Consider the following 57008-nt stretch of genomic DNA (forward strand, 5'->3'; position numbering starts at 1 on the left):
CGAAGCCTCGGAGCCGCAGATCTGGGCGCCGAAAACCGTGCTTTCGCACTGGCAACTGCTGCGCAAACAGCAGGCGCGAAAAGCATTGCAGAGTGCTTCGTTGAACGACGGAGTGCCAAAGAGCAACTAAGCTGAACAGTATCAAGGGAGAAACACTATGTACTTGACGCCTCAGCATGTATTGCTTGCCGGAGCCACCGGTTTGACCGGTGAACATCTACTCGACCGCTTGCTCAACGAGCCAACGATCACGCGTGTTCTCGCCCCTTCACGCCGGCCACTGGCCGAGCATCCACATTTGGAAAACCCGGTCGGTGATCCGCAGGTTTTTCTGCCGCAACTGGCCGGTCGCGTCGACATCGCCTATTGCTGCCTCGGCACCACGATCAAACAGGCCGGCTCGGAAGAAGCGTTCCGTGCAGTGGACCTGGACATGGTCGTGGCATTCGCCAAGCGCGCACGGGAAATGGGTGCGCGGCATTTGATCGTGATCAGTGCCCTGGGGGCGGATCGCCGATCCTCGATTTTCTATAACCGGGTCAAAGGCGAGATGGAATACGCATTGCGCGCACAGGATTGGCCGCAACTGACCATTTGCCGGCCTTCGTTGTTGCTTGGTGAACGTACCGAGCCGCGTTTGGGCGAACAGCTTGCCGCACCGTTTTCGAAATTGATTCCCGGCAAATACCGCGGCATCGAAGCCTGCCAACTGGCCCGGGCGATGTGGCGGCTGGCGCTGGAAGAACAGGATGGGGTGCGCGTGGTTGAATCGGATGAACTGAGGAAACTCGGCAAGTAAACGCGAACCTGTGGCGAGGGAGCTTGCTCCCTCGCCACAGGGAGTTGTGCACTCCCCTACAATCCGCCAGTCGCCTGAAACCCCACGCCTAAAACGGTGAGCAGCGACAACGGCAGGAGCAGCGTATCCAGCAAAGCACTCGCCGGCAGATCCACCCCCGGATAACTCGGTGCCTCAGCCCCGAAGCGATCCATCGCACAACACCCGCCATTCAGCGCATACAAATCCAGGCGAGTCCCGGCGTACACCACCGGCGCACCCGCTTTGGCTGCGTCCAGCGTGCGCGCCGTGGCGCATCCCGTCAGTTGCAGCGCCAACACTAAAACCAACCACTTATTCATTGCTGTTCAGGTGATGCTCGCCCCAGCGCGGCAGCATGTCCTGAGGGATCCCCAGCAGATTGAGAATCCGCGCCACGACGAAATCGATCAGGTCATCGATGGTTTGCGGCTGGTGATAGAACCCTGGTGAGGCCGGCAGGATGGTCACGCCCATGTTCGACAGCTTGAGCATGTGCTCCAGATGAATACTCGAATACGGCGCTTCACGCGGCACCAGAATCAACTGGCGGCGCTCTTTGAGCGTCACATCCGCTGCGCGCTCGATCAGGTTGTTGCAGGCGCCGGTGGCAATCGCCGACAGCGTGCCGGTCGAACACGGCACCACCACCATCGCCGCCGGCGCCCCGGAGCCGGAAGCCACTGGCGACATCCAGTCCTCTTTGCCATACACACGAATCTGCCCGGCAGCCGCGCCGGTGTATTCGCTGAGGAACGCCTGCATCATCTGCGGCTTGGGTGGCAGCGAAACGTCGGTCTCGGTAGCCATCACCAACTGCGCAGCCTTGGAAATGAGGAAATGCACCTCACGATCTTCACGCACCAGACAATCGAGCAGGCGCAAACCGTACTGGGCGCCGGACGCGCCGGTCATCGCCAGCGTAATGCGTTCGGGGCCGTTGCTCATTTCAGCGCCTCGGCGAGTTTGCCGTGCAGGCCGCCGAAGCCGCCGTTGCTCATGATCACCACGTGGGTGCCGGGCTGGGCCTGGCTCTTCACGCGTTCGATGATGCCTTCCAGCGAATCGCTGACAATCGACGGCACGGTGCACAGCGCTGCGGTGCCCGCCAGATCCCAACCGAGGTTGGCCGGGGCGTACCAGATCACCTGATCGGCATCGACCACGCTGTCCGGCAGACCGTCGCGGTGCGCGCCGAGTTTCATCGAGTTGGAACGCGGCTCGATGATCGCGATCAGCGGCGCATCGCCGATGCGTTTGCGCAAGCCATCAAGGGTGGTGGCAATCGCGGTCGGGTGATGAGCAAAATCGTCATAGATGGTGATGCCGCGCACTTCCGCGACTTTTTCCATGCGGCGTTTGACGTTTTTGAACGCGCTCAACCCGGCTATGCCCATCGACGGCACCACACCGACATGACGTGCAGCGGCCAGCGCGGCCAAGGCGTTGGCGACGTTGTGCAGACCGGTCAATTCCCACTCGACCGTGCCTTGGGACACGCCTTCAAACATCACTTCGAATGCCGAGCCGTCGTCTTTGTGCAACTTGACCTGCCACTGGCCGCCGACACCGGTGGTCTGCACCGGGGTCCAGCAACCCATCTCGATCACCCGCTGCAGAGCAGGCTCGGTGGTCGGGTGAATCACCAGACCTTCGCTCGGAATCGTACGCACCAAATGGTGGAACTGACGCTCGATGGCCGGCAGATCGGGGAAGATGTCGGCGTGATCGAACTCAAGATTGTTGAGGATCGCGGTGCGCGGACGGTAGTGAACAAACTTCGAACGCTTGTCGAAGAACGCGCTGTCGTATTCGTCAGCTTCGATCACGAAGAACGGCGTACCGCCCAGTCGCGCCGACACCGAGAAGTTCTGTGGCACGCCGCCGATCAGAAAACCCGGGCTCATGCCCGCATGTTCCAGCACCCAGGCCAGCATGCTGCTGGTGGTGGTCTTGCCATGCGTACCGGCAACCGCCAGCACCCAGCGCCCTTGCAGCACATGATCGGCCAGCCACTGCGGGCCGGAGACGTACGGCAGGCCTTTGTTCAGCACATACTCCACCGCAGGGTTGCCGCGGGACATGGCGTTGCCGATCACTACCAGATCCGGCGCGGGATCAAGCTGCACCGGGTCGTAACCCTGCGTCAGCTGAATGCCCTGGGCTTCGAGCTGCGTGCTCATCGGCGGATAAACGTTGGCATCGGAGCCGGTCACGTGATGGCCCAGCTCTTTGGCCAGAACCGCCATCGAGCCCATGAAAGTCCCGCAGATACCCAGAATATGAATGTGCATAGTCGACCTCGTAAAACATCGCCGCAGGTTAGCGCAGGGAGGGGGAAATGGCACTCTTTAGGTGATTGAGGCTGGTGGTCTGAATTTGTGTCCGGCTTGAGATCGCGGCCCTCACCCCAGCCCTCTCCCAGAGGTAGAGGGAGCCGATCTATGGCGCTTCTAATCCCGAGTTCGGCTGGATATCTCAGGTCGGCGAAGATTTAAAGAACATCCCGGTCAGTCCCCTCTCCCCTGGGAGAGGGCTAGGGTGAGGGGCTTCTAACTGACACACCGCTCAATCCCATGCTTACGCAGCTTTCTATAAAGCGTATTGCGACTCACGCCCAACCGTTGCGCCGTATGGGTCATGTGCCAGCGCGTCTGCTCCAGCGCATCAAGCAAAGCCACGCGTTCGGCATCTTCCAGCGGCTGCTCAGAGGGAGCAACCTCCAACACTTGCGGGCGCACCTGCCGAATCATCGCCGGCAAATCCTCAACCCCGACCCGCCCGTCATCACACAACGCCGCCAGCGTGCGCAGCACATTGCGCAATTGCCGGACATTCCCCGGCCAGTTGAACGCCAGCAACGCCTGACGCGCCGCCTCGTCGATCACCACCGTTTCCCCGCCGGCCTCTTCGGCCAGCAGAAAATCCAGCAGCTCGGATTTATCACTGCGCTCACGCAACGCCGGCAGCGCTACTTCCAGCCCATTGAGCCGGTAATACAGATCCTCACGGAAACTGCCGTCCTCGACTCGCGCCAACAGATTGCGGTGAGTCGCGCTGATGATCCGCACATTGACCGCTTCCGGTTCGCCGCCAATCGGCACCACTTGCCGGTCTTCCAGCACCCGCAACAAACGGGTCTGCAAGGCCAGCGGCATGTCACCGATCTCGTCGAGGAACAAGGTGCCGCCATCGGCCTGCTGCAACTTGCCGCGCATGCCGTCCTTGCGTGCGCCGGTGAAACTGCCGCCGCGATAGCCGAACAGTTCGCTCTCGATCAGGCTCTCGGGAATCGCCGCGCAATTGAGGGCGACGAAGGCTTTACCGCAGCGCTGACTGGCTTGATGCACCGCTTTGGCGAATGCCTCTTTGCCGGAACCGGTTTCGCCGTTGATCAGCAGCGGGACGTCGCGCTCGAACACGCGCAAGGCTTTGCGGAAGTCCGCTTGCAGCGCCGCATCGCCCAGGCAAATACCTGACAGTCGCGGGGTTTCGACGATTGCGGGGGCGGGAACAACCGGCAACGGCCGCCTGCTCTCACCACGCAGTACCGCAAACAAATGCCGACCATCACGCGTGCGCAACGGCCAACTGGCGCTGGCATTGGCAGTCGCGCGGCCAAGCAAATCATCCAGCGAACAATCGAAAAACGCCTCCACCGGTTTACCCAGCAAGCCGCCGCGAATGTGCCCGAGCAGATTCAATGCGCTCTGATTTACCGCACTGATCCGCCCTTCCCCGTCGAACGCCAGCAGCCCTTCGCTGAACAGCCCGACCGATTCGGCCTGTAAGTGAAAACGCAGCAACCATTGGTTATCGAAGCAACGTAGGAAGTAGCAGCTCTCGATCATCTTCGCCGACAGATTGACCAGCGCCATAGTGTGGAACTGGCTCTGCCGCGACACATCATGCCGGGCAGATGAAACGTCGAGCACCGCCAGCAGTTCGCCATGCGGGTCGAACACCGGGCTCGCCGAACAGGTCAGGCCGGTGTGGCGACCGCGAAAGTGTTCATCCTGGTGGATGGTCAGCGCCTGACGCTCGACCAGACAGGTGCCGATGCCGTTGGTGCCTTCGCAGGCTTCGCTCCAGTCAGCACCCAGCCACAGGCCGGAGCGTTCGAAAATCTTGCGTTCGGCGGGGGCAGTGACGCAGTTGAGGATCACCCCGCGCGCGTCGGTCAGCAGTACCGCGTGGCCGGCGCCGGAGAGTTGTTGATGCAGGCTGCTCATCTCGCTGCCGGCAATCTGCAGAACCTGTTGCAGACGTTCGCGGCTCTCGAGTACGCGCCCATGCTCAAGCACGGTCGGCGCGATGCTCAGGGCCGGGTCGAGGTGGTAGTCCTCAAGACAGCGCAGCCACGAGCGGGCAATCGATGGATCAGCGCCCGGCCCGTGTAAATGGGGTTTGCCCTGGGTGGCGGTGAGAACCTGCTGGGCATGGCGACTCAAATGGTTATCGTGCATTTCTTATTATTCTCCCCGGAGCTTGTGGCGAGGGAGCTTGCTCCCGCTCGAGTGCGAAGCGCTCGCCAAAAACCTGATGGCAGATGTTTGTTCAGGGTCGCTTCGCAACCCAGCGGGAGCAAGCTCCCTCGCCACAGGTTGATCAGCATCCTCCTGCGACCGACGCTTTGCAATGCTGGCAAGACCACCCGGTCACAGCCTGTGCCAGAAGCGGTACAAACTGTCACCCCGACTGTACCGAAACCGTCACAGCCGCCGTCCGCCGGCCCGACAAAAATCGTGCAACGCCTTGATTTGCCTGACCTGCAAGGCAGTGGCCCGACCTTTGCTCTACGCTTATAACAAGCGCTCATGCGCGTCTCTCTTATAAGTACAACAAGCCAAGGAGAATAATCATGCTTTATGCTCATCCCGGTACTGAAGGCGCCAAAGTCTCGTTCAAAAGCAAATATGGCAACTACATTGGCGGCGAATTTGTAGCGCCAGTCAAAGGTCAGTACTTCACCAACACCTCGCCAGTTAACGGCCAACCGATTGCCGAATTCCCGCGCTCCACTGCCGAAGACATCGACAAGGCACTGGACGCCGCCCACGCCGCTGCCGATGCCTGGGGTTCGACCTCAGTGCAGGCGCGTTCGCTGATCCTGCTGAAAATCGCCGACCGCATCGAACAGAACCTCGAACTGCTGGCGATTACCGAAACCTGGGACAACGGCAAAGCCATCCGCGAAACCCTCAACGCCGACATTCCGCTGGCCGCCGACCACTTCCGCTATTTCGCTGGCTGCCTGCGCGCTCAGGAAGGCAGCGCCGCCGAAATCGACGGCAACACCGTGGCTTATCACATCCATGAACCGCTGGGCGTGGTCGGCCAGATCATCCCGTGGAACTTCCCGATTCTGATGGCCGCGTGGAAACTTGCCCCGGCCCTGGCGGCGGGTAACTGCGTGGTACTCAAGCCGGCCGAGCAAACCCCGCTGGGCATCACCGTGCTGATGGAACTGATCGGCGATCTGCTGCCGCCAGGCGTGCTCAACGTTGTGCAGGGTTACGGCAAAGAAGCCGGCGAGGCGCTGGCCACTAGCAAACGCATCGCCAAGATTGCCTTCACCGGCTCGACCCCGGTCGGTTCGCACATCATGAAATGTGCTGCGGAAAACATCATTCCGTCGACCGTGGAACTGGGCGGCAAGTCGCCGAACATCTTCTTCGAAGACATCATGCAGGCCGAGCCGACTTTCATCGAAAAAGCCGCCGAAGGCCTGGTGCTGGCGTTCTTCAACCAGGGCGAAGTCTGCACCTGCCCTTCACGCGCGCTGGTTCAGGAATCGATCTACGACGAGTTCATGGCCGTCGTGATGAAGAAAGTCCTGCAAATCAAACGCGGCGACCCGCTCGACACCGACACCATGGTCGGCGCGCAGGCGTCCGAGCAGCAATTCGACAAGATTCTGTCCTATCTGGAAATCGCCAAGGGCGAAGGCGCCGAGCTGCTGACCGGCGGCAAGGTGGAAAAACTCGAGGGCAGTCTGGCGACCGGCTATTACATCCAGCCGACCCTGCTCAAGGGCACCAACAAAATGCGTGTGTTCCAGGAAGAAATCTTTGGCCCGGTGGTGAGCATTACCACCTTCAAGGACGAAGCCGAAGCGCTGGCCATCGCCAACGACACCGAGTTCGGCCTCGGCGCCGGCCTGTGGACTCGCGACATCAACCGCGCCTACCGCATGGGCCGCGCGATCAAGGCTGGCCGCGTATGGACCAACTGCTACCACCTGTACCCGGCGCACGCCGCGTTCGGCGGCTACAAGAAATCCGGCGTCGGCCGTGAAACCCACAAAATGATGCTCGACCATTATCAGCAGACCAAAAACCTGCTGGTGAGTTACGACATCAATCCGCTGGGCTTCTTCTAACAACCTGCGGACAACTCGCTCTCTCTGGGGGAGCGAGTTTTGCTCTGCGGGATCTGCGTCAACCCGGCAGTGTCAGCCGGGACCATAAAAAACAATAAGAATGGTGAACCTTATGCCTGGCGAATCCCCAGCTGGCGCTCCGGCGACCGGCTCCTCCGTCGATTTCGAAAAAGTCGGCTCGGACTACTTCCAACAACGCGAACTGAAAAAAGGTGCTGCCGGCTGGATATTGCTGGTGGGCCTGGGCGTGGCCTACGTGATCTCCGGCGACTACGCCGGCTGGAACTTCGGCCTGGCGCAAGGTGGCTGGGGCGGCATGTTCCTCGCTACGCTGCTGATGGCCACCATGTACCTGTGCATGTGTTTTTCCCTGGCAGAACTTTCATCGATGATCCCGACCGCCGGTGGCGGCTACGGATTTGCCCGCAGTGCATTCGGCCCTTGGGGCGGCTTCCTCACCGGCACCGCGATCCTCATCGAATACGCCATCGCCCCCGCCGCTATCGCGGTGTTCATCGGCGCCTATTGCGAGTCGTTGTTCGGTATCGGCGGCTGGGTGATTTACCTGGCGTTCTACATCATTTTTATCGCCATCCACATTTTCGGGGTTGGCGAAGCGCTGAAGCTGATGTTTGTGATTACAGCCGTCGCCGCGCTGGCACTCGGGGTGTTTCTAGTGGCGATGGTGCCGCACTTCGATGTGGCCAACCTGCTCGACATTCCCGTGACCACTGCGGTGGGCGCCAGCAGTTTCCTGCCGTTCGGTTACGTCGGTGTGTGGGCCGCGATTCCGTACGCAATCTGGTTTTTCCTAGCCGTCGAAGGCGTGCCACTGGCCGCTGAAGAAACCAAGAATCCCAAGCGCGACCTGCCGCGCGGCTTGATCGGCGCCATGCTGGTGCTGCTGGCCTTTGCCCTGCTGATTTTGATCGTCGGCCCCGGCGGCGCGGGTGCCAACTCGCTGCTGACATCCGGCAATCCACTGGTGGAAGCGCTGACTAAAGCCTACGGCGGTTCGACGTGGATGGGCAGCTTCGTCAATCTGGTCGGTCTGGCCGGGCTGATCGCCAGTTTCTTCTCGATCATCTACGCCTACTCGCGGCAGATTTTCGCCCTGTCGCGCGCCGGCTACCTGCCGCGCAAACTGTCCGAAACCAATAAAAGCAAGGCTCCGGTGCTGGCTCTGGTTATCCCCGGCATTATCGGTTTCGGCCTGTCATTGACCGGTCAGGGGGATTTGCTGATTCTGGTGGCGGTGTTCGGCGCGACCATTTCCTACGTGCTGATGATGGCCGCGCACATCACCCTGCGCATCCGTCGCCCCAAAATGGATCGGCCATACCGCACGCCGGGCGGCATTTTCACCTCCGGCGTCGCGCTGGTCCTGGCGTGCATCGCCGTAGTCGCAGGTTTCTTGGTCGATCCACGGGTGGTGATCGGCGCCGCAGTGATCTATGGAGTGTTAATTGCTTACTTTGCTTTCTACAGTCGACATCACTTGGTAGCAGGCACGCCGGAAGAAGAGTTTGCGGCGATTCAGAAAGCTGAAGAAGCCCTGCACTGACAGCCGAAATCACGGCGCAGGTCTGCCCTGCGCCGTCACGGAGAATTCTGTATGGCGAGTTTTGCTCACACGGTCGGCGCCCAGACCTACCGCTTCGACAGCCTCAAGGACGTGATGGCCAAGGCCAGTCCGGCGCGTTCCGGAGACTTTCTGGCGGGCGTCGCCGCGCTCAATGATGGCGAACGAGTCGCTGCGCAAATGGCGCTGGCCGACATTCCGCTCAGTTATTTCCTACAGGAAGCGCTGATTCCTTACGAAGCCGATGAAGTCACCCGACTCATCATCGATACCCATGACAAACAGGCCTTCGCGGTGGTTAGCCATCTCACGGTCGGCGGCTTCCGTGACTGGCTGTTGAGCGACGCTGCCGATGAAGACAGCTTGCGCGCCCTCGCTCCGGGATTGACCCCGGAAATGGTCGCCGCCGTGTCGAAAATCATGCGTGTGCAGGATCTGGTATTGGTCGCGCAGAAGATCCGTGTCGTCACAAAGTTTCGCGGCACCCTCGGCCTGCGCGGACGCTTGTCCACAAGGCTGCAACCCAATCATCCGACCGACGAACCCGCCGGGATCGCCGCAAGCATTCTCGACGGCCTGCTCTACGGCAACGGCGACGCAATGATAGGGATCAACCCGGCCACCGACAGCATCGCCTCGATCTGCGCGATGCTGGAAATGCTCGACGCGATCATCCAGCGCTACGACATCCCGACCCAGGCCTGCGTGCTGACCCACGTCACCACCTCTATAGAAGCGATCAACCGGGGTGTGCCACTGGATCTGGTGTTCCAGTCGATCGCCGGCACCGAAGCCGCCAACGCCAGTTTCGGCATCAATCTGAATATCCTTCAGGAAGGCTACGATGCCGGGCTGAGCCTGAATCGCGGCACCCTCGGGCAGAATCTGATGTATTTCGAGACCGGTCAGGGCAGTGCGCTGTCGGCCAACGCCCACCACGGCGTCGATCAACAGACCTGCGAGACCCGGGCCTACGCCGTGGCGCGACATTTCAAGCCGTTTCTGGTGAACACCGTCGTAGGATTTATCGGCCCGGAGTACCTGTACAACGGCAAACAGATCATCCGCGCCGGCCTCGAAGACCACTTCTGTGGCAAGTTGCTCGGCGTGCCGATGGGCTGCGACATCTGCTACACCAACCACGCCGAAGCCGACCAGGACGACATGGACACCCTGCTGACCCTGCTCGGTGTGGCTGGAATCAACTTCATCATGGGCATCCCCGGCTCCGACGACATCATGCTCAATTACCAGACCACCTCGTTCCACGACGCGCTCTATGCGCGCCAGACCCTGGGCCTGAAACCGGCGCCTGAGTTCGAGACGTGGCTGGCGAACATGGGCATCTTTACCCAGGCGGACGGCAAGGTCCGCTTCGGCAACAACCTGCCGCCGGCCTTTCGCCACGCGCTGGCGCAACTGGGATGAGTGATATGGATAAAACGCCGGTCGATCCACAAAACCCATGGCTTGAGTTGCGCCGCCTGACCCCGGCGCGCATCGCACTGGGCCGCACTGGCACCAGTTTGCCAACCCGTGCGCAGCTGGATTTTCAGTATGCCCATGCTCAGGCGCGGGACGCGGTGCATTTGCCGTTCGATCACGCCGCGCTCAGTGCGCAAATGACTGAGCGTGGACGGGACAGCCTGTTACTGCACAGCGCGGCGCTGGATCGAAACAGCTACCTGCAACGCCCGGATCTGGGGCGCACGTTGAGTGATGACTCGGCGCAGACGTTGCGCGATCACGCTGCGGCGCATCCGGGCGGAGTCGATCTGGCGATTGTCGTGGCTGACGGTTTGTCAGCGCTGGCGGTGCATCGGCATACGCAGCCATTCCTGACTCGTCTGGAAGAGCAAATGACAGCTGACGGCTGGTCGTGTGCACCCGTGATTCTGGTCGAGCAGGGCCGCGTGGCCATCGGCGATGAAATCGGCCAGTTGCTCGGCGCGAAAATGCTGGTGATGCTGATCGGCGAGCGTCCGGGCCTGAGTTCGCCGGACAGCCTGGGTTTATATTTCACCTACAATCCCAAGGTCGGACTCACCGATGCCTACCGCAACTGCATCTCGAATGTGCGGCTTGAGGGTTTGAGCTACGGCATGGCGGCGCATCGCTTGCTGTATCTGATGCGCGAAGCCTGTCGCAGAGGCTTGTCGGGGGTCAATCTGAAGGACGAGGCACAGCTTCACACGCTGGAGTCGGAAAGCGGAGCAGACATGAAGAGTAATTTCCTACTCGATCCGCCCCCAACCTGAACCGTTTCCGCATTGCGTTTCTGCGCTGGTTTGAGGCAGGATCGACGCACGGCCGCCAGAGGTTTCCCAACGCCGTCAGCGCACGTGAAGACAGCCACTTGAAGGACGAGACCTACTATGCGGATTATCCAAGCGACCCTCGAACACCTGGATTTGCTGACACCGTTGTTCGTTAAGTATCGCGAGTTCTACGGTTCCCTGCCCTATCCGGACTCGTCCCGGGCATTTCTCGAAAAACGCCTGCGGCGCAAGGAGTCAGTCATCTATCTGGCTTTGGCCGATGACGACGACAAGAAACTCATGGGCTTCTGCCAGCTCTACCCGAGCTTTTCCTCGCTGTCGCTCAAGCGCGTGTGGATTCTCAACGACATCTACGTAGCCGAAGACGCTCGCCGGCAGTTGGTTGCCGACAACCTGATCCGCACCGCCAAGCGCATGGCCAAGGAAACCCAGGCTGTACGCATGCGCGTATCCACCAGCGCCGACAACGAAGTGGCGCAGAAAACCTACGAATCCATCGGATTCAAGGAAGACACCGAGTTCAAGAACTACGTGCTGCCGATCAGCGACGAGCTCTGATCGCTGATAGCCGCCCATGCAGGGAGGGGCCTGACGCCCTCCCTGCATCGCGTTCATCCCCGACATTTATTCACAGTCGACATCCCCCGCTACAAAACCAACGCGCGTTTCACCTCTCAAACCGTATAATCGCGATCTTTCCGGCTTGTAAGAAAAACTACATCCGCTTGTAGGCTTACACGAAGTCAACCGCACAGGCCTGCTGAGTCGGGCCGCCAAACAGGTGTGCCTCCATGGATTTCAACCCGCTCGATCTCATCCTGCATCTCGATGTCTATCTCGACATGCTGGTAACCAACTACGGGCCATGGATCTACGCCATCCTGTTTCTGGTGATCTTCTGCGAAACCGGACTGGTGGTCATGCCGTTCCTGCCGGGTGATTCCCTGCTGTTCATCGCCGGTGCAGTCGCTGCGGGCGGCGGCATGGATCCGGTACTGTTGGGCGGTCTGCTGATGCTCGCGGCAATCCTCGGTGACAGCACTAACTACGTAATCGGACGAACGGCGGGTGAGCGATTGTTCAATAATCCGAACTCGAAAATCTTCCGCCGCGATTACCTGCAAAAAACCCACGACTTCTACGACAAGCACGGTGGCAAAACCGTGACTCTGGCGCGCTTCCTGCCCATCATTCGGACCTTTGCGCCGTTTGTCGCAGGCGTCGCCAGAATGCCGTATCCGCGCTTCTTCGGTTTCAGCGTACTCGGCACGATCCTGTGGGTTGGCGGCCTGGTCACGCTGGGTTACTTCTTCGGCAACGTGCCGTTCATCAAGAAAAACCTGTCGTTGCTGGTGGTCGCGATCATCCTGCTGTCGCTGATCCCGATGATCATTGGTGTGGTGCGCAGCCGCTTCGGTGGCTCCAAAGTCGAATCGCACTAAGCCGATGTGGTCGCTGAGCGCCTGGCGACGCAGGCGCATCCTCGCGAAGCACCCGATTGCCGACGATCTGTGGCAGCGGGTGCGCCATCTCCTGAGCTTTCTCGACGGCATCAGCGCCGCCGAAGATCAGTGGTTGCGCGAAGCCTGCGTGCTGTTCCTCGATGAAAAGCACCTGACCGCCCTGCCCGGCGTCGAACTGCATCAGGAACAACGCCTGCTGCTCGCCGCCCAAGCGCAATTGCCGCTTTTGCACCTGGGCGATCTGAACTGGTATCAGGGTTTTCACGAAATCGTCCTGTATCCCGACGACTTTCTCAGCCCGCAGCGTCATCGTGATGCCAGCGGTGTCGAGCATGAATGGGACGGCGAACACAGCGGCGAAGCCTGGCAGCAAGGGCCAATCATTCTGGCTTGGCCGGGGGTGATGGCCAGTGGTGGCTGGGAAGGTTACAACCTGGTGATCCACGAACTCGCGCACAAGCTCGACATGCTCAACGGCGACGCCAACGGCCTGCCACCACTGCACGCAGATATGCGGGTCAAGGACTGGGCCGACGTGATGCAATCGGCTTATGACGATCTCAATCGCCAGCTCGACCACGATCCAGACGTCGAAACTGCCATTGATCCGTACGCCGCCGAGAACCCTGCAGAGTTCTTCGCCGTCACCAGCGAATATTTCTTCAGCGCCCCGGACCTGCTGCATGAGGCTTATCCACAGGTGTATGCGCAGCTCAAGCTTTTCTACCGCCAGGATCCGTTGAGCCGGTTGCGGCAACTTCAGGCGCAGGACCCGGTCTATCAGGCTCACGAGTAAAGTCTGTATGACTTCCGCTACGTGGCGTCCACGGCAGAATATGCCTATAATCGCCGCCACTTTTTGGTCAATCCGGCCAAGTGTTTTTGGTCAACTAACGGGGGCACCGCCCAATGAGCTACAGCAAGATTCCGGCTGGCAAAGACCTGCCGAACGACATCTACGTCGCGATCGAGATCCCGGCCAACCACGCGCCGATCAAATACGAAATCGACAAAGACAGCGATTGCCTGTTCGTTGACCGTTTCATGGCCACCCCGATGTTCTACCCGGCCAACTACGGTTACATCCCGAACACCCTGGCTGACGACGGTGATCCCCTCGACGTGCTGGTTGTGACCCCTTACCCGGTTGCTCCAGGCTCGGTGATCCGCGCACGTCCGGTCGGCATCCTGAACATGACCGACGACGGCGGCGGCGATGCCAAAGTCATCGCAGTCCCACACGACAAGCTGTCCCAGCTGTACGTCGACGTGAAGGAATACACCGACCTGCCGCCACTGCTGATCCAGCAGATCGAGCACTTCTTCGCCAACTACAAAGACCTTGAAAAAGGCAAGTGGGTGAAAATCGAAGGCTGGGCTGGCGCAGACGCCGCTCGCGAAGCAATCACCAAGTCGGTTGCTGCCTACAAAGGCTAAGCTTCCCGACCTGCGCAATGCTTGAAGAGAACCCCGGTTGATCCGGGGTTTTCTTTGCCTGCACGACTGCGTCTTAAACAACCTGTTTATAGAGGACTACAGAAAAGTTTTATCGTGTGTAATCTCCCACAAGCACGTCTTACATCCCGTCGCAAAATTTGCCGGTTTTTTGAACGCAAGGTTTATTCAAACCGCTCTATACCGGCCGTAGACTCGTGTTTATGAGAAAGAACACTAGCGGTCCAAGATTCAAGGCACTCCTGGAAGCTGCGAACATCTCCACCACGGGATTCGCAAAGTTCTGGGGCACGGAAGCCCAAAACGTTCATAACTGGTACACCCGGGGCGTCCCCGCGTACCGCATGGAAGAAGTCTCACGCCTGCTCTCCGTCAACAGCGAATGGCTGAAGACCGGCGAAGGCACCAAAGAATCCCCGCAACTCCACGCCCCGGCCAGCAACGGCGACACCTTCGACGCCCAATCCGTCGGCGGCATCTATACCGTCACCAACCCCAACGACATCGACCTGCCGTTCTTCAAGGAAACCCCACTCGCCACCGGCGCCGGCAAAACCCACGTCATCCAGGATCCGGAGCAATCCATCCGCCTGCCACGCGCCCATCTGGAAAAACTTGAAGTCAGACCTGGCGACGCGATCTGCGCGCACATGATCGGTAACAGCATGGCCGAGCACATCGAAGACGGCTCCGTCGTCGCCATCGACCGCGGCCTCACTCAAGTAGTCGACGGCGAAATCTACGCCATCGAACACGACGGCATGCTGCGCATCAAATACCTGCACCGCATGCCCGGCAACGGCCTGCGCCTGCGCAGCCACAACAGCGCCGAGCACCCCGACGAGATCCTCCGCACAGCGCAGATCGATGAACAGCGAATCCATATATTGGGCTGGGTGTTCTGGTGGTCAACGTTGAGCAAGCGAAGGCCGGTGGTGCCGTTTCTGTGAGTTGGTTTTACTGACTCAGCATCACCCAGAACCCTGTGGGAGCGGGCTTGCCCGCGATGAGGCCCTGAAAGCCAGTTCAAATCCCGGATTGTTCCGGGATTGATCGCTCTAAACCGCACTTCAAGCTGGGAATCGGTGGCAAAACTCAGTATCCTGCGCCCCACATTCGCGCATCGATCCGCCCAGCGGTTCAGAGAGCGCCCGACGCGGCAGACCACTGTCTGACCAAGTCCCACAGCCGGACGCAAGATCCGGGTGTACGTTTTGAAGGCTGGCGCGGTTTACCAAAAATAAACCAAGCCAGTCCCCGAGAAGCCGGCCACAAGCCGGCTTTTTAATGTCTGTTGGAAAAGTGGTTATCGAGTACAACATCGCCGCTGGCTGATCAGCGCGCAATTGTGCACAAGGTGTTTGCACTATCATTCAGCGGAAAAAATCTTGGCAACATCAATGCTCAAAGCACTACAAGGACGTTCAAATTTGATCTCGTTTGCCCTGAAATTCGCCGGACTGATTTCGGCTCTGTGCTTTAGCCTGACTGCATGCGTAGGAGTGGGATTGTCGTTCCCGGAAAAAATCACACTTAAAACCGACGCCTACAAAGCGCAAAGCTCCCGCTCAATCCCCCCCCAAATCAGTAGATCCTCCCGATCAACACCCACCCGCGAATGGTGCGGGATTACTGTCTGGGCGCTGGTGATCCCGGTGCCGCTGAAGTTGCCGGTGTGCGAGTCGTATTACGAAGAATCCTTCGGCAATGACCAATTCGGCAGGGAAGCGGTTCTGCTCAACACGCAGCAAAAAGTGCCATCCCCGTTCTACGCCTGTGGTCCATTCATGGTGCTGGCACCGATTTTTCATGGTTACGAAGGCAATGCACTGTGCGGCGTTTTGCCTGACTAATCAGGTAAGTCAGGGATAACTAAACGACTTAACCAACGTCAACTCCCCCACCGCCCGCATCGGCACCAGAAAAGTCTCCATCTTCTCGTTCGGCGTCCCTTCCTCAGTAATCACCGTCACCTGCGCCGTGGTCAGCGCCTGCACCGCCTCATCCCCGCCTTCATCATCCCCACGATATCCACCGCCGTAGTAATTCACATACACCAGATACTGCCCTTTGATCGGCGCGGGCATGGCGAAGATTTCCGGGCCGTAACCGGTGGTGACGTCGACGTCCAATGCGCCGCCGTTCGGTGCGACGCGGTTGCCGTACCAGATGTGTCCGCCATCGGGCGTGACCAGGTGCAGGTCGAGGTCGGTGCCGTCGCTGTCCCACGCCAACAACACTCGCAGTTTCGCTGGGGTGGCGCCGCCGCTGGTGTTGAGGAATTGCGTGCGGTGCCGTTGCTGGCCGTCGGGGCTGCGGACTTCGACGCTGTTGCTGCCGTTGGGGAAGGAGAACGGGCGGTCGAAGCGGCCGCTGTCGTCGATTTTCAGCGGCATGCTGACGCCGTTGACGATCAGGCGGCCGGGTTCGTTGGTTTTAGCGGTGGCTTTGATTTCGCCGCTGATGCGTGCGGTTTTCGCTTGGCTGGGCGGGGTGTTGACCGAGGAGGCCGGGTAGTTGACGGTCTGGCTGAAGCTTTCGCCCTCGCCTTCGGGGGCGCCGCTGCGCCAGCCGCCGACCGGGGTGTCGAGTTTGACGCCGTTTGCGGCGCTGGCCGGCGAGAGGGCGCCGAGGGCGCAGAGCAGCAGCAAGACCTGTGGATAACGAGGTGTCATGGTCTATTCCAGCAAGAGGTGACGGGCGAGCCCTTCGATGTAGGTTTCATCCTGGCCATTGGGATGTGCTTCAAAGGCCAGGTGCAGATATTCGTGTGTCAGGTCGAGGCGATCCTGCAAGGTCAGCACGCCGCGCACGTAGATGCGCTGGCGTTCGCGGTCGACGAAGGGCCGACCGAACGCCAATTTGCACACGGCGAATGTGCTGACTTCGTTGTAGCCGGTTTCGCTTTCCAGCGTCGGACGCCAGCCGCGCCGTTGTTTTTGCAGCCAGTCTTGCGCGGCGGGCAGTGCTTCGCAGGAGGCAACCGGGTTGTCCCAGCGGCTGAGGCTGGCGCGCGGGTAGGCGTGCAGCAGAATCGCGTCGTAACGCTGGCCGGCATTGGCTTGCTCGACGGCTTGTTGCCAGGCGAGTTTGTCCGGGCCGGGTTGGTCGGAGTGATAGGTGACGCTGCTCCCGGCCAGCACCAGATCGGCTGTCCACGCGGCGATGCTGCGCGATTCGGCCGAGGCTGGACGCGGCGCGACGCGCTGGCGGGTGCTACTGTCGTCGATGCTCAGGCAGTCGCCGTTGCGCGTGGCGTTTTGCAGCAGGTAAGTACGGATCGCGATTGCCAAGGCTTTGGCAGCTTCGGCGGGTTCGGGTTTAGCTTCGCGCTCTAACACGCGGGCGACGTACTCTTCGCGATCTAGCCGTGCAACGAGTTTGTCGTTGAGCAGAAACAGTTCGCCATCGCTGTGGATATCCAGCGCATTGCCGTTGGCGAACTCGACGCGGTAGTCGCCCTGCAACGGGCCAGAAACCGCAACCCGTTCACCCGCCAAAACCCGACTTAACGGGTAACGCGAAAACAACCCGACCTCAACGCAACGCCCGGCATCCGCCGGCCATCCAGCAGGCAACACGGTAGAAAGTGCCGAACCGTAATGCCGCAGAACCATCTGACTGGTGCCACGCCCACCGGCCCAGACCGGTGAGCCATCCGCCGTCCAACCGGCAAATCCGCCCTGCCGTGATTGCGGGTCCTGATCCCCCAGCCAGCTCCAGGTTTTCACCCGCAAACGTCCGCCGAGTTCACCGACGACGTTACCGTCCGCCGCGTTTAGCACCACGTCGAGCAACACGCGACGCATCTGCTCTTGCGCCGGCAGCCAAGCCAGAACGCTCAATAATTCAGCCACAGAAACCCGGCTGGCCGGTTGCACCGAAGGCAAATCCAGCAACCACGATGGCGCATTCTTCGCCTGCCAATACTCACGCCAATCAGCAGCGGAAATCCCCAGTCGCGCAGGCTCGAAATACAGCCCGCAGGATTTCACCAACGCCTGATCACGCTCGATCTTGCCGCCAGCCGTGCAGCAATAAACTTCTTCTTTCGACTGCCCGCGACACTCGTAGGCAGGCTCGCGCGCGCCGGTATCCACCAGCCACGCGTAGACAAACAGCTTCCACAGACTGCCCAGCGGCGTATCCAGCGAGTTCGGCAAAGGCTCACGGGCGATCAGCTGCGTCTGATTCAACGTCAGCAACTCGCCCTTGTACGCCACCCGCAACGATTCGTCCTGCGCCGTCGCCAGCGCAGGAAGCATACACAGCAGCAGCCAGACCAGCGGCCGGGTCATGTCAGTTGACCGTGACCTGGCCGAGGGCCGCTTTGGCTTCGCGAGCCTGATGCTGCGGCGCATAGATCTGCGTGAAACGTACTGGCGGCAGGTTGAACTGGCCTTTCTGCGAGAAGCGCACCAGATGCCGCAGGCGCAGTTCGCCGCTCAGCGCATCCACCGGCACCGCGTAGGCCAGTTGGCCCGGTTCGAAACGCGCCTTTTCCAGCGCGGTCGGTTCGGTGCCGTCCTTGCCCTGCAACTTGATGCCCCACGTGGTGCGCTCCACATCGGCGCCCGGCGGCAGCGGCACTTCGAGGATGCCGTAGCGCAGCGGTTTCGGTGCTTTGCTAGTGAGGATCACTTCGTCCAGATACAGACTGTCGCTGGACAGCGGTTTAGTGCCGACCGGTTCCAGTTTGAAGGTGAACGCTTCATCGCCTGGCACCAGACGCGACAGGCGTCGGGTGATGGTCACGGCCATCGGATCGACTGCCGGTTGCTGAGTCTGGAAGCTCACGGCTGCACGCAACGGACGTTCTTGCGTACCCGAAACCGACAATACGGACGGTACCGGCGCAGCGCCCTGCCACGTCCAGTACATCTCACCGGTCGAGCCGTACTGTTTCTTCCAGCCTTCACCCGGTGTCAGGGCGATGGTCGGCGACGCCTGCTCAATGCTGCGTTGCAACCAGGTCAGCGCCAACGCACGTTCCAGCGTCGATTGCTGCGGCAACAGTCGTTGCAGCAATGCTTGCGCCCGCGCCTGATCGAACGGCTGCAGTGACAGATTCAGCGCTTCGGCAAACGGCTGGGAGCTCACAGCAAGACGTTGCTGCGCATCCGCCACCTGACGATTGAACGCGTCCGGCAACGGCACTTTGGCCTGACGCGCCAGCGCTGCCGTCAACGACCGCGCCGCCGCCAGACCGAGCGCCGAATCCGGATCGCTCATCACCAAGCTGTCTTCGCCATCCTCCATCAGATTGGCAGCGTTACCTTCGCCAGCCTTGGCCAGATCCTCCATCAACCCGGTCAGCAGCGTGTTCACCGGCAGATGCATCTGCTTGGCGAACGACAGAATCAGCGCGCGTTGCAGCAACGGCGTGTTCGGCGCTTGCTTGGCGTAGACCTCCAGCACCCGCTGCCAATGCTCCGGCGGCAGAGTCAGTTCCAGCACCTGGCTGGCGTTCCAGTCGGCGTAGTAAGCGTAAGCGGTGAGGAACGCATCCGGCTCGCCATCGAGGCCCCACCAGGTGAAGCTCGCCGACGGCCCGGCCATTTGCACCAGACGCAGACGGCTGTTCTGCATGATCAGGCGTAAGCGGTCGCGGATCTGCGGGTTTGAGGCCAGCGACGGATAGGCGATGCTCAGCGGCAGCAAACGGCTGGCAGTCTGCTCGACGCCGCCGTACGGGTAGCTCAGCAGATCGTCGAGCGCGGAACGGAACAGCGCTTGCGGACTGTCATCCAGACGCAGGCGAATATCCGTGGCGTCCGCCGGCAGACTCAACGGCGTGTCGCCGCTGACCACATCCAGACTTTGCGTCTGCGTGACCTGCCAGCCTTCGCCGGTCGCGGTCAGGCGCACGGCCAGCGCGTCGGCAGTTTTGCCGTCCTGCACCAACTCGGCGGTCCACTCGCCGGAGGCCAAAGCAAACGCTGGCAGCGGCAGATAGTTGATGCCGTTGTTCAGCGTCACCGGCAGGCGTTGTTCGGTGCCGGCGTAGCGCGTAACCAGTTCAGCCTTGACCGGTTTTTCGGCCTGACTGAAGGCGAACACACCCAGTTGCGGCTGATCGCCCTTACGGAATTTGCTCGGCCCGCTCCACTTCAGGTACAGCGGTTTTTCCGAACGCACGAATTGCTTCCTCTGTCCGACCTGACCGTCATCGGCGATCGCTCGCGCGGTGATGCGCCAGCGCGTCAGCGAGTCCGGCATCTTGAAGGTGAAACGGGTTTTGCCGTCGGCATCGGTGAGCAGTTCCGGCTGCCATGCCGCGGTGTCGACGTCTTCGCGACGCGGCCGCTCCAGCACTTTTACCCCACGCTCGCTGCGGTTGGCCTTACCCGGTGCGCCAGGGCTGCCCGGCAGCGCCACGTCGTAGCTGATGAACGACAGGCTGGCGCTGGTGCGCACGTTGTTACGCCGTGGATGATAGAAGAACTGGTCGATGGTCGGCGCAACTTCCGGTTGCAGCGCGTAGACCATTTCGTCGACGACGCTGACCGTCAAATGCGCAGGCACTGCTTTACCGGCGAACTGCGTGGTCAGATCGACCGTGACAGTATCGCCTGGTAGATAAGTCTCTTTGTCAGTCTTGATCGCCACGTCGATTTGCGGCGCGACGACCTTGATCCCGGCGTTCTGGAAGCTGTACTGACCGCCCTTGGTGTAGAGCACGGAAAAGGTCAGGTTCGGCGCGAAGTTGTCCTTCACCGGAATGCGCGCGCGGTATTGGGTTTCGCTGAGTTTTTCCAGTTTCAGCCAGTCGCCGCCCTTGGCCAGCAGCGCGGTAGCTTCGACCTTGTCGCGCTCCAGCGAGAGCAAGGCATCGCTGACCGGCTCCGGGAAAGTGATCAGCGCCAGCGCTTCATCGCCGGCCTTGTACTCGGCTTTGTCGAGGACGATTTCCACGGTGCCCGGCACCGCTTTGACGCCGTCGCCAGTGACCGCATGCGCGGTGCCACCGAGGACGCGACCGTATTGATCTTTCAGTGACAGGTTGTACGTGCCGGGACGCTCGAAGGCGAGGCTGAAGCCTTTGTCCTTGGCCGCGAGTTTGCCTTCGCCGGTGGTCTGGTCTTCGAGGCGCACCCAACTGTAGCTGCTCGGCACCACGGCTTGTGCTTGCGCGCTGCCGCCCTCGTTGACATAGCTGAACGCAACTTTGTCGTTCACCGCGCTGAAGCGCTGCGGCGCAGTCAGCCGGAAGCTTGCGGCACCGCGATCAATCAGGATTTCCTTGGTGGTCTTGACCCGATACGCCGCACCATCACTGGCAAACACGCTGAGCATATAGCGGCTCGGTTTGTCGGCGGCCGGCAGGTCGAGGGTCGCGTTGCCTTTGCTGTCGGTGGTCAGTTCGGTGCTGGTCAATTCCACCGGGAATTGCCCGAGGTATTGCAGCTCGTTGTCGACCATCGACAGTTGCTGAGCGCGCAGACTCAGGGTCAGTTTGGCGTTGGCCACCGGTTTGCCGTCCGGGTAGAGCAACATCAGACTACCCTTGACCGGTTCGCCGGTGCGGTAGTCCTGTTTGGCAAGGTTCAGCGAAATCTCGAAGTGCGGTTTGATGTATTCGGCTACACGGAAGGCGCTGCTGTAGGCCTGATCCTTGTAGTTGAAACGCAGTTCATAACCACCGGCCACGGCGTTGTCCGGCAACTGGAAACGACCTTGAGTGCCGGCCTTCGAATCGAGTTTCAGATCCAGCCGCTGCAACTCGGTTCCGGTGGCGTCAAGCACGCTGACGTTGACGTCGGCAGCACCCGGCGCGACTGAATCCCGCGCGTTCTTGAACTCACGACCAACGATTTTCAGCGACACCCAATCGCCCGGGCGATACAGCGGCCGGTCGGTGAAGGCGTAGAGTTTGGTGTCGTAGATTTCGCTGTCGTAATAGAAGTTTTCCGAGACGAACACGCCGCCCTCTTCATCCTCGCCGATCACGAACGAACGCTCCGGGCTGACGTGTTTCAAACGCAGTAAACCATCGGCGTCAGTGGCGCCGCTGCTCATCACGCCGAGGCCGTCAGTCCATAGCACATTCACTTTCGGTACCGAACTGCCCTCGTGTTTGCGCGCGGCCCATACCAGCAATTCATCGCCGGCAATCTTGCTCACGGCGACGGTGTTGGAAACGAAGACCATGGTCGTAGCGCGGTACTTGCCGATCAACGCTTCGACCAGATACAGACCCGGTTTCAGGTTGCCCAACGAGATGTACACATTGCCCGGCGCAACGCTGACGAAGTCGCTGGACGAACCGGCCAGATTCACACCAGCAGGCGGCTGAATCGGCTTGGCCTGCCACAGCGGATAGCGGAACTGGCTGACCACCGGCAAGCCCGGAATCAGCGCGAATTGCGGCTGCGCGTCGTACGGCGTCGGCGCGGCAATTGCGTTGCCCATCTTCAGCTCAGGCACTTCTTCGGTGACTTGTTTGCGCGACTCGTAGGAGAACGCGCGCTGCATCACACGACGGGATTTGCGATACCAGTTATCCCAGAGGTACGCGAGGGTGTTGGACAGGCCTTCGCCCTTGAATTGACCATCGCTGACCACTCGATGCAGGTTCTTTTGGCGCTTGAGAAAATCCAGCGGCTTGTCGATTTTGTACACGCGGATATCGGCGCCGCCGTACGGTTCCATGCGAAAGCGACGATAGTCGCGACCCGGCGCTTCGAGGCGCACCATCGCCTGTTCATCGGCAGCATAACTGCTGTCAGCCAACAGGAAAAAACTTTCACCGGACACCGGCGTATAGCCGCTCGGCTCAACCGTGTCTTCGGCATTCACCGCCGAAAAAGGCAGTGTTAATAACATCAGCAGAGGCAGTAAACGCAGCATGCGGGCACCGGTCATTGGGAGAGAAAGTTCAGTCGATAGACGCCGATGAAGTTGGGGTTGGCTGCGTCGGGTATCCATCGGGTGTCCTTCCATGTCATGAGTTGCTGCAGGCTTGCCGAACGCATGCCGTTGTCAGTCGGGGTGGTGGTGCCGGTGTGATAGGCGATGAAGCGGCCCATCCAGATCATCAGGTGCTGGTCGTCGCCCTGATCGAAAAACATCAGATCGCCGGGGCGTGCCTGGGACACGTCGCGGCCGATCAGATGGCTGTTGAACTGAATCAGTTTGATCGCGTTGACGTACGGCCCGACCTTGCCGCCGCCCTGCTGCCACTGCTGGGCGAACTTGCGTTGCGCGTCGCTCAGCGCCAGTTCGGGCGGCAGGTAGCGATTGGACAGGCCATTGCTGCGCAGCCATTTGTCGTCGTGGACTTTCAGCGCTTCATTGGCAGCGAAACGCACCAGCCCCGCGCAGTCCTGCTGATACCAGCGCGGGCTCGGGCCTTGGCTCAGTTGCTCCTGCGCGATGCGCACGAACCAGGCGCGAAACACCTGCGACTGTGCCGGATCAAGCGCCGGCGCTTCGACGGCTCGGGCACTCGCGCTGAGCAACAGCGCGAGCAGGCCGAGGCTGCGGATCAGTGCGGTCACAGGGCTTTCCACTCCAGCGGCAGCCATTGCCAGTGGCCGTCCGGCTCGCTGCCTTCAGGCAAGGTCAGGGCGTATTTGCCGTAGCCGCCGAGGGTGCGCAGTTTCGGCAGCAGGTAGGTTTGCGCGGCGTTGTAGAACACCGGCTCCATGTCCTGCGGCAGGCTGTCGAGGGTTTCCTGTTGCATCAGTTGCGCCATCGAATCCGGCCCGAAGTAGATCGGCATCAGCAAATCTTTCGGCAACACGTCAGCCATCGGCGGGAAGCGTTTGTCGAGGGTGCCGAGGGCTTTGTCGACGAGTTTGTCGTCGAGGGAAAACAGCAGCGTCGAACCGTGGCGTGCGAGGCTGACTTTCATGAAGGCCTTGCCGGAAATCGCGTCCGGGTTTTCGGCATCCTTGGCCGCGTACGGGCCGAAGTTCGAGCTGACCTGACGCTGCCAGAGGTGGCTCTGACCTTCCTGTTTCTCGACCACCGGAAACGCGTGTTCCTCAACGTTGCTTTCATAGGCGCCGACCATCGAGCCGAACAACGCGCCGAGATCGCCGTCGAGCTTGCCGCTGTCTTCGTCCTTCAGGCTGGCGACCAGCAACGGCGTGTACAGCCGCGAGTCGGCGTACCAGCACAGGCCTGCAGCGCCAGCCACGTGTTCGGTGAGTTTTTGCGCCACCGCTTCGTCGGCGCCAAGTTTCACCAGCAATGGCTTTTGCGGTTCGGCGGCGACCGGCAAGGTCACACAGGCACTGGCGTCCAGCGGCATGGCTTGCCACACCGGTTTGAAATCGAAGTCAGGCTGATTTTCCAGTTCATCCATGGCGAGGAAGCTGTGCCAGCCTTTGTCGTCCATGTCGAAACGCAGACCGGCGAAATTCGGGATGAAGCGCTGATAACCCATGGCCAGAACGCTGGAATTCACCGACAGACGCTGTTTGATTTCCGGCGCCTTGGCCGGCAGACCGAAGGCCTCGGGGAAGAGTTTTTCGCCATTCAGCAGCGCAGCCAGCGCTTGCGTCGAAACGCGCCCCGATTCTTCAGAGGCGCCGGTTTCCGGGTCGTAGTATTTCGAAGGGTTGGACAGCACCACCAGTTTGTCGCCGCGCGAGGCGAACAGCAGCGATTTGCTGGCGTTGTAGCTCAACTGATAAAGCGGCACTTCATCGCCTGCGACGTTCAAGGTCCCGAACACACTGAGCTGCGCATCATCCAGCGCGACTTTTGCCAGCGGCTCCAGCACCTTGGCCAGCCCGCCGCGATCCATCACCAACAGAAAATCCTTCAAGCGCCCGTCAGCCCCACGCCACAGCGCCACATCGGCCGGTTGATCGAAAAGTTGCTCAATCAGACTGTCCTGCAACTTCAAGTCATGCTCGTAAACAATCCGCCGCAGGCTGCCGATCAAACCGAGACGGTCGGCGTGGGTTTCGTAATAGAAGACGAAATCCTCGGTCAGCGTGGCCTTGAGGAACGGCACCGCCAACAAGTCCTTGGGCAACTGGCTCAGGGAACGGGTTTCGAGCAGCGCGTCAGGACGGCTCAGGCCAAGCTTGTCGCTCGCCAGCTCCGCTGCAGGCGGCTTCGGTTTCAGCATCAGCCAGCCAATACCGCCCGCCACGCCGGCCACCAGGCACAGCCCGAGCGCCAGCATCGGCCAGCGCCGGGGAGGTTTGCCGGCAGGTGTTTCAGCGGCTGGTGCAGCAGTGTTATCGCTCATCTTTTCGCTCATGTTCCCGAAGCTGACGAATTCATCCGTGGCGGGATGCTTAATAGTTGAAAGTCTTGACCAGCAGCAGATCACCGATGGCCCGCAGGGGCACGATGAAGGTTTCGCGTTTTTCATTGACGGTGTTTTCGTTGAGCACCAGCGTGATCTGCGAGGTGATCACCTCGTTCTGATTGCTGGTCTCCTCGAAGTTATAGCCGCCGTTGCCGAAGTTGCCCCAATAGTTGACGTAAACCAGATAGGTGCCGTGCAGCGGCGCGGTCATGGTGAACATTTCCGGACCGGGGCCGTCGACGCCATCAGGTTCCAGGCCGCCACCGTTACTCATCGCCGGGCGCGCCCAGTAGGCGTGCTGGCCGTCCGGGGTAATGACGTGCAAATCGAGTTCGGCCTTCGGATCGTCCCAGCCCAAGACAAGACGAATTCGCGCGGGCGTGCGCAAGTTATTTGCTTCATAAAATTGCACGCGCTTCAGTGACTGGCCTTCGGCACTGCGTACTTCGACGCTGTTGGAGCCCGCGCCAAATGCGTACGGCCTTGCGAAACGCCCATTGTCGTCGGTGTACAGGTTGAGAGGATTGCCATTCACTGCCAGCGTATGCGGCCCGCGTTGGTTGCCGATGGCCTTGAGCTGGCCCTGAATCATCGTGCGATTGCGCTGGATGCCGCGATCGATCGGCGGCGTGGGATAGGCGACTTGCGGGTTTTCACTGCGGTCGAGCAAACCGTTGTAACGCCAACCGCCGACTGGTTCCGACATGTCAGCAGTCGGCGCAGCGTGCAACGCGGGCGTACAGGCCAACCCGATCAGCAGCAAAAGAAATGAACGCATGTGATGCCTCCTGCCATGCCTGACGAAACCTTGCACCCGATCCTCGGTACTTCACAGTGATGACAACTGCGTTTCGTCTGAAAGACCCGTGACTATCGGGTCGTAGATGGCGCGAAGGTTAGCCATTCGGCAGTTTTTTAACAATCGGATACATGTGTATTTGCGGTAGGAATCACGCCGTTGAGTAGACCGTGAGCCGAATAGGCGTCATATTCGGCTCACGAAATGAGCCGAATAGCATTTCTATTCGGCTCACGCATTCAGGAACGACACTTGATGACCACACACTGGATCTGGCAGCAACCTGACTGGCCCGACTTCAAATGGCAGGAGAATCGTCTTGCGCCGTTGCTGCGTGAGTGTGTTCAGGCGCAGGGCCAATTGATGGGCATGGCCGGTTCGGTGGGCAACTCGCTGAGCGCTCAAACCGAGCTGGACGCGTTACTGCAAAACATCGTGACTTCTTCCGCTATCGAAGGTGAGCAACTGAATGTCGGCTCGGTGCGTTCTTCACTGGCGCGGCGTCTGGGGCTGGAAGTAGCCGATGACGATAACGTCAGTCAGCGCAGTGAAGGTCTGGCGCAATTGATGCTCGACGCTACGCGGCACGTTGATCAGCCGCTGACGCTGGAGAGGTTGCTGGAGTGGCATTCCTGGTTGTTTCCAGAACAGGAAAACAGCTTCTCCTCGCGCTCGATCAACGTTGGTGCATTACGCGGCGATGAACCGATGCAAGTGGTGTCCGGGCGCATTGACCGTCCGACCGTGCACTTCGAAGCCCCGCCGCGACAGGGCCTTGAACGGCAACTCGACAGCTTTCTCAAGTGGTTCGACGCCAGCGAGAATCAGGTTGGACTCGACCCATTGCTGCGCGCAGGCATCGCACATTTCTGGTTTGTCACACTGCACCCGTTCGACGACGGCAACGGTCGCCTGACCCGCACCATAACAGATCTGGCTTTGGCTCAGGGTGAAGCGCAGGCGATCCGCTTTTATGCGATGTCGGCCAGCATTCTCGATGACCGCTCAGGTTATTACCGAATTCTCGAATCGAGTCAGAAAGCCACGTCGGACATCACCGAATGGCTGACATGGTTTCTGCAAACCCTGCTGCGCAGCCTGCAGCAAGCCATCGCGCGCATTGACAGTGTGCTGGGCAAGGCGCGTTTCTGGCAGGCGCACCAAGAATCCGAGCTATCGGTGGAACAGATCAAAGTACTCAACCGCTTGCTTGACGGCGGTGAACGCGGTTTTGAGCACGGCATCAGCGCGGCGCAGTACCAAGCTGTGGCCAAGGTGTCCAAGGCGACGGCGACCCGACATTTGGCAGAATTAGTGGAAAAAGGCTGCCTGCAACGCCTGCCCGGCGGCGGACGAAGTACGCGTTATCAGATCAGCTATCCGAATCAATCCACGTAGTACGATCATCGCCAACCACTGTGGCGAGGGAGCTTGCTCCCGCTGGACTGCGCAGCAGGCCCAAAAAGGTCAATGCACCCTGGCTGAAAAAATGCGGCGGTAGGTTTTGGGGTCGCTTCGCAACCCAGCGGGAGCAAGCTCCCTCGCCACAGGAAAAACGTGTCGGGCCACCCCGCTCATTTGCCCATGAACCCCCTATCTGCTAGTGTCGCGCCGGTTTAACGTCAACCGGAAATCGCCGCCATGGCCCGCAAAAAAGCTGCACTGGATTTCGAACAGTCCCTCGCCGACCTGCAAACACTGGTCGAGCGTCTGGAGAATGGTGAATTGTCGCTGGAAGACTCGCTGACCGCTTTCGAGCAGGGCATCGGGCTGACCCGTGATTGCCAGGCAGCGCTGGCGCAGGCCGAGCAGAAGGTGCAGGTGCTGCTCGAACGCGATGGCGAGCTGGCCGAGGAACCCTTCGACGCGGATCAGCCAGAATGATCGCAGCGTATTCGGCCACCAGCCAGGCGCGGGTCAACGCTGCGCTGGAAACCTTGTTCAACGCGCCGCTGCCAGAGTTGGCGCGCCTTTATGAAGCAATGCGCTACAGCGTGATGAACGGCGGCAAACGCGTGCGTCCACTGCTGGCCTACGCCGCGTGCGAAGCCCTCGGCGGCAAGGCTGAACAGGCCAACGGCGCGGCCTGCGCGGTCGAGCTGATCCACGCGTACTCGCTGGTGCACGACGATTTGCCGGCGATGGACGATGACGATCTGCGTCGCGGCCAGCCGACCACCCACAAGAAATTCGATGAAGCCTGCGCGATTCTCGCCGGTGACGGGTTGCAGAGCCTGGCGTTCAGCGCCCTGCTCGACCCGCGCCTGAGTGAATCGAGCGCAGACATTCGCTTGCAAATGGTCAGCGCCCTCGCACTGGCCGCAGGCCCGGCGGGCATGGTCGGCGGTCAAGCCATCGACTTAGGTTCGGTTGGTCTGAAGCTTGATCAAAAAGCCCTCGAACAGATGCATCGGCACAAGACCGGTGCGCTGATCGAAGTCAGCGTCAAACTCGGCGCCCTGGCCAGCGGCCGCGCCGAGCAGGACGAGCTGAAATCCCTGCAGACTTATGCACAGGCCATCGGTCTGGCGTTCCAGGTGCAGGACGACATCCTCGACGTCGAAAGCGATACCGCTACCCTCGGCAAACGTCAGGGCGCGGACATTGCCCGCGACAAGCCGACCTACCCGGCCCTGCTCGGCCTCGACGCGGCCAAGGCCTACGCGCTGGAGCTGCGTGATCAGGCCCTGCATGCGCTGCGACCGTTTGACGCGGCTGCCGAGCCGCTACGCGAGCTGGCCCGGTACATCGTGGACCGCCGAAGCTGACGGCGAATCCGCCAAAAAAGACCAACGCGTGGGCAGGGGGCGATGCATCAGGTAAACTGCCGCATCTTTTATACCTATAACGATTCGCCTGATGCCCACGACGTTTCATGAGATTCCCCGCAAGCGCCCGACCACGCCCCTGCTCGACCGTGCGAATACGCCGGACGGCCTGCGCCGGTTAGGCGAAGCCGAGCTGGAAACCCTGGCCGATGAGTTGCGCCTGGAATTGCTCTACACGGTCGGCCAGACCGGTGGGCATTTCGGTGCAGGCCTGGGCGTCATCGAGCTGACCATCGCGCTGCATTACGTCTTCGACACCCCGGACGACCGGCTGGTGTGGGACGTGGGTCATCAGGCTTATCCGCACAAGATCCTCACCGGTCGCCGCGAGCGCATGGAGTCCCTGCGCCAGAAGGATGGCATCGCTGCCTTCCCGCGTCGCGCCGAGAGCGAGTACGACACCTTTGGCGTCGGCCACTCCAGCACCTCGATCAGCGCAGCGCTGGGCATGGCGATTGCCGCCCGCCTGCAGAACAGCGATCGCAAGGCCATCGCGGTGATCGGCGACGGCGCGTTGACGGCCGGCATGGCATTCGAAGCGTTGAACCACGCGCCGGAAGTCAACGCCAACATGCTGGTGATCCTCAACGACAATGACATGTCGATCTCGCGCAACGTCGGCGGTCTGTCGAATTATCTGGCGAAGATCCTTTCCAGCCGCACTTACGCGAGCATGCGCGAAGGCAGCAAAAAAGTGCTGTCGCGCCTGCCCGGCGCCTGGGAAATCGCCCGTCGCACCGAAGAATACGCCAAAGGCATGCTGGTCCCCGGCACCCTGTTCGAAGAGCTGGGCTGGAACTACATCGGCCCGATCGACGGCCATGACTTGCCAACCCTGATCGCGACCCTGCGCAACATGCGCGATCTGAAAGGCCCGCAATTCCTGCACGTCGTCACCAAGAAAGGCAAAGGCTTCGCCCCGGCGGAAGTCGACCCGATCGGTTATCACGCGATCACCAAGCTGGAGCCTGTCGACGCTCCTGCTGCTGCACCGAAGAAGGCTGGCGGGCCGAAGTATTCCGGCGTGTTTGGCCAGTGGCTGTGCGACATGGCCGCGGCTGATCCGCGATTGGTTGGCATCACGCCGGCGATGAAGGAAGGCTCGGATCTGGTGGCGTTCAGCGAACGTTTCCCGCTGCGCTACTTCGATGTGGCAATTGCCGAGCAACACGCCGTGACGTTCGCGGCCGGTATGGCTTGCGAAGGCGCGAAGCCGGTGGTGGCGATCTACTCGACGTTCCTGCAACGCGGCTACGATCAGTTGGTGCATGACGTGGCGGTGCAGAACCTCGACGTGCTGTTCGCCATCGACCGTGCCGGTCTGGTCGGCGAAGACGGCCCGACGCACGCCGGCAGTTTCGACCTGTCGTACCTGCGCTGCATCCCGGGCATGGTCATCATGACCCCGAGCGATGAAAACGAATTGCGCAAAATGCTTACCACCGGCCATCTGTACAACGGCCCGGCGGCAGTGCGTTATCCGCGCGGCAACGGCCCGAACGCGACCATCGAAAGCAACCTCGATCCGATTGAAATCGGCAAGGGTGTGGTGCGGCGCCAAGGTAGCAAGGTGGCGCTGCTGGTGTTCGGCGTACAACTGACCGAAGCACTGAAAGTCGCCGAGACGCTGGATGCGACGGTGATCGACATGCGTTTCGTCAAGCCGATGGATGAAGCATTGGTGCGCGAGATCGCTGGCAGCCACGAGTTGCTGGTGACCATCGAGGAGAACTCGATCATGGGCGGTGCCGGTGGCGCAGTCAGCGAATTCCTGGCCCGCGAGAACATCCTCAAGTCGGTGCTGCATCTGGGTCTGCCGGATGTTTACGTCGAGCACGCGAAACCGGCGCAGATGCTGGCCGAGTGCGGGCTGGACGAAGCCGGGATCGAAGCGTCGATTCGCGAGCGTCTGCAACTGCTCAACAAATAAACACCATCCCTGTGGGAGCGGGCTTGCCCGCGATGGCGTCGGTACATCCAACATCAATGTTGACTGTGCCGACCTCATCGCGGGCAAACCCGCTCCCACAGTGTTTTGTGGACCCACCTGATTTGTGTACATCCCTAGCACCCATGGACTGCTCGATGAAGTTTTCGCGCCTCGCCCTGCCCCTCCTTCTGCTGCCAACCGCCAACGCTCTCGCCGATACCTTCGAACGCGATCAAGCGTTGAAGCTGCCAGACGTGCTGATCAGCGCCAACCGTCAGGTCGAGGCGCGCAACGACAGCAGCGCCGCCAACACTGTGTTCACCCGCGACGACATCGAACGCCTGCAACCGCGCAGCGTCACTGATCTGCTGCAACGGGTGCCGGGTGTGCAGGTCGCGCAGACCGGCGGGCGCGGCAGTCTGCCGGGGATCTACATTCGCGGCACGCAATCGGCGCAGAGTCTGGTGCTGGTCGATGGCCAGCGCGTTGGCAACTCGACTTCCGGCGACAGCAACCTGCAACACCTGAACATCGAGCAAATCGAGCGCGTGGAAGTGCTGCGCGGCTCGCGCTCGGTGATTTACGGCAGCGATGCGATTGGCGGGGTGATTCAGATTTTCACCCGGCGCGGCGGCGAAACTGGCCTGCAACCACGCATGCACGTCGGTTTCGGCAGCAATCAGACCTGGGAACGCAGTGTCGGTTTGTCCGGTGGCGATGAGAAAACCCGTTTCAACCTCGGCGCCAGCCTTGATGAAACCGCAGGCATCGACCGCACCCACGAGTCGTATCCGAGCGACAGCGATCACGATGCCTACCGCAATAAATCCATCAGCCTGAGCCTCAGCCACGCGCTGACCGATGACGTCGAAGTCGGCGCCAATCTGCTGGATAACCGTGGCAAAGGTGAGTTCGACAACCCGTTCGGTCGCTTCGACCCGGTCACCTTCGACTCCGTGCAACAGCAGCCTTACAGCGAGTTCACGGTCAGCAGTTTCAGCAGCTACATGGATGCGCGGATCAACGAGCGCTGGAAGTCGCGCCTCGAACTCGGCCACAGCGAAAACCGCGAGCAGACCTTCGACAAGCTCAGCGTCGAGCGCACGGTATTCAACACGTACCGCGACTCAGTAACCTGGCAGAACGACCTGACGCTGGATGCACGCAACAGCCTGATCCTTGGCGGCGACTGGTATGAAGATCGAATCAACAGCAGCACCGCGTTCGACGAAGACAGCCGCTGGAATCGCGCGGCGTTTATCCAGCATCGGTTTCAGGCTGACAGCTTCTCGACTGAACTGGGTTTGCGTCACGATGACAACCAGCAGTTCGGCGGCCAGAACAGCTGGAGCGGTACGCTGACGCTGCCGGTCAACACGGATAACGATCTGTTGCTTAGCTACAGCGAAGGCTTCCGCGCGCCGACCTTCAATGACTTGTATTACCCGGATTTCAGCAACCCGGACTTGAAGCCGGAAACCTCGAAAAGCTACGAGCTGCAATGGCGCAGCCAGTTGACGGACAGCAGCCGCCTCGAAGCTTCGCTGTACCGCACCGATCTACAAGACGCGATCATTTTCGGCAGCAACTCACGCCCGGAAAACGTCGCCTCGGCGCGGATCAATGGCTTTGAAGCGGCGCTCAAACAAGAACTGTTCGGCTGGCAGAGCAACCTTGGCATGGCGATCATCGACCCGCGCGACCGCGATACCGGGCATACATTGGCGCGACGTGCCCGGCGCACAGTGAGTTGGGATCTGGATCGGCAGTTCGACCGCCTCGGTCTAGGCGCGAGTTGGCAGGCAGTGAGCAGCAGTTATGACGACTTGAACAATCAGCAGCCGCTGGGTGGTTATGCGCTGATTGGGCTACGCAGCAGTTGGGCGCTGAATCGTGAGATCAAGCTGGATTTCAAAGTGGATAACCTGCTCGACAAAGGTTACAGCCGCGCGCTGTACAGCCATGACGGAAATCAGTACGGCTATCGCGAGGAAGGTCGGGCGTTCATGTTTGGCGTGACCTGGACCCCACAGCTCTAACGCTTGACTCAATCATTGTGGCGAGGGGATTTATCCCCGCTCGGCTGCGCAGCAGTCGTAAATCGCTGGATGCGGTGCTCCTGATAGATCCAGTTAGCCGGTCTTGGGGCCGCTTCGCAGCCCAGCGGGAGCAAGCTCCCTCGCCACAGATTATTTGTCAGGCTGGATGAGGTGGCAGAGCGTGGCAGTTGCGTCGATCATCTGTCCGCTCGGGCGTTCGAGGCCTTTGTCGGTGATCATTAGCAACTGCCCGTGCCGAACCGCCGCCACCTGCGGCCACGCTTTCCACGCATCAAGCTGCGCCTGATCACTGGCCAGAATCACTTCAGGGTCACGCTGCAACACCGCTTCAATGCTGACTTGTGGCGCCGGCAAACTCAGGTCGGCAAATACATTGCGCGCGCCGCAGACCTCAAGCGCATCGCTGATGATTTGCCCGCCGCCCACCGTATAGAGCGGTTTGTCCCATACTTGATAGAAGACACGCAACGGCGTTTCCCGGCGATAGCGCTGGCGTAATTCATCAAGTTTTTGCCGTAGCTGCGCCGCCCGCTGCACACCGCGCTCCGGCCGACCAATCTGCACCGCGATGGCTTCAATCTGTGCCGTCAATTGCTCAAAACTGTGCGGTTCGGCGACAAAGGTTGGAATGCGCAAACGCTGCAGTTGATCACGCTGCGCCGGGCCGACACTGCCGGGCCAGAGCAGCAACAAATCCGGCTGCAGGCTGAGCAAACGTTCGATATCGAGTTGCCCGTAACGCCCAACCGACGGCAAACCCTTGAGCGCAGCCGGCCGCTCACCGGCATCCAGCACACCCACCAACAGGTCGGCCGAATCCAGTTCAACGACGATTTCAGAAAGGGATGGCGCGAGGCTGACCACGCGCAGAGCAGCCAGCGTCGGGCTGCTTGCGGCCAGCAGCAGAACCGCCAGCCACAGACGGCGCATCAGCCGAGTTGACGCGGAATACGGTAGAGGTAGAACAGCACGGCGGTGGACAGCGCCAGCAGCATCAGCGGCACGGCTTCGAGGCCGACGAACACCGCCAGAGCGCCGATCCATGCCGGCAGAGCCGCCACAAGGAACGCCGTACGCCGACGCGCCGCGAGTGCGATCCACGCGGCCGGCTCTTCCGGGGTATTCAGGGATTTCTGCGTGGCAATCAGCGCATGTTTGTAGCGGCCGAAAAACTTCAGGCTGACAAACATCGAGGCCACACCCGCGATAAACAACGGCATCGCCAGCACCGGCAAAATCGATTCGCCCTGGCCAAACACACCGTTGATCACGAACAACGGCAGCAATGCCAACGCGAGGTATTTCCACCAGTCGACCGACAATCGGCGTCGCACCTGACCGCGAGTCACGCGCGGTCGGCCTCGCCCTGATGCTCGTTGCCCATCATGTGGTCGAGCTTGCTGGCCTTGGTCGCCAGATAGAGTTTGTTGTGCGGGTTGTGGCCGGTGTGCAGCGGCACGCGCTCGGCGACCACGATGCCCATGTCGGTCAAGGCTTTGACCTTGCGCGGGTTGTTGGTCATCAGCCGCAGGGATTTCACGCCCAGATGCTCGAGCATCGGCAGGCACATCGCGTAGTCGCGCTGATCGGCCGCGAAGCCCAGCCGCTCGTTGGCTTCAACGGTATCGGCGCCGCCGTCCTGCAATTCGTAGGCGCGGATCTTGTTCAACAGACCAATGCCGCGACCTTCCTGACGCAGGTACAGCAACACGCCGCGGCCTTCGCGAGCGATGGCTTTGAGTGCGCCTTCGAGTTGCGAACCGCAGTCGCAACGCTGGCTGAACAAGGCGTCACCGGTCAGGCATTCGGAGTGCAGGCGGCCGAGTACCGGAGCCCCGTCGGCAATCTCACCCAGGCTCAGCACAACGTGCTCGCGGCCGGTGGCTTCGTCGAGAAACCCGTGCATGGTGAATTGCGCAAAAGGCGTTGGCAGCTTGGAAGCGGCGACAAAAACGACAGGCACCGGTGTGCTCCTGATCTAGAAAAGTCTGAAAATTCGCTGGCCGGCATTGTAACAGCAGGTTCCTGCGCACGCTTAGGCTGAATTATGGGGCATAACGATCAAAAAGTTTGATGACTGCCCTGCAGACACTGCAGTACCTGTGGGAGCTGGCTTGCCAGCTCCTACAGGGTCCTTCATCAGCCAGTCAACCGCGCTTAGTTGGAGTCAAATGGATACGGCTGCTTCCAGCGCTCGAAGATCGGCTTCAGCTCGCCGCTTTTCTTCAACTGCTCCATGCGCTGGTCGTACAGCGACATCAATGCCCGAGCCTGAGGCGTATCCGCGAAACCCAGATACAAGGGCAACTCCGCCAGATGCGAATAGCGGAACTGCGAGGGATCAAGTGCATTTTTCAACACCACCTCAATCTCGGTCAGGGCATCGATGTAGTAATCCGCCCGACCCTGTTTGAGCATCGACAAGATCCCGGTGCGGCGCTCGATCTGGTTGAAGCGTTTGATGTTCGGCAGGTAGTTTTCGTAGCGGTAGCCGCGCACCCAGGCCAGTCGATATTTGCCCAGCGTGGCTAACGTTGGCGGCGGATTGCTCGCCAGCCCCAGCGCATAGATGTGATCGGAGTCGAAATTCGAACGCGGATATAGCACTTGCTCGGCTTCATCGCGATAAGAACCGACCAGCGCGTCGACTTCCTTCAACTGCACCAGACCGATTGAGCGCGTGTACGGCACCGTGCGGATATCCAGTTTGACCCCGGCCGGTTCGAACACCAGGCGCAGTACGTCCCAACCGAGACCATGACCATCAGCGGCGGTGTAATCCTCCCAGTCTTCGCTGGCCAGATGAATCACCGACGGCGGCGCATCCTGAGCGCAGACCTGCGCGCTCAGGAAACTCAAAATCAGTACCGCCAACCAGCGCCAAGCCATCCCTAGTCCCCTCTTAACGCCCGATCAATCAGGCGAAAATCCACACCAGCCCTTGCATCGCCAGCCAGGCGAATACCCCGGCCAGCACGTCGTCGAGCATGATGCCGAAGCCACCGTGCACATGCCGGTCGACCCAGCGGATCGGCCATGGCTTGAGAATATCGAAGAAGCGGAACACCACGAACCCCGCGAGCAGCCAGTACCAGCCTTCCGGCACCAGCCACAGGGTGATCCACATCCCGACCATTTCGTCCCAGACGATGCCTTCGTGGTCGTGTACCCGCAGATCGTCAGCGACCTTGCCGCACAGCCAGAAGCCAAACAGCATGGTGACGCCGAGCATCAGCCAATAACCCCAGTCAGGCAGCATCTGCCACAACGGGATAAAGGGTAGCGCAACCAGCGAGCCCCAGGTGCCAGGCGCCTTGGGCAAGGTGCCGGAACCGAAACCGAACGCGAGGAAATGCCACGGATTGCGCCAGACTGACGGCGGAACGAATTCGGCCGGCACCTGTTTCGGATGATCTGTCACGGGGTCTCCTGAAAATGTTGATAGCCGCGGGCTTGTGGGGTGATGTCGCGACCTTCACGGTCGAGCAACACCACGCCCTGCCCCTGCGCCACGCGGCCGATCACGTGGACCGGCCAGCCAGCGGCCAGCAGCGCGGGCAACTCGACGGACGGCAGCGTGAACGCCAGCACGTAATCGTCACCGCCACTCAGCGCCGCACGCTCGGCGCCGCGCTGCCCGAGGAACGCCACTAAAGCGTTCGACAGCGGCACACGCTCGCGTTCAATTTCAAGTCGAACCTGGGATGCCAGGGCGATATGGCCGCAATCGGCGAGCAAGCCGTCGGAGATATCCAGCGCCGAAGTAGCCTTGCCACGCAACGCCTGACCGAGCGCCAACTGCGGCTGCGGCGACCAGTAGTGATCAAGCAGCGGCTGGGCAATCTCAGGGTCGGCCTCACGCTGAGCCAGCACCAGCGGCAAGGCGCCAGCAGCATTGCCCAGTTCGCCACCGACGCACAGCAGATCACCCGGTCGCGCACCGCTGCGGGTCAACGCCTGGCCCGCCGGAACGCGACCGAACACCGTCATGGTCAGGCTCAACGGTCCACGCGTGGTGTCGCCGCCGATCAACGCGATGCCGCAACTCTGCGCCATCAGGTTCAAACCACGGGCGTAGGCTTGCAGCCAATCGGCGGTCACCGTCGGCACTGTCAGGGCAAGGGTAAAAGCGACGGGCGTGGCGCCCATGGCAGCGAGGTCGCTGACTGCTACAGCCAGCGAGCGCTGACCGAGTAAAAAGGGATCGCAGGGGTCGGCGAAATGCACGCCGGCCACCAGCGTATCGGTGGAAACTGCCAACTGCTCCCCGGGAGGAACAGCCAGCAAGGCGCAGTCATCGCCGATCCCCAGTGCAACACCCTCGCCGCCCTGCGCACAGGGCGCGGCGGCGAAGAAATTGCGGATCAGCTCAAACTCGCCCATAGCCGTTTCAAACGCCGATCAGCGTTTGAACGCCTTCACTTCAGCTTCACGCAGGCGCGGAGCCAGCTTGTCGAGCACGCCGTTGACGAACTTGTGACCGTCGGTGGAACCGTAGACTTTCGCCAGTTCGATACCTTCGTTGATCACTACTCGGTACGGCACATCAACGCGCTTGAGCAGTTCCCAGGTGGACAGGCGCAGTACGCACAGTTCAACCGGGTCAAGTTCTTCGATGGTCAGGTCCAGGCACGGTGCCAACGCGGTGTCGATCTCGGTCAGGCTGGCCGGAACACCGTGCAGGATGTCGTGGAAGTAGCTGGCATCGGCGAAGGTGAAATCGTTATCGACGCGGAACTGCGCTTCGATTTCGTTCAGCGAAGTCTTGGCCATGTGGCGCTGGTACAGCGCTTGAGTCGCCAACTGACGGGCAGCCCGGCGCTTTTCGCTTTTCGACGGCTTGCCGGCGTCCGCTGGACGTGGCTCGCGCGGGTTGAAACGATCGCTTTCGTCGCTAATCACTTGGCCTCCAACTGTGCCAGCAGGCTGACCATTTCCAGTGCGGACAGGGCAGCTTCGGCACCTTTGTTACCGGCCTTGGTGCCGGAACGTTCGATGGCTTGCTCGATGGAATCAACGGTCAGGACGCCGAAAGCGACCGGCACGCCGAATTCCATGGAAACCTGGGCCAGGCCCTTGGTGCATTCGCCAGCCACGTATTCGAAATGCGGAGTACCGCCACGAATGACCGCGCCCAGGGCGATGATTGCTGCATATTCGCCTTTTTGAGCGACTTTCTGCGCAACCAGCGGAATTTCGAAGGCGCCAGGTGCGCGGATGATGGTGATGTCGCTTTCGCTCACGCCGTGGCGAACCAGGGCATCCACTGCACCGCCAACCAGGCTTTCAACGACGAAGCTGTTGAAACGGCCCACTACCAAAGCGTAGCGGCCTTTAGGGGCGATGAAGGTACCTTCGATGGTCTTCAGGGTCATTCGTCAGATCTCTTAAAGAGCCGGGACGCGTCTCGTACGCGTCCCTCAGTGATATTAGCCACGAATACATGGCCGGAAAATTCCGCATTGCTGCCTGATTACAAACTGTGGCGAGGGAGCTTGCTCCCGCTGGGCTGCGTAGCGGCCCCTTTTGTGGGCGCTGCGCACCCAAGCGGGAGCAAGCTCCCTCGCCACAATAAATCCATGTCAACAATGCCGGAAACGACCGGTCATTATTCGGAGGGCACGTATTCTACAACTTCCAGATCGAAACCGGATATCGCATTAAATTTCATCGGTGCAGACATCAAGCGCATTTTGCGCACACCGAGGTCACGCAGAATCTGCGAACCGGCACCGACGATGCTGTAAGTAGTCGGTTTTTTCACCGCCACCTGATCGGCGGTTTCGCGGATGTGCGCCAGCAACACGTCGCCATCGAGCGGGTGACCGAGCAACAGCACCACACCGCTGCCAGCCTCAGCCACAGCGGCCATGGCTGCACGCAGGCTCCAGCGGCCCGGTTGTTTGACCATCAGCAAATCGCGCAGCGGGTCCATGTTGTGCACGCGAACCAGCGTCGGTTCGTCAGCGCAAACGGTGCCCAAGGTCAGTGCCATGTGCACGTCGCCTTCCACCGAATCACGATAGGTCACCAGGTTGAATTGGCCCAGTTCGCTGTCCAGCGGCTGCTCGGCAATCCGCTGAACGGTACGTTCGTGGATCATCCGGTAGTGAATCAGGTCGGCGATGGTGCCGATCTTGATGTTGTGTTCGGCGGCAAAAGCTTCCAGTTCGGTGCGACGGGACATGGTGCCGTCGTCGTTCATCACTTCACAGATCACGCCGCTCGGCTCGAAACCGGCCATGCGCGCCAGGTCGCACGCCGCTTCGGTGTGGCCGGCGCGAGCCAGCGTGCCGCCGGCCTGGGCCATCAGCGGGAAAATGTGGCCGGGGCTGACGATGTCTTCAGCCTTGGCGTCTTTGGCGGCAGCCGCTTGCACGGTGCGCGCGCGGTCAGCGGCGGAGATGCCGGTGGTCACGCCTTCGGCCGCTTCGATCGACACGGTGAACTTGGTGCCGAAACCGGAACCGTTGCGCGGCGCCATCAGCGGCAGCTTCAACAGTTCGCAGCGCTCGCGGCTCATCGGCATGCAGATCAGGCCACGGGCGTGCTTGGCCATGAAGTTGATGTGTTCAGCCTTGCAGCACTCGGCGGCCATGATCAGGTCGCCTTCGTTCTCGCGGTCTTCGTCATCCATGAGGATGACCATCTTGCCTTGGCGGATGTCTTCAACCAGCTCTTCGATGCTATTGAGCGCCACTAGGCACCCCCCTTCTTTCAAAATTTGAGTGTCAGGATTTGAGGTAGCCGTTGGCGGCCAGAAAGCTTTCGGTAATCGTGCTGCCGGCAACCGATTCTGCGGCTTTGTCGCCGAGCAGCAAGCGCTCCAGATAACGCGCGAGCAAATCGACTTCCAGGTTCACCCGACGACCTGGCTTGTACGACGCCATGATGGTTTCGCTCAAGGTATGCGGAATGATCGTCAGCAGGAATTCGGCGCCATCGACTGCGTTCACGGTGAGGCTGGTGCCGTCGACGGTGATCGAGCCTTTGTGGGCGATGTACTTGGCCAGTTCTTTCGGCGCGCGGATGCGGAATTCCACGGCGCGCGCGTTATCGCTGCGCGAAACCACTTCGCCGACTCCGTCGACGTGACCGCTGACCAGATGCCCGCCGAGACGGGTGGTCGGGGTCAGGGCTTTTTCCAGATTGACCGGGCTGCCGCTTTTCAGGTCATTCATGGCCGTGCAGTCGAGGGTTTCGCGACTGACGTCGGCGGCAAAACCGTCGCCCGGCAGTTCCACAGCAGTCAGGCACACGCCGTTGACCGCGATGCTGTCGCCGAGCTTGACGTCGCTCAGATCGAGCTTGCCGGTTGCGACATGCACCCGCACATCACCGCCCTTTGGGGTCAGTGCGCGGATACTGCCGATGGATTCGATGATGCCGGTAAACATGGAGTTCTCCTTGAGAACGAAGCCAGCGCTATCGCAATGGCCGGGAATTATACGCTCGCCGATGGGACAGGGATGGCAGTGACTCGCCAGTCATCGCCAACCGCGCGGATTTCAGTGATTTTCAGCTCGGGTGCATCCTTCATATAGGCCAGCGGCCAGTCCAGCAACGGACGCGCCGAGGAGCCGAGGAACTTGCCGGCGATGAAGATCACGAACTCATCGACCAGACCCATCTGAGCAAAGGCGCCGGCCAGTCGCGGGCCGGCCTCGACCAGCACTTCGTTGACGCCACGGCTGGCCAGTTCGATCAGCAGTTGGCGCAAATCGACCTGACCGTCCTCGCCCGGCACGATCAGGCACTCCGGGCCGTGGGCGTACTGTTCTTCAACCGCCACGCAAGTAGCGACCAGCGCCGGGCCGGCCTTGAAGAACGGCGCATCCAGCGGCACGCGCAGACGGCCGTCGATCAGCACCCGCAGCGGCGGACGGCTCATGGCCAGCGCGGTTTGCCCGGCATCCAGGCCCAACTCGTCGGCGCGCACGGTCAGACGTGCGCCATCCGCCAACACCGTGTCGGCTCCGGTCAGCACCACGCTGGCCTGCGCGCGCAGACGCTGCACCGCCGAACGTGCGGCCGGGCCGGTGATCCACTGGCTCTCGCCACTTTCCATCGCCGTGCGCCCGTCGAGACTCATCGCCAGTTTGACCCGCACGAACGGCAAGCCGTGTTCCATGCGTTTCAGAAAACCCTGGTTGAGCTTGCGCGCTTCGCTTTCCAGCACGCCACTCTCAGTAGCAATGCCGGCATCGGCCAAACGTTGCAAACCACGGCCGGCAACCTGTGGATTCGGATCACGCATCGCCGCGACTACTCGCCCGACTCCCGCAGTCACCAAAGCATCGGCACACGGCGGCGTGCGGCCATGGTGGCTGCAAGGTTCGAGGGTGACGTAAGCGGTGGCGCCCCGCGCCAGTTCAGCGGCGGCGCGCAAAGCGTGGACTTCGGCGTGCGGTTCGCCGGCACGCTCATGCCAGCCTTCGCCGACAATCTGCCCGTCGCGCACGATCACGCAGCCGACGCGCGGATTGGGATGCGTCGTGTAATGACCTTTGCGCGCAAGTTCCAGCGCACGCGCCATGAAGTGCGTGTCGAGGATGGCTTGCTCGGCGGCGGTGGTCATTCTTTCACCGGTTCGCGGGCCAGACGGTCGATCTCTTCGCGGAACTCGTTGAGATCCTGGAAGCGTTTGTACACCGAAGCGAAACGGATGTAGGCCACTTCATCAAGCTTTTGCAGCTCGGCCATCACCAGTTCGCCGACCACGAGGGATTTGACCTCGCGTTCGCCGGTGGCGCGCAGCTTGTGCTTGATGTGCACCAGAGAGGATTCGAGGCGCTCGACGCTCACCGGACGTTTCTCCAGCGCGCGTTGCATGCCGGCGCGGAGTTTTTCTTCGTCGAACGGCTGGCGGCTGCCATCGGTTTTGATCAGGCGCGGCAACACCAGTTCGGCGGTCTCGAATGTCGTGAAACGTTCGCCGCAGGCCAGGCATTCACGCCGGCGGCGCACCTGTTCGCCCTCGGCGACCAGACGCGAGTCGATGACCTTGGTGTCGTTGGCACCGCAGAAGGGACAGTGCATGGTGGCTGGCAACAAAAAAAGGGAGGGCCATGGTAGCGCATCCCGGTCGCAAGACAAGCCATAGGCTTTGCGGTATACAGACTGCCATGATCATTTGATCCATGGATTTCATTTCCCGGAGCCGCCAATGTCGTTACGTCCGCTCGTTTTGCTCAGTCTTTTCAGTCTGCTGGTGGCCTGCAGCAGCGATGCGCCCAAGCCGCAGCCACCGACTCCCGGCCCGGCGCCGCAACAAGCGCAGAAAAAAGCCAAAGAAGCCGCCCAGCTCGGCCCGTTGCCGGCTTATCAACGTGAACTGAGCGGCACCCTGCAAGGCGTGCCGGCCGGTGCCGAAGTCGAACTGGCGCTGCTGGTAATCGACGCGAAGGATCGCCCGCAGCAACTGCTCGCCAGTTCTTCTCTGATCGGCAACAACCAGATCCTGCCGTTTCACGTGCGCTTCAATCCGGACGCTTTCCCGGCCGGTGCACGGGTTGAACTGCGGGGCCGCGCAACTCAGTCCGGGCAGTTGATTCTGCATCTGCCCTCGCAAACCATTACCCAGCCGACCACTCAGGCCTTGGGCCAACTGCAATTCGTCAAAGCCCCATGAATGCACCGTTTGACCTGCAACAGGCCTTGAGTGAATTGCTCGGTGACGCGCGGCTGGTGGCCTGCCCGTTGCCGGGCACCGACTTGAAACTGTGGCTGATTGACGGCGACAACATGGCGCGTGCTTTCAGCCAGGAAGAAACCCAACGGATCCTGCACGAGCCGCCGTACTGGAGTTTTTGCTGGGCCAGCGGTCTGGCGGTTGCGCGCTATTTAAATGAATTCCCCGAGTGGGTTCGCGGCAAACGCGTGCTGGATTTTGGCGCGGGTTCCGGCGTCGCCGGGATTGCAGCGCTCAAGGCCGGCGCGCTGGAAGTGGTGGCCTGCGACCTTGATCCACTGGCGCTGGCAGCGTGCCGGGCGAATGCCGAATTGAATGACGTTGAACTCAACTATTCAACCGACTTCTTTGCCGAGGACGATCGCTTCGATCTGATCCTGGTGGCCGACGTTTTATACGACCGGGCGAATCTGCCGCTTCTGGACGCCTTCCTCAGCCGAGGCCGCGAAGCGCTGGTCGCCGATTCGCGGGTGCGCGATTTCAGTCATCCGCAGTACCGGCGCATCGAAATGCTCGAAGCCATGACCCTGCCGGATCTGGCCGAGCCGGAAGAATTTCGGCATGTCAGCCTCTACCACGCTGCCCGCGCCTGACCGTATAGTTGCCCCATTCACGCTTTTACGAGATACCCCATGAGTCAGCAAACGCCGTACATTTTCGACGCCACCACGGCCGATTTCGACCAACTGGTGATCGAGGCTTCTTTTCATAAACCGGTGCTGGTGGATTTCTGGGCCGAATGGTGTGCACCGTGCAAGGCGCTGATGCCGATGCTGCAAACCATCGCCGAGAGCTATCAGGGCGAACTGCTGCTGGCCAAGGTCGATTGCGAAGCCGAGCAGGACATCGTCGCGCGCTTCGGCATCCGCAGCCTGCCGACCGTGGTGCTGTTCAAGGATGGTCAACCGGTGGATGGTTTTGCCGGTGCGCAACCGGAATCCGCTGTCCGTGCGCTGCTTGAACCGCATGTGCAGATGCCGCCACCGGCCGCAGCCGATCCGTTCGAACAGGCACAAGCATTGTTTGACGAAGGGCGTTTTGCCGATGCCGAAGCCGCGCTGGTGGTGATGCTCGGCGAAGACAACACCAACGCCAAGGCGCTGATCTTGTATGCACGCTGCCTGACCGAACGCGGTGAACTGGGCGAAGCGCAAACCGTGCTCGACGCGGTCAAGAGCGACGAGCACAAAGCTGCACTGGCCGGTGCCAAGGCGCAGATCCAATTCCTCGGCCTGGCCCGCGACCTGCCGGACGCCGCCGACCTGAAAAGCCGTCTGGCGCAAAACCCGCAGGACGATGAAGCGGTGTATCAACTGGCGATCCAGCAACTGGCGCGCCAGCAATACGACGCGGCACTGGACGCGCTGCTCAAGCTGTTCGTGCGCAATCGCAATTACAGCGAAGGTTTGCCGCACAAGACTTTGCTGCAAGTGTTCGAACTGCTGGGCAACGATCATCCGCTGGTCAACACCTACCGCCGCAAGATGTTTGCTGCTCTCTATTGAGCCGTCACTCGATCCAGCTATAGAGCGGCGTATCCCCGCCGCTCACCACTTTCACATCCGAACTGTGCCGCAGCCGCACCAGCAAACGCTTGCCCGACGCCGCACTGCCGGTCAGTCCCTCAAGCTGTTCAAGCAGATCCGGCCCGCTGAGTTGCCCGGCCTTGCGCAACAAATCCCGCGCGATCTGCCACAAGGCATCGTCCTGATTCACTGGTTTTGCCGCCGGCACCGCCGCTGCAACCGCGTCCGCCTGCGCAGCCTGAACCTGCCCACCAAACTGCGAACCAAGCCGCGCCCAATCAGCCTCATCCAACTCCAGCGTCAAATCCACCGGCAAGTCGCCGACGGTTCCGCGTATCCGCAACATGAGCTTCGCTCCCGCATTTATCTGACCCGCATGCTCCCATGGGACTTGTGCAACGCCAAGCGCACGGGCATCACCGCATCTGGTATTTATCGTTCAATCATCTACATTGTTCTTTTTTCAATGGGAAGGATGCCCATGTCTTCAGGACGAAAACTTGCTTCAAAGGGAGGCCATTTGGCCTGCGTTTGTCTGAAGTCGCTATGAGTCGACGCTTTTGGATACTTCTGACCGTTCCCCTCCTGCTGATCGTGGCATGGCGCTTCTGGTCGCCTGCCGACCTTTCCGCCTGTTCTCACGATGCCACTGCGCCGGGTCCGCTTACCGCCGTGGTCCGCAATTACTTTGAGGGCAATAGCCGCATAGACTGGCGGGATATGGACGACCGTTTCGACATACTTTCTACTCCAGAAGGCAAAAAAATCGCTGGCCAACCAAAGCCGTACACCTGCGAAGCACTGCAGATACTAGAAAGCCCGGCGTTCAGTCAGAGTGAAAAAATCTTCACCACTGCGTTGATGTTCCAGTTGCCGATAGGCGAATACATGGCCTTCATGGATCGCACCCATCAACTCTATGCAGAGGGCAAAATAGATCAGGAGGTCATGAAAGTGGTGATACGTCCACGCGGAACAGCCATCAATTACTGGTGGCTGCCAGCATGGCGCCAGCGCTTCACTCGCGATGCCCCGAGCGTACTTGAGGCAAATCTGATCAAGTATGTGCTATCGGGCCATTACTGGTTCGACTATCCCGGCGCAGGCTTCTGACTCTACAAGCGTAATCTTCAATCTGCGCACCGCCCCGGAATCTGTCCCGGGCGGTGCTCAGTCATGTCTTGCGCAAAGCGGAGCGCACGGGCAAACTCTGCGGACTTTCGTTATAAGATTACATAACAAACCTTTCACTTTACTCCCCGGAGATCGCCATGCGTCGTCTGCTGCTCGCTTTGCCGTTTGCCCTGTTGCCGCTGGCCGTCGCCCAGGCGGCCGATGAGCATGATCACGATCATGAGCACGGTAGCCTTGGCGCTCACGAGCATGGCGTTGGTCGTCTTAATGCCGCACTGGATGGTCAGACGCTGGAACTTGAGCTGGAAAGCCCGGCGATGAATCTGGTCGGTTTTGAACATGTCGCCACCAGCGACGCGGACAAGGCCAAGGTCGCTGCCGCCCGCGCGCAACTCGAGAAGCCGTTGACGCTGTTCAGCCTGCCTTCCGCTGCCGGCTGCAAAGTCGTCAGCCAGGAACTCGAAAGCCCGCTGTTTGGCGACAAGCCGGATGCCGACGAGCATGACCACGATGAAGCCGCGAAGGATGGTCACGAGCACCACCACGACCACAGCGAAATCCACGCACACTACCAATTCAGCTGCGCCGCTCCGGGTGCACTGAAAACGCTGGATCTGGCAAGCATCTTCAAGACCTTCCCGGCGACTCAGAAGATTCAGGTACAACTGATCAGCCCGAGCGGCCAGCAAGGCATCGAAGTCACGGCCAAAGCTGCCGCCCTGAAATTCTGAGATCACGAATCGGCGCCATGACCCAAGCACTCATCGAACTCTCCGACCTCGGCTTCAACTGGCCCGGTCACCCGCCGCTGCTGGATATCCCGGCGTTTCGTCTGGAGCCGGGTGAAACGCTGTTCCTCAAAGGCCCGAGCGGCAGCGGCAAGACCACCTTGCTCGGGCTGCTCGGCGGGGTGCAGAAGCCTGGTCGCGGCAGCATTCGCCTGCTCGGCCAGGAATTGACTGAACTTGGCGCCGGCGCCCGTGATCGTTTTCGCGTTGACCACACCGGCTACATTTTCCAGCAGTTCAACCTGCTGCCGTTTCTCTCGGTACGCGAGAACGTCGAGCTGCCGTGTCACTTCTCCAAGCTGCGTGCCGAGCGCGCGAAACAGCGCCACGGCAGTGTCGATCAGGCTGCGGCCACCCTGCTGGCGCACTTGGGTCTGAAAGATGAAAGCATTCTCGGGCGGCGCGCGGATTCGCTTTCAATCGGTCAACAACAACGAGTTGCCGCCGCCCGCGCCTTGATCGGCCAACCGGAACTGGTGATCGCCGACGAGCCAACCTCGGCACTGGATTACGACGCGCGGGAAAACTTCATCCGACTGTTGTTCGCCGAATGCCGCGAAGCAGGATCGAGCCTGTTGTTCGTCAGCCACGACCAGAGCCTTGCGCCGCTGTTCGACCGTCACCTGTCCCTGGCCGAGCTCAATCGCGCCGCCACGTCTGCCGAGGTCTGAGATGTATTTGTTCCGTCTGGCCATGGCCAGTCTCGCCAACCGGCGTTTCACCGCGTTACTTACCGCTTTCGCGATTGCCCTGTCGGTCTGCCTGCTGCTCGCCGTCGAGCGCGTACGCACTGAAGCCAAAACCAGCTTCGCCAGCACCATCAGCGGCACTGACCTGATCGTCGGCGCCCGCTCGGGTTCGGTGAATCTGCTGCTGTATTCGGTGTTCCGCATCGGCAACGCCACCAACAATATCCGCTGGGACAGCTTCGAGCACTTCGCCAACAACCCGAAAGTGAAGTGGGCGATTCCGATGTCGCTCGGCGATTCGCATCGCGGCTATCGGGTGATGGGCACCACCGAAGCTTACTTCGAGCACTATCAGTACGGTCGCCAGCAACATCTGGCGCTGGCCGATGGCCGCGCGTTTGCGACCGATCCGTTTGAAGTGGTGCTCGGTGCCGAAGTCGCCGACGCGTTGCATTACAAGCTCGGCGATCAACTGGTGCTGGCCCACGGCGTGGCAGCGATCAGTCTGGTCAAGCACGACGACAAACCGTTCACCGTGGTCGGCATTCTCAAGCGCACCGGCACCCCGGTGGATCGCACGCTGCACATCAGCCTCGGCGGCATGGAGGCGATTCACATCGACTGGCACAACGGCGTGCCGGCGCGCGGCAACGGTCGCATCAGCGCCGATCAGGCACGCAACATGGACCTGACGCCGCAGGCGATCACCGCGTTCATGCTCGGCCTCAACAGCAAGATTTCGACTTTTGCGCTGCAACGCGAGATCAATGAATTTCGTGGCGAACCGATGCTGGCGATTCTGCCGGGCGTGGCCTTGCAGGAATTGTGGAGCCTGATGAGCACCGCTGAAAAAGCTTTGTTCGTGGTTTCGCTGTTCGTGGTGCTGACCGGATTGATCGGCATGCTCACGGCGATTCTCACCAGCCTCAACGAGCGTCGGCGTGAGATGGCGATCCTGCGTTCGGTGGGCGCGCGGCCGTGGCACATCGCGACACTGCTGGTACTTGAAGCGTTCGCGCTGGCGCTGACTGGGGTGATTGCCGGGGTCGCATTGCTCTACGTCGGCATCGCCGCAGCGCAGGGCTACGTGCAGGCCAATTACGGTTTGTACCTGCCACTGGCATGGCCGAGCGAGTATGAATGGACGCTGCTCGGTGGCATTCTGGGCGCCGCGCTGCTGATGGGCAGCGTGCCGGCCTGGCGCGCGTATCGCCAATCCCTGGCCGATGGCCTGTCGATCCGTTTATGAGGATGTTCACCATGCCCCGCGCCGTACTTGCGCTATTGCTGCTGGTCGCCCTGCCCGTGTGGGCAGCGGCGCCGAAAGACCTGACCTGGTCGGAAATGATCCCGCCCGACGCGGCACCGGAAGTGCCGAACATGACGCCGCTGCACGACCTGTCGAAGATGAGCGATGCGCTGGCCGCCGAAGCCGCGCCCGCCGCTAAACAGGACATGCCCAACGCGCCTGTGGTGAAGAGCCTCGACGGGCAGAACATCCGTCTGCCGGGCTACATCGTGCCGCTGGAAGTCAGCGAGGAAGGCCGGACCACGGACTTCTTGCTGGTGCCGTATTTCGGCGCTTGCATCCATGTGCCGCCACCACCGTCGAACCAGATTGTGCATGTGAAAAGCGAAGTCGGCGTGAAGCTCGATGAGCTGTATCAGCCGTATTGGGTCGAAGGCCCGATGCAGGTCAAGGCGTCGAGCAGTGAACTGGCGGATGCCGGGTATCAGATGGAGGCGGACAAGATTTACGCGTATGAACTGCCGGAGTGAATCGGTTGGTTGTGCGTTGTTTTTCAGGGCCCCATCGCTGGCAAGCCAGCTCCCACAGGTTGCTGTGGCGGCCACAAAATTTATGACCGACCTCAATCCCTGTGGGAGCTGGCTTGCCAGCGATGAGGCCAGTAAAGGTTCCACAAAACCAAGAGCGATGACTGTTTCATTGAGCTGAGTCAAAAGACCGTATCAGATGGCTTCGTACCATAGGACATCAAACATTTTTAACGTCCTTTCGGAGCCCCCATGAACAAGTCCTTGCTCAGCGCCTCGCTGGTTGCCCTCGCGCTCGCAGCCCCGCTCGCCCACGCCCACGACGCCGGTGACATCATCGTTCGCGCCGGTGCGATCACCGTCAACCCGAAGGCCGACAGCTCCAGCGTCAAGGTCGATCAGGGTCCGTTGAGCGGCGCCAATCTGGGCGGCAAGGCGACCATGAGCAGCGACACACAGCTGGGTCTGAACTTCGCGTACATGCTCACCAACAACATCGGTATCGAACTGCTCGCCGCCTCGCCGTTCGAACATGACGTGAAACTCAAAGGCACCGCCCTCGGCGCGGCCAACGGCAAACTCGGCACCCTGAAACACCTGCCGCCGACCCTCAGCGTCGTCTACTACCCACTGGATCCGAAATCGGCGTTCCAGCCGTATGTCGGCGGCGGCATCAACTACACCTGGATCTACGACGAACACGTCGGCAGCCAGGCCCAGTCCAACGGCTTCAGCAACTTCAAGGCGAAAAACTCCTGGGGTCTGGCGTGGCAGGTCGGCGCTGATTACATGATCACCGACAAAATCATGCTCAACGCCCAGGTGCGTTACATCGACATCGATACGCGCGCCACCGTCGAGAACAACGCCGTGGCACCGGGCACTCGCGCACGGGTGAATGTGGATGTTGATCCGTTCATCTACATGGTGGGTCTGGGCTACAAATTCTAAGAACGTTCACGTGGTGGTGGATGAGGCTTGGTGGTGAGCAGACTCAGAACTGAAGGCGACTGCGGTGCAGTCGATCGGGGCGGTGCGACGTTTCGCTAAACCCCCTCGCCACAGGGATAGCGATAAATTCCGGCCGTGAAAAAGGCGCCTGTCAAAAGGCGCCTTTTTCATGTCCGCGACAATCTCAGCGGCCGAGCAACCGCGCCAGACCCACGCTCATCGGCGTCGGCTGCGGACACCTAAACCGCTCAAGCAAGCGACGGTTATCCGCCCGCGAATGCCGAATATCCCCCGACCGCGCCGGGCCGTAGCTGATCGGCGGCAACTCACCCACCACCGCCTCCAGCGCCGCCAGCATCTGCTTGAGATTGGTCGCCTGATTCCAGCCGACATTCACCGCGCCGACTTCCACTTCAGGTTTCTCGATCGCCTGCACCAGCACATCCACCAGATCTTCCACGTAGAGAAAATCGCGGGTCTGCTCGCCATCACCAAACACGGTGATCGGCAGGCCATTGGCCGCGCGCTCGCTGAAGATGCTGATCACCCCGGAGTACGGCGAGGACGGATCCTGGCGCGGACCGAAGATGTTGAAGAAGCGGAAAATCACCGGCTCCAGATCGTGCTGGCGGCGATAGAAATCGAAGTAGTGCTCACCCGCCAGTTTGTCCGAGGCATATGGCGTCAACGGCGCTTTCGGCGTGTCTTCATCAATCGACTCGCCTTCGCCATTGTTGCCGTACACCGCCGCGCTGGAGGCGTACAGCACACGTTTGACGCCAGCCTGACGCATGGCTTCGCACACGTTCAGCGTGCCGATGAAATTGCTCTGGTGAGTTTTCACCGGATCATCCACCGAGGCCTGCACCGAAGCCACAGCGGCCAGATGTGCAACCGCGCTGCAACCCTGCATCGCCTGCGCAACCAGCGCTGCATCGGCGACATCGCCGACGATCAGTTCGACCTTGGGATTGTCCAGCGGCAGATTGCTGCGCTTACCGGTCGACAGGTCATCGAGGATGCGCACCGAGTGGCCGCTGGCGAGCAACGCGTCGGTCAGGTGCGAGCCGATGAAACCGGCGCCGCCGGTGATTAGAACGGGGCCGTCAGCCATGGCGATAAAACCTATCCAGTAAGCCCGGGAGCGCGGCACGCCAGGCGCGCGGCTTGATCCCGAAAGTGTGCAGAATTTTCTTGCAGGCGAGCACCGCGTGTTGCGGCTCTTCGGCGGCGTCCGGACGTGCGGCATGCGCCTGCGCGGTCGGCGCCTCAATGGCCAACGGATGCAGGCCGCGCGCTTCGGTGAGGATCGCCTGACCCAGCGCCAGCGGCGTGGTCGCCTCATGACCCGCGTAGTGGTAAGTGCCCCACAGCGGCGCGGCGCAATCGAGTTGTTTGAGCACCGAGATGATCACGCGAGCGGCATCATCGACCGGGGTCGGATTACCTCGACGGTCATCGGCCAGCAGCAATTCGTCCGGTTGTTCGGCGCGGGCGAGGAACCGTCCAAGAGTGCCGTCGGCGCTGTCGTCGAGCAGCCAGCCGAAACGCAACAGCACATGCTGCGGACAGGTTGCGCGCACGCTTTGCTCGATGCGCCACAAGGCCTGACCGCGCAAACCCAGCGGCACCGGCTCATCTTTTTCGCTGTAAGCGGTCGCACGCGAGCCGTCGAACACCCGATAACTGGACGGCTGCACCAGCACGATGTTGTGGTGCTGGCACAATTCGGCCAGACGCTCGATCGCGTGCTCCTGTGCGGACAGTCGGGTTTCGCTGACCGTCTCGGCCTGGAACCAGTCGAAATAATAGGCGAGGTTGATCAACGCATCGGGACGGGTGTCGTCGAGCAGTTGCGTCAGGCTCGCGGCATCCCAGCCGTCTTCTGGTGGGCGGGGGGCGAGGAAACCGATGTCTTCCTCCGCGCCGAGGCGAATCAGCGCTTGCCCAAGGGCATTTCCGCCGCCCAGTAACATAAGGCGCATTCGCATAAAGTCAGCAGGCCCAGTCTGATTGGAACGATGGCTTTGGCGACGGCACTTGTGGCGCCGTCGTCGATAATTGCCGGAATCGTTGCATTTTGCGGGTTTAGTGCGCAACCGTCATCCGTAAAGTGTTGATTGCCGGGATTTGTGCCGTGGCTACTGGCCTCATCGCTGGCAAGCCAGCTCCCACAGGAATCGCGGTGTACACAAGACCTGTGGGAGCTGGCTTGCCAGCGATGAGGCCCTGACAGGCAGACTAGATCCTGAGTGGTACTTGCAACTTCCAACAGCCACCCGCATAACTGAAACCATGAATCTGCCCCTCCCCGCCAATAGCGCGCTGGCAGGCTTCCACCCCGCCGTCAGCGCCTGGTTCAGCAGCACATTCCCGTCGGTCACCGCCGCCCAGGCCCGCGCATGGCCGTTGATCCGCCAGCGCCATTCGACGCTGATCGCTGCGCCCACGGGCTCCGGCAAAACCCTCACCGCGTTCCTCGCCGTGCTTGATGACCTGGTGCACCGTGGGCTGGAAAATCCCGACGGCCTGCCGGTCGAAACCCTGGTGGTGTACATCTCGCCACTCAAGGCACTGTCGAACGACATCCGCATCAACCTGCAAAACCCGCTGGCCGGAATTACCGAACAACTGCAGCGCATGAGTTTGCCGCCGGTGCAGATCAGCACCGCCGTACGCACCGGCGACACCCCGCAAAAAGACCGCGCGGCCATGCGCAAAACCGCGCCGCACATTCTGGTCACCACGCCGGAATCGCTGTACGTGCTGCTTGGCTCGGATTCGGGGCGCAAAATGCTCAGCAGCACGCGCACGGTGATCGTCGATGAAATCCATGCCATCGCCGCCGGCAAACGCGGCAGTCACCTGGCGCTGAGCCTCGAACGCCTGCAAGCCTTGTGCGCCGAACCGCTGACGCGCATCGGCCTCTCGGCCACGCAAAAACCCATCGATACGGTGGCGCGGTTTCTCGTCGGCCATCAGCGGCCCTGCGAGATCATCGACATCGGCCACGCCCGCCCACGGGATCTGGGCATCGAAGTGCCGCCAGTGCCGTTGTCGGCGGTGATGTCGCATGACATCTGGGAACTGGTCTATGACCGCCTCGCCACGCTCGCCCGAGAACACCGCACCACGCTGATTTTCGTCAACACCCGGCGCCTCGCCGAACGCCTGAGCCGGCACTTGAGCGAACGCCTCGGCAAACACGCCGTGGCCGCGCACCACGGAAGTCTGGCCAAGGAGTTTCGCCTCGACGCCGAACAGCGCCTCAAGCGCGGCGAGCTGCAAGTGCTGATCGCCACCGCCTCGCTGGAACTGGGCATCGATATCGGCGAAGTGGATCTGGTGTGTCAGATCGCCTCGCCGCGTTCGATTGCCGGTTTTCTTCAGCGCGTCGGCCGCTCCGGGCACCAGGTTGGCGGTACGCCGAAGGGCCGTCTGTTCGCCACCAGCCGCGACGACCTGATCGAATGCGCCGCCCTGCTCGACTGCGTGCGCCGGGGTGAACTCGACACCCTGCACATTCCCCAAGCGCCGCTGGACGTACTCGCGCAGCAGATCATCGCCGAAGTCAGTTGTCAGGAATGGGCCGAGGACGATTTGCTCGCGCTGTTTCGCCGTGCCGAGCCTTACGCGCAGCTCGACGAAAAACATTATCAGGCGCTGCTGACGATGCTCGCCGAGGGCTATAACGGCCGCCAAGGGATTCGCAGCGCCTACCTGCATCGCGACGCGGTCAACCGCACCCTGCGCGGCCGACGTGGCGCACGGCTGACGGCGGTCACCAGCGGTGGCACGATTCCGGACAACGCCGATTACAGCGTGCTGCTCGAACCGCAAGGGCTGAACATCGGCAGCGTCAACGAAGACTTCGCCGTCGAGAGCATTGCCGGTGACATTTTTCAGCTCGGCAACACCTCCTACCGGATCCTGCGGGTCGAGTCGGGCAAGGTGCGGGTCGAAGATGCGCACGGGCAGTCGCCGACCATCCCGTTCTGGCTCGGCGAAGCACCGGGCCGCACCGCCGAACTGTCCAGCGCCGTGGCACGCCTGCAAGCGCAGCTCGACCAGTTGCTCAGCGCCACGCCGGGGGATCTGCAACCGGCCCTCGACTGGCTGACCAACACCCTCGGCCTGAACCGCGCCAGCGCCGAACAACTGGTGGATTATCTGGCCCGCGCACGCTTGACCCTCGGCTCATTGCCGTCGCAGGACACACTGCTGATGGAGCGGTTTTTCGACGAGTCCGGCGGCACGCAGTTGGTCATCCATTCGCCGTTCGGCAGCCGCATCAACCGCGCCTGGGGCCTGGCCCTGCGCAAGCGTTTCTGCCGCACGTTCAATTTCGAATTGCAGGCCGCTGCCAGTGAGGACGCCATCGTCTTATCGCTGTCCACCAGCCACAGTTTCGAACTCGATGAAGTCTGGCGTTATGTGCACAGCAACACCGCCGAGCACCTGCTGATTCAAGCCGTGCTCGAGGCGCCGCTGTTCGGCGTGCGCTGGCGCTGGAATGCCGGAGTGGCGCTGGCGCTGCCACGGTTCACTGGCGGGCGCAAAGTCGCGACGCAGTTGCAACGGATGAAAAGCGAAGACCTGATCGCCGGGGTGTTTCCCGATCAGATTGCCTGCCTGGAAAACCTCGCCGGCGAGCGCGAAATCCCTGAGCACCCGCTGGTGGAACAAACGCTGAATGATTGCCTGCACGAGGCGCTGGACAGCGACGGCTGGCTCAATCTGTTGCGACGCATGGAGCGCGGCGAAGTGCGTTTGCTCAGCCGCGATCTACCGGCGCCCTCACCACTGGCGGCGGAAATTCTCAGCGCCAAGCCCTATGCGTTTCTTGACGATGCGCCGCTGGAAGAACGCCGCACCCAGGCGGTAATGAACCGGCGCTGGAGCGACCCCGAATCCACTGACGACCTCGGCGCGCTGGATGTCGATGCGATCAGCGCCGTGCGTGAAGAAGCCTGGCCGACCGCGCATAACGTCGATGAAATGCACGAAGCGCTGATGAGCCTCGCCTGCATCAGCGAAGCCGAAGTGCAGACCAACGAGCATTGGCACGACTGGCTGCAAGCGCTGGCCGAGAATGGCCGCGCCTGCCGCATGCAGATCGATCAGCAACACGTGCTGTGGCTGGCCCGCGAACGCCTGACCTTACTGCAAGCACTTTATCCACAGGCGGTTTTGCAACCGGCACTCGAAGCGCTGCCCGGTTTTGACGAAGCGTGGACAGCCGATGAAGCGTTGGTTGAAGTGATCCGCGCGCGACTCGGTGCGTTCGGCCCACTGCCGCTCGCGGACATCGCCAGACCGTTGGCGCTGTCCACTTCACAGGTCACTCAAGCCTTGGCGCAACTGGAGCGTGAAGGTTATGTGCTGCGCGGTCAGTTCACGCCGGGCGTGACCGTCGAAGAATGGTGCGAACGGCATTTGCTGGCGCGGATTCATCGCTACACGGTCAAGCGTCTGCGTCGGGAAATAGAGCCCGTCGCCCTCCAGGATTTCATGCGCTTTCTGTTCGACTGGCAGCACTTGTCGCCCGCCAGCCAAGGTCAGGGCAGCGCCGTGCTGCCGGCGATTGTCGGCCAGTTCGAAGGTTATCCGGCAGCGGCTTCGGCATGGGACAGCGATATCCTTCCGGCCAGGCTGAAAGACTATTCGCCGAGCTGGCTGGATGATCTGTGCCGCAACGGCAAACTGGTGTGGACGCGCCTCAGTGCCCGGCAAAAAATCAGCGGCACGGCGTTGCGCAGTACGCCGGTGGTGTTGCTGCCGCGCAGCCAGGTCGGATTGTGGGGCGCGCTGGCAGAGCAGACGCCAGTCAGCGAACTGTCGCTGAAAACGCAGAAGGTTTTCGAAGCGCTGAGTCAGCACGGCGCCTTGTTTTTCGATGAGCTGATTCACGAAGCGCATCTGCTGCGCGCCGAACTGGAAATCGCCTTGCAGGAACTGGTCGGCGCCGGTCTGGTGAACGCCGACAGCTTCGCCGGACTGCGAGCGCTGATCACCCCGGCAAGCAAGCGCCAGCAACGCAGCAGTCGCCGTGGGCGCGGGGCGTTTGTCGGCGGGATGGACGATGCCGGGCGTTGGGCGTTGTTGCGCCGTAGCCCCGCGCCCGCTGTGGACAAAATTCCAGCCGAAACACTGGAGCACATTGCGATGACCTTGCTGCGGCGCTATGGCGTGGTGTTCTGGCGCTTGCTCGAACGCGAAGCGGATTGGCTGCCGAGCTGGCGTGAATTGCTGCGCACCTTCCATCGACTGGAAGCACGCGGCGAGATTCGTGGCGGGCGGTTTGTCAGTGGTCTGGCGGGTGAACAGTTTGCGTTGCCGGAGGCGATTCCGCTGCTGCGCGAAGTGCGCCGTCGCGAGCATGACGGCGCGCTGATTGCGGTGTGCGGGGTCGATCCGCTGAACCTCGCTGGGACCTTGTTGCCGGGACCGAAAGTCCCGGCGCTGGCGAGTAATCGACTGGTGTATCGCGATGGCTTGCCGGTGGCGGCGCTGATTGCCGGCAGGCCGCTGTTCTGGGTGGAGCTGGATGCAGAGGCCATGGCGCAGATTCGCAGCAAACTGATCCGGCACTGAGGTTGTCTGCTCTGGCCCCATCGCTGGCAAGCCAGCTCCCACAGGTTTCGGTGTGATGCTGAAATCACCAACACACCACAAATCACTGTGAAAGGGTTCTGTCTGCTGCTGAAATCACCAACACACCACAAATCACTGTGAAAGGGTTCTGTCTGCTGCTGAAATCACCGGCACACCACAAATCACTGTGGGAGCTGGCTTGCCAGCGATGAGGCCGGTAGCCCCACCACAAACATCTGCCCTCAACTACGCGATGGTTGCGGCAACACCACCGGCGACTGCTCCGTTGCTTCGCCCTCCTCTACTTGCTCACCCTCCCGCTTGGGCAACAAAACCTGCTGTGGATAAGTCTGCGCAAAATGCACCCACGGGCTGTTATCCACAAGCTTCTTCAAGCGCTGGTTAAACGCACGACTCACCGCATATTGTCCGCCGGACACTGTGCGGAACTGCGCCGTCAGCACCACGCCATTCAGATCCATGCGGTCGACGCCAAACACATCCAGCGGCCCTTGCAGATTGTACTTGAGGAACGGGTCTTCACGGATCGAATCACCTGCCTCGCGGATCAGCTCAATCGCCTTGTCGACATCAGTGTCGTAGGTGAACTGCACCGAGAAAAACGCGTAAGCAAACTGCCGCGATTGGTTGGTCACAGCCTTGATCTGGCCGAACGGCACCGAGTGCACAAAACCCTTGCCGTCACGCAGGCGCAAGGTACGAATCGTCAGCCCTTCGACAGTGCCGGCATGCCCGGAATCGAGCACCACCCAATCGCCAATCGACAGCGTGTCTTCGATGATGATGAACAGCCCGGTGATCACGTCCTGTACCAGTTGCTGCGAGCCGAAACCGATGGCCAGACCGACCACGCCGGCACCTGCCAACAGCGGTGCAACGTTGATCCCCAGATTGGCCATGGTGGTGATCGCACAGATCACCACCAGAATGATTTTGATCGCGTTGCGCAGCAACGGCAGAATGGTTTTCAC

53 protein-coding genes (2 of these 53 cut by a window edge) are annotated in these 57008 nt (G+C 61.0%); 27 read left to right on the forward strand and 26 right to left on the reverse strand.

Annotated features, from left to right (window positions below; translation table 11 throughout):
- Positions 1–130: the end of a C13 family peptidase gene (locus tag ACP7EE_RS14535; protein ID WP_426234997.1), read on the forward strand. The gene continues 1598 nt to the left of window position 1, outside the view; the window shows 130 of its 1728 coding nt (coding positions 1599–1728); the start codon falls outside the window, past its left edge; it ends in the stop codon at positions 128–130.
- A gap of 27 nt (positions 131–157) precedes the next feature.
- Positions 158–799, forward strand: a complete 642-nt coding sequence (locus ACP7EE_RS14540; RefSeq protein WP_420648548.1) for an oxidoreductase — start codon at positions 158–160, stop codon at positions 797–799.
- Between the two features lie 56 nt (positions 800–855).
- Here the strand turns inward: ACP7EE_RS14540 and ACP7EE_RS14545 are convergent, their stop codons facing one another.
- The 4 genes from ACP7EE_RS14545 to ACP7EE_RS14560 form a co-directional block, all read right to left on the reverse strand.
- The gene (locus ACP7EE_RS14545; RefSeq protein WP_420648549.1) at positions 856–1140 is read right to left on the reverse strand and encodes a YceK/YidQ family lipoprotein; all 285 of its coding nucleotides are present in this window, start codon (positions 1138–1140) and stop codon (positions 856–858) included.
- Positions 1133–1765 (reverse strand): flavin prenyltransferase UbiX, encoded by a 633-nt coding sequence (gene ubiX / locus ACP7EE_RS14550; protein WP_420648550.1) that lies wholly within the window; start codon positions 1763–1765, stop codon positions 1133–1135. Before ubiX ends, ACP7EE_RS14545 begins: the two co-directional genes overlap by 8 nt.
- A complete protein-coding gene (gene mpl / locus ACP7EE_RS14555; protein WP_426234998.1) occupies positions 1762–3111 on the reverse strand; it encodes a UDP-N-acetylmuramate:L-alanyl-gamma-D-glutamyl-meso-diaminopimelate ligase in 1350 nt (449 codons plus the stop codon). The genes ubiX and mpl overlap by 4 nt, the downstream gene beginning before the upstream one ends.
- A 258-nt stretch (positions 3112–3369) precedes the next feature.
- Complete coding sequence (locus tag ACP7EE_RS14560) at positions 3370–5283, reverse strand: sigma-54-dependent Fis family transcriptional regulator (protein WP_426234999.1); 1914 nt, start codon at positions 5281–5283, stop codon at positions 3370–3372.
- Between the two features lie 395 nt (positions 5284–5678).
- On the opposite strand from ACP7EE_RS14560, the gene exaC reads away from it, so the two are divergent.
- The 10 genes from exaC (at position 5679) to ACP7EE_RS14610 (ending at position 15831) form a co-directional block, all read left to right on the forward strand.
- The gene (gene exaC, locus ACP7EE_RS14565; protein WP_420648553.1) at positions 5679–7199 is read left to right on the forward strand and encodes an acetaldehyde dehydrogenase ExaC; all 1521 of its coding nucleotides are present in this window, start codon (positions 5679–5681) and stop codon (positions 7197–7199) included.
- A gap of 112 nt (positions 7200–7311) precedes the next feature.
- On the forward strand, positions 7312–8763 hold the full coding sequence (gene eat / locus ACP7EE_RS14570; protein ID WP_426235000.1) for an ethanolamine permease: 1452 nt from the start codon (positions 7312–7314) through the stop codon (positions 8761–8763).
- A gap of 51 nt (positions 8764–8814) precedes the next feature.
- Entirely contained in the window at positions 8815–10209 is a 1395-nt protein-coding gene (locus ACP7EE_RS14575) for an ethanolamine ammonia-lyase subunit EutB (protein ID WP_426235001.1), read from the forward strand.
- Positions 10206–11039, forward strand: a complete 834-nt coding sequence (eutC, locus tag ACP7EE_RS14580) for an ethanolamine ammonia-lyase subunit EutC (RefSeq protein WP_426235002.1) — start codon at positions 10206–10208, stop codon at positions 11037–11039. The genes ACP7EE_RS14575 and eutC overlap by 4 nt, the downstream gene beginning before the upstream one ends.
- Before the next feature lie 117 nt (positions 11040–11156).
- Positions 11157–11618, forward strand: coding sequence for a GNAT family N-acetyltransferase (locus tag ACP7EE_RS14585; protein WP_007968150.1), 462 nt, complete (start codon positions 11157–11159; stop codon positions 11616–11618).
- 233 nt (positions 11619–11851) lie between these two features.
- Complete coding sequence (locus tag ACP7EE_RS14590; protein WP_426235003.1) at positions 11852–12502, forward strand: DedA family protein; 651 nt, start codon at positions 11852–11854, stop codon at positions 12500–12502.
- A 4-nt stretch (positions 12503–12506) separates the two neighbouring features.
- Positions 12507–13319 (forward strand): zinc-dependent peptidase, encoded by an 813-nt coding sequence (locus tag ACP7EE_RS14595; RefSeq protein ID WP_426235004.1) that lies wholly within the window; start codon positions 12507–12509, stop codon positions 13317–13319.
- Positions 13320–13432: 113 nt separating this feature from the next.
- Entirely contained in the window at positions 13433–13960 is a 528-nt protein-coding gene (gene ppa, locus ACP7EE_RS14600) for an inorganic diphosphatase (RefSeq protein WP_003205933.1), read from the forward strand.
- A 221-nt stretch (positions 13961–14181) separates the two neighbouring features.
- Positions 14182–14928, forward strand: a complete 747-nt coding sequence (locus ACP7EE_RS14605; protein WP_426235005.1) for a S24 family peptidase — start codon at positions 14182–14184, stop codon at positions 14926–14928.
- Between the two features lie 450 nt (positions 14929–15378).
- Entirely contained in the window at positions 15379–15831 is a 453-nt protein-coding gene (locus tag ACP7EE_RS14610; protein WP_426235006.1) for a hypothetical protein, read from the forward strand.
- A gap of 9 nt (positions 15832–15840) precedes the next feature.
- On the opposite strand, the gene ACP7EE_RS14615 is transcribed toward ACP7EE_RS14610, so the two are convergent.
- From ACP7EE_RS14615 to ACP7EE_RS14640, 6 genes are read right to left on the reverse strand one after another with little or no spacing between them, the layout of a single operon-like run.
- Positions 15841–16653, reverse strand: coding sequence for a YfaP family protein (locus tag ACP7EE_RS14615; protein ID WP_426235007.1), 813 nt, complete (start codon positions 16651–16653; stop codon positions 15841–15843).
- A gap of 3 nt (positions 16654–16656) precedes the next feature.
- A complete protein-coding gene (locus tag ACP7EE_RS14620; protein ID WP_426235008.1) occupies positions 16657–18276 on the reverse strand; it encodes a DUF2300 domain-containing protein in 1620 nt (539 codons plus the stop codon).
- A 1-nt stretch (position 18277) separates the two neighbouring features.
- Entirely contained in the window at positions 18278–22843 is a 4566-nt protein-coding gene (locus ACP7EE_RS14625) for an alpha-2-macroglobulin family protein (protein ID WP_426235009.1), read from the reverse strand.
- Positions 22840–23505, reverse strand: coding sequence for a DUF1175 domain-containing protein (locus ACP7EE_RS14630; RefSeq protein ID WP_426235010.1), 666 nt, complete (start codon positions 23503–23505; stop codon positions 22840–22842). The genes ACP7EE_RS14625 and ACP7EE_RS14630 overlap by 4 nt, the downstream gene beginning before the upstream one ends.
- A complete protein-coding gene (locus ACP7EE_RS14635; protein WP_426235011.1) occupies positions 23475–25187 on the reverse strand; it encodes a DUF2138 domain-containing protein in 1713 nt (570 codons plus the stop codon). Before ACP7EE_RS14635 ends, ACP7EE_RS14630 begins: the two co-directional genes overlap by 31 nt.
- Positions 25188–25236: 49 nt before the next feature.
- Complete coding sequence (locus ACP7EE_RS14640) at positions 25237–26028, reverse strand: YfaP family protein (protein ID WP_426235012.1); 792 nt, start codon at positions 26026–26028, stop codon at positions 25237–25239.
- Positions 26029–26304: 276 nt separating this feature from the next.
- Here ACP7EE_RS14640 and ACP7EE_RS14645 point away from each other — a divergent pair, with 276 nt between their 5' ends.
- From ACP7EE_RS14645 to ACP7EE_RS14665, 5 genes are all read left to right on the forward strand, one after another.
- On the forward strand, positions 26305–27447 hold the full coding sequence (locus ACP7EE_RS14645; protein WP_426235013.1) for a Fic family protein: 1143 nt from the start codon (positions 26305–26307) through the stop codon (positions 27445–27447).
- A gap of 243 nt (positions 27448–27690) precedes the next feature.
- Positions 27691–27933, forward strand: coding sequence for an exodeoxyribonuclease VII small subunit (locus ACP7EE_RS14650; RefSeq protein WP_007894317.1), 243 nt, complete (start codon positions 27691–27693; stop codon positions 27931–27933).
- Complete coding sequence (gene ispA, locus ACP7EE_RS14655; protein WP_420648567.1) at positions 27930–28817, forward strand: (2E,6E)-farnesyl diphosphate synthase; 888 nt, start codon at positions 27930–27932, stop codon at positions 28815–28817. The genes ACP7EE_RS14650 and ispA overlap by 4 nt, the downstream gene beginning before the upstream one ends.
- Positions 28818–28908: 91 nt before the next feature.
- The gene (gene dxs, locus ACP7EE_RS14660; protein WP_426235014.1) at positions 28909–30807 is read left to right on the forward strand and encodes a 1-deoxy-D-xylulose-5-phosphate synthase; all 1899 of its coding nucleotides are present in this window, start codon (positions 28909–28911) and stop codon (positions 30805–30807) included.
- A 155-nt stretch (positions 30808–30962) separates the two neighbouring features.
- The gene (locus ACP7EE_RS14665; protein ID WP_426235015.1) at positions 30963–32846 is read left to right on the forward strand and encodes a TonB-dependent receptor domain-containing protein; all 1884 of its coding nucleotides are present in this window, start codon (positions 30963–30965) and stop codon (positions 32844–32846) included.
- A 150-nt stretch (positions 32847–32996) separates the two neighbouring features.
- Here the strand turns inward: ACP7EE_RS14665 and ACP7EE_RS14670 are convergent, their stop codons facing one another.
- The 12 genes from ACP7EE_RS14670 to nrdR all read right to left on the reverse strand — a co-directional run bounded on the left by ACP7EE_RS14670 (position 32997) and on the right by nrdR (position 41906).
- Positions 32997–33797 (reverse strand): cobalamin-binding protein, encoded by an 801-nt coding sequence (locus tag ACP7EE_RS14670; protein ID WP_426235016.1) that lies wholly within the window; start codon positions 33795–33797, stop codon positions 32997–32999.
- A complete protein-coding gene (locus ACP7EE_RS14675) occupies positions 33797–34216 on the reverse strand; it encodes an MFS transporter (protein ID WP_426235017.1) in 420 nt (139 codons plus the stop codon). The genes ACP7EE_RS14670 and ACP7EE_RS14675 overlap by 1 nt, the downstream gene beginning before the upstream one ends.
- On the reverse strand, positions 34213–34830 hold the full coding sequence (gene ribA, locus ACP7EE_RS14680; protein ID WP_420648572.1) for a GTP cyclohydrolase II: 618 nt from the start codon (positions 34828–34830) through the stop codon (positions 34213–34215). The genes ACP7EE_RS14675 and ribA overlap by 4 nt, the downstream gene beginning before the upstream one ends.
- 194 nt (positions 34831–35024) lie before the next feature.
- Complete coding sequence (locus ACP7EE_RS14685; protein ID WP_426235018.1) at positions 35025–35756, reverse strand: substrate-binding periplasmic protein; 732 nt, start codon at positions 35754–35756, stop codon at positions 35025–35027.
- A gap of 28 nt (positions 35757–35784) precedes the next feature.
- Positions 35785–36288 carry a phosphatidylglycerophosphatase A family protein gene (locus tag ACP7EE_RS14690; RefSeq protein ID WP_426235019.1) on the reverse strand — a complete coding sequence of 168 codons (504 nt, stop codon included), beginning with the start codon at positions 36286–36288 and terminating at the stop codon, positions 35785–35787.
- Positions 36285–37250, reverse strand: a complete 966-nt coding sequence (thiL, locus tag ACP7EE_RS14695) for a thiamine-phosphate kinase (protein ID WP_426235020.1) — start codon at positions 37248–37250, stop codon at positions 36285–36287. The genes ACP7EE_RS14690 and thiL overlap by 4 nt, the downstream gene beginning before the upstream one ends.
- A gap of 18 nt (positions 37251–37268) precedes the next feature.
- Entirely contained in the window at positions 37269–37769 is a 501-nt protein-coding gene (gene nusB / locus ACP7EE_RS14700) for a transcription antitermination factor NusB (RefSeq protein WP_420648576.1), read from the reverse strand.
- Entirely contained in the window at positions 37766–38242 is a 477-nt protein-coding gene (ribH, locus tag ACP7EE_RS14705) for a 6,7-dimethyl-8-ribityllumazine synthase (RefSeq protein WP_003206025.1), read from the reverse strand. The genes nusB and ribH overlap by 4 nt, the downstream gene beginning before the upstream one ends.
- A gap of 233 nt (positions 38243–38475) precedes the next feature.
- The gene (gene ribBA / locus ACP7EE_RS14710; RefSeq protein ID WP_426235021.1) at positions 38476–39567 is read right to left on the reverse strand and encodes a bifunctional 3,4-dihydroxy-2-butanone-4-phosphate synthase/GTP cyclohydrolase II; all 1092 of its coding nucleotides are present in this window, start codon (positions 39565–39567) and stop codon (positions 38476–38478) included.
- A gap of 31 nt (positions 39568–39598) precedes the next feature.
- Positions 39599–40264 carry a riboflavin synthase gene (locus tag ACP7EE_RS14715; RefSeq protein ID WP_426204749.1) on the reverse strand — a complete coding sequence of 222 codons (666 nt, stop codon included), beginning with the start codon at positions 40262–40264 and terminating at the stop codon, positions 39599–39601.
- 47 nt (positions 40265–40311) lie between these two features.
- Positions 40312–41445, reverse strand: coding sequence for a bifunctional diaminohydroxyphosphoribosylaminopyrimidine deaminase/5-amino-6-(5-phosphoribosylamino)uracil reductase RibD (gene ribD, locus ACP7EE_RS14720; protein WP_426235022.1), 1134 nt, complete (start codon positions 41443–41445; stop codon positions 40312–40314).
- Positions 41442–41906, reverse strand: coding sequence for a transcriptional regulator NrdR (gene nrdR, locus ACP7EE_RS14725; protein ID WP_007910946.1), 465 nt, complete (start codon positions 41904–41906; stop codon positions 41442–41444). Before nrdR ends, ribD begins: the two co-directional genes overlap by 4 nt.
- Positions 41907–42033: 127 nt before the next feature.
- Between nrdR and ACP7EE_RS14730 the strand changes: the two genes are divergently transcribed.
- The 3 genes from ACP7EE_RS14730 to trxA are packed head-to-tail and all read left to right on the forward strand — an operon-like array spanning position 42034 to position 44063.
- Positions 42034–42498, forward strand: coding sequence for a YbaY family lipoprotein (locus ACP7EE_RS14730; protein ID WP_426235023.1), 465 nt, complete (start codon positions 42034–42036; stop codon positions 42496–42498).
- Positions 42495–43151: a class I SAM-dependent methyltransferase gene (locus ACP7EE_RS14735; protein WP_426235024.1), complete on the forward strand. Its 657-nt coding sequence runs from the start codon at positions 42495–42497 to the stop codon at positions 43149–43151. Before ACP7EE_RS14730 ends, ACP7EE_RS14735 begins: the two co-directional genes overlap by 4 nt.
- 39 nt (positions 43152–43190) lie before the next feature.
- A complete protein-coding gene (trxA, locus tag ACP7EE_RS14740; RefSeq protein ID WP_426235025.1) occupies positions 43191–44063 on the forward strand; it encodes a thioredoxin in 873 nt (290 codons plus the stop codon).
- A 4-nt stretch (positions 44064–44067) separates the two neighbouring features.
- Here the strand turns inward: trxA and ACP7EE_RS14745 are convergent, their stop codons facing one another.
- A complete protein-coding gene (locus ACP7EE_RS14745) occupies positions 44068–44430 on the reverse strand; it encodes a hypothetical protein (RefSeq protein ID WP_426235026.1) in 363 nt (120 codons plus the stop codon).
- Positions 44431–44630: 200 nt separating this feature from the next.
- Between ACP7EE_RS14745 and ACP7EE_RS14750 the strand changes: the two genes are divergently transcribed.
- The 6 genes from ACP7EE_RS14750 to ACP7EE_RS14775 all read left to right on the forward strand — a co-directional run bounded on the left by ACP7EE_RS14750 (position 44631) and on the right by ACP7EE_RS14775 (position 49422).
- A complete protein-coding gene (locus tag ACP7EE_RS14750; RefSeq protein ID WP_426235027.1) occupies positions 44631–45197 on the forward strand; it encodes a hypothetical protein in 567 nt (188 codons plus the stop codon).
- Between the two features lie 158 nt (positions 45198–45355).
- On the forward strand, positions 45356–45949 hold the full coding sequence (locus ACP7EE_RS14755) for a DUF2796 domain-containing protein (protein WP_426235028.1): 594 nt from the start codon (positions 45356–45358) through the stop codon (positions 45947–45949).
- A gap of 17 nt (positions 45950–45966) precedes the next feature.
- Positions 45967–46677: an ABC transporter ATP-binding protein gene (locus ACP7EE_RS14760; RefSeq protein WP_007966120.1), complete on the forward strand. Its 711-nt coding sequence runs from the start codon at positions 45967–45969 to the stop codon at positions 46675–46677.
- Position 46678: 1 nt separating this feature from the next.
- The gene (locus tag ACP7EE_RS14765) at positions 46679–47944 is read left to right on the forward strand and encodes an ABC transporter permease (RefSeq protein ID WP_426235029.1); all 1266 of its coding nucleotides are present in this window, start codon (positions 46679–46681) and stop codon (positions 47942–47944) included.
- Positions 47945–47955: 11 nt separating this feature from the next.
- Positions 47956–48474 (forward strand): DUF3299 domain-containing protein, encoded by a 519-nt coding sequence (locus ACP7EE_RS14770; RefSeq protein ID WP_420648587.1) that lies wholly within the window; start codon positions 47956–47958, stop codon positions 48472–48474.
- A gap of 249 nt (positions 48475–48723) precedes the next feature.
- Entirely contained in the window at positions 48724–49422 is a 699-nt protein-coding gene (locus ACP7EE_RS14775) for an OmpW/AlkL family protein (protein ID WP_426235030.1), read from the forward strand.
- 184 nt (positions 49423–49606) lie between these two features.
- Here the strand turns inward: ACP7EE_RS14775 and ACP7EE_RS14780 are convergent, their stop codons facing one another.
- A complete protein-coding gene (locus ACP7EE_RS14780) occupies positions 49607–50536 on the reverse strand; it encodes an NAD-dependent epimerase/dehydratase family protein (protein WP_426235031.1) in 930 nt (309 codons plus the stop codon).
- Entirely contained in the window at positions 50529–51413 is an 885-nt protein-coding gene (locus ACP7EE_RS14785; RefSeq protein WP_420648590.1) for a sugar nucleotide-binding protein, read from the reverse strand. The genes ACP7EE_RS14780 and ACP7EE_RS14785 overlap by 8 nt, the downstream gene beginning before the upstream one ends.
- 304 nt (positions 51414–51717) lie before the next feature.
- On the opposite strand from ACP7EE_RS14785, the gene ACP7EE_RS14790 reads away from it, so the two are divergent.
- Positions 51718–56016, forward strand: a complete 4299-nt coding sequence (locus ACP7EE_RS14790) for a DEAD/DEAH box helicase (protein ID WP_426235032.1) — start codon at positions 51718–51720, stop codon at positions 56014–56016.
- Positions 56017–56258: 242 nt separating this feature from the next.
- Here ACP7EE_RS14790 and ACP7EE_RS14795 read toward each other — a convergent pair whose 3' ends face one another.
- On the reverse strand, positions 56259–57008 hold the 3' end of the coding sequence (locus ACP7EE_RS14795) for a mechanosensitive ion channel domain-containing protein (RefSeq protein ID WP_426235033.1). Its footprint extends 1365 nt past the window's final position; the window shows 750 of its 2115 coding nt (coding positions 1366–2115); its start codon lies off the right edge, out of view — the gene reads right to left on this strand; it ends in the stop codon at positions 56259–56261.

The organism is Pseudomonas sp. TWP3-2 (assembly GCF_049897765.1).
Taxonomy (GTDB): domain Bacteria; phylum Pseudomonadota; class Gammaproteobacteria; order Pseudomonadales; family Pseudomonadaceae; genus Aquipseudomonas.

Coding starts and splice junctions, on each gene's coding strand:
- ACP7EE_RS14765 (WP_426235029.1), top strand. CDS start 46,679: ATGTATTTGTTCCGTCTGGCCATGGCCAGTCTCGCCAACCGGCGTTTC.
- ACP7EE_RS14750 (WP_426235027.1), top strand. CDS start 44,631: ATGAGTCGACGCTTTTGGATACTTCTGACCGTTCCCCTCCTGCTGATC.
- ACP7EE_RS14620 (WP_426235008.1), bottom strand. CDS start 18,276: ATGACCCGGCCGCTGGTCTGGCTGCTGCTGTGTATGCTTCCTGCGCTG.
- ACP7EE_RS14640 (WP_426235012.1), bottom strand. CDS start 26,028: ATGCGTTCATTTCTTTTGCTGCTGATCGGGTTGGCCTGTACGCCCGCG.
- ACP7EE_RS14670 (WP_426235016.1), bottom strand. CDS start 33,797: ATGCGCCGTCTGTGGCTGGCGGTTCTGCTGCTGGCCGCAAGCAGCCCG.
- ACP7EE_RS14790 (WP_426235032.1), top strand. CDS start 51,718: ATGAATCTGCCCCTCCCCGCCAATAGCGCGCTGGCAGGCTTCCACCCC.
- ACP7EE_RS14755 (WP_426235028.1), top strand. CDS start 45,356: ATGCGTCGTCTGCTGCTCGCTTTGCCGTTTGCCCTGTTGCCGCTGGCC.
- ACP7EE_RS14575 (WP_426235001.1), top strand. CDS start 8,815: ATGGCGAGTTTTGCTCACACGGTCGGCGCCCAGACCTACCGCTTCGAC.
- ACP7EE_RS14715 (WP_426204749.1), bottom strand. CDS start 40,264: ATGTTTACCGGCATCATCGAATCCATCGGCAGTATCCGCGCACTGACC.
- ACP7EE_RS14735 (WP_426235024.1), top strand. CDS start 42,495: ATGAATGCACCGTTTGACCTGCAACAGGCCTTGAGTGAATTGCTCGGT.
- dxs (WP_426235014.1), top strand. CDS start 28,909: ATGCCCACGACGTTTCATGAGATTCCCCGCAAGCGCCCGACCACGCCC.
- ispA (WP_420648567.1), top strand. CDS start 27,930: ATGATCGCAGCGTATTCGGCCACCAGCCAGGCGCGGGTCAACGCTGCG.
- ACP7EE_RS14785 (WP_420648590.1), bottom strand. CDS start 51,413: ATGCGAATGCGCCTTATGTTACTGGGCGGCGGAAATGCCCTTGGGCAA.
- ACP7EE_RS14615 (WP_426235007.1), bottom strand. CDS start 16,653: ATGACACCTCGTTATCCACAGGTCTTGCTGCTGCTCTGCGCCCTCGGC.
- ppa (WP_003205933.1), top strand. CDS start 13,433: ATGAGCTACAGCAAGATTCCGGCTGGCAAAGACCTGCCGAACGACATC.
- ribH (WP_003206025.1), bottom strand. CDS start 38,242: ATGACCCTGAAGACCATCGAAGGTACCTTCATCGCCCCTAAAGGCCGC.
- ACP7EE_RS14605 (WP_426235005.1), top strand. CDS start 14,182: ATGAGAAAGAACACTAGCGGTCCAAGATTCAAGGCACTCCTGGAAGCT.
- ACP7EE_RS14585 (WP_007968150.1), top strand. CDS start 11,157: ATGCGGATTATCCAAGCGACCCTCGAACACCTGGATTTGCTGACACCG.
- exaC (WP_420648553.1), top strand. CDS start 5,679: ATGCTTTATGCTCATCCCGGTACTGAAGGCGCCAAAGTCTCGTTCAAA.
- ubiX (WP_420648550.1), bottom strand. CDS start 1,765: ATGAGCAACGGCCCCGAACGCATTACGCTGGCGATGACCGGCGCGTCC.
- ACP7EE_RS14635 (WP_426235011.1), bottom strand. CDS start 25,187: ATGAGCGATAACACTGCTGCACCAGCCGCTGAAACACCTGCCGGCAAA.
- ACP7EE_RS14730 (WP_426235023.1), top strand. CDS start 42,034: ATGTCGTTACGTCCGCTCGTTTTGCTCAGTCTTTTCAGTCTGCTGGTG.
- eutC (WP_426235002.1), top strand. CDS start 10,206: ATGAGTGATATGGATAAAACGCCGGTCGATCCACAAAACCCATGGCTT.
- eat (WP_426235000.1), top strand. CDS start 7,312: ATGCCTGGCGAATCCCCAGCTGGCGCTCCGGCGACCGGCTCCTCCGTC.
- ACP7EE_RS14610 (WP_426235006.1), top strand. CDS start 15,379: ATGCTCAAAGCACTACAAGGACGTTCAAATTTGATCTCGTTTGCCCTG.
- ACP7EE_RS14625 (WP_426235009.1), bottom strand. CDS start 22,843: ATGACCGGTGCCCGCATGCTGCGTTTACTGCCTCTGCTGATGTTATTA.
- nrdR (WP_007910946.1), bottom strand. CDS start 41,906: ATGCACTGTCCCTTCTGCGGTGCCAACGACACCAAGGTCATCGACTCG.
- ACP7EE_RS14775 (WP_426235030.1), top strand. CDS start 48,724: ATGAACAAGTCCTTGCTCAGCGCCTCGCTGGTTGCCCTCGCGCTCGCA.
- ACP7EE_RS14780 (WP_426235031.1), bottom strand. CDS start 50,536: ATGGCTGACGGCCCCGTTCTAATCACCGGCGGCGCCGGTTTCATCGGC.
- thiL (WP_426235020.1), bottom strand. CDS start 37,250: ATGGGCGAGTTTGAGCTGATCCGCAATTTCTTCGCCGCCGCGCCCTGT.
- ACP7EE_RS14545 (WP_420648549.1), bottom strand. CDS start 1,140: ATGAATAAGTGGTTGGTTTTAGTGTTGGCGCTGCAACTGACGGGATGC.
- ACP7EE_RS14645 (WP_426235013.1), top strand. CDS start 26,305: ATGACCACACACTGGATCTGGCAGCAACCTGACTGGCCCGACTTCAAA.
- ACP7EE_RS14770 (WP_420648587.1), top strand. CDS start 47,956: ATGCCCCGCGCCGTACTTGCGCTATTGCTGCTGGTCGCCCTGCCCGTG.
- ACP7EE_RS14665 (WP_426235015.1), top strand. CDS start 30,963: ATGAAGTTTTCGCGCCTCGCCCTGCCCCTCCTTCTGCTGCCAACCGCC.
- ACP7EE_RS14560 (WP_426234999.1), bottom strand. CDS start 5,283: ATGCACGATAACCATTTGAGTCGCCATGCCCAGCAGGTTCTCACCGCC.
- ACP7EE_RS14630 (WP_426235010.1), bottom strand. CDS start 23,505: ATGGCTGCCGCTGGAGTGGAAAGCCCTGTGACCGCACTGATCCGCAGC.
- ACP7EE_RS14760 (WP_007966120.1), top strand. CDS start 45,967: ATGACCCAAGCACTCATCGAACTCTCCGACCTCGGCTTCAACTGGCCC.
- ACP7EE_RS14540 (WP_420648548.1), top strand. CDS start 158: ATGTACTTGACGCCTCAGCATGTATTGCTTGCCGGAGCCACCGGTTTG.
- trxA (WP_426235025.1), top strand. CDS start 43,191: ATGAGTCAGCAAACGCCGTACATTTTCGACGCCACCACGGCCGATTTC.
- mpl (WP_426234998.1), bottom strand. CDS start 3,111: ATGCACATTCATATTCTGGGTATCTGCGGGACTTTCATGGGCTCGATG.
- ACP7EE_RS14590 (WP_426235003.1), top strand. CDS start 11,852: ATGGATTTCAACCCGCTCGATCTCATCCTGCATCTCGATGTCTATCTC.
- ACP7EE_RS14685 (WP_426235018.1), bottom strand. CDS start 35,756: ATGGCTTGGCGCTGGTTGGCGGTACTGATTTTGAGTTTCCTGAGCGCG.
- ACP7EE_RS14650 (WP_007894317.1), top strand. CDS start 27,691: ATGGCCCGCAAAAAAGCTGCACTGGATTTCGAACAGTCCCTCGCCGAC.
- ACP7EE_RS14745 (WP_426235026.1), bottom strand. CDS start 44,430: ATGTTGCGGATACGCGGAACCGTCGGCGACTTGCCGGTGGATTTGACG.
- ribD (WP_426235022.1), bottom strand. CDS start 41,445: ATGACCACCGCCGCCGAGCAAGCCATCCTCGACACGCACTTCATGGCG.
- ACP7EE_RS14595 (WP_426235004.1), top strand. CDS start 12,507: ATGTGGTCGCTGAGCGCCTGGCGACGCAGGCGCATCCTCGCGAAGCAC.